49 protein-coding genes, 2 tRNA genes and 1 riboswitch (1 of these 52 cut by a window edge) are annotated in these 57671 nt (G+C 51.5%); of the genes, 36 read left to right on the top strand and 15 right to left on the bottom strand.

Going from position 1 to position 57671, the window contains the following annotated elements:
• The 8 genes from ftsY to DS739_RS11955 form a co-directional block, all read left to right on the top strand.
• Positions 1-211 carry the 3' end of a signal recognition particle-docking protein FtsY gene (ftsY, locus tag DS739_RS11990; RefSeq protein WP_006115403.1) on the top strand. Its footprint begins 719 nt before the window's first position, so the window shows 211 of its 930 coding nt (coding positions 720-930); its start codon lies off the left edge, out of view; it ends in the stop codon at positions 209-211.
• Between the two features lie 119 nt (positions 212-330).
• On the top strand, positions 331-633 hold the full coding sequence (locus DS739_RS11985) for an AtpZ/AtpI family protein (protein ID WP_035352250.1): 303 nt from the start codon (positions 331-333) through the stop codon (positions 631-633).
• Positions 634-688: 55 nt separating this feature from the next.
• Positions 689-1438: a F0F1 ATP synthase subunit A gene (locus tag DS739_RS11980; protein WP_006115401.1), complete on the top strand. Its 750-nt coding sequence runs from the start codon at positions 689-691 to the stop codon at positions 1436-1438.
• 55 nt (positions 1439-1493) lie between these two features.
• Positions 1494-1718 carry an ATP synthase subunit C family protein gene (locus DS739_RS11975; RefSeq protein ID WP_003624142.1) on the top strand — a complete coding sequence of 75 codons (225 nt, stop codon included), beginning with the start codon at positions 1494-1496 and terminating at the stop codon, positions 1716-1718.
• A gap of 49 nt (positions 1719-1767) precedes the next feature.
• Positions 1768-2349 (top strand): ATP synthase F0 subunit B', encoded by a 582-nt coding sequence (locus tag DS739_RS11970; protein ID WP_035352300.1) that lies wholly within the window; start codon positions 1768-1770, stop codon positions 2347-2349.
• A gap of 23 nt (positions 2350-2372) precedes the next feature.
• Positions 2373-2876, top strand: a complete 504-nt coding sequence (atpF, locus tag DS739_RS11965) for a F0F1 ATP synthase subunit B (RefSeq protein WP_006115398.1) — start codon at positions 2373-2375, stop codon at positions 2874-2876.
• Between the two features lie 26 nt (positions 2877-2902).
• A complete protein-coding gene (locus tag DS739_RS11960; RefSeq protein ID WP_006115397.1) occupies positions 2903-3676 on the top strand; it encodes a glycosyltransferase family 2 protein in 774 nt (257 codons plus the stop codon).
• Positions 3670-5358, top strand: coding sequence for a glycosyltransferase family 39 protein (locus tag DS739_RS11955; RefSeq protein WP_006115396.1), 1689 nt, complete (start codon positions 3670-3672; stop codon positions 5356-5358). Before DS739_RS11960 ends, DS739_RS11955 begins: the two co-directional genes overlap by 7 nt.
• A gap of 88 nt (positions 5359-5446) precedes the next feature.
• On the opposite strand, the gene DS739_RS11950 is transcribed toward DS739_RS11955, so the two are convergent.
• A tRNA-Thr gene (locus DS739_RS11950) sits at positions 5447-5519 on the bottom strand.
• A gap of 171 nt (positions 5520-5690) precedes the next feature.
• Between DS739_RS11950 and DS739_RS11945 the strand changes: the two genes are divergently transcribed.
• The 3 genes from DS739_RS11945 to DS739_RS11935 are packed head-to-tail and all read left to right on the top strand — an operon-like array spanning position 5691 to position 9569.
• Positions 5691-7160: a paraquat-inducible protein A gene (locus DS739_RS11945; protein WP_006115395.1), complete on the top strand. Its 1470-nt coding sequence runs from the start codon at positions 5691-5693 to the stop codon at positions 7158-7160.
• Positions 7157-8866: an intermembrane transport protein PqiB gene (locus tag DS739_RS11940; protein ID WP_035352248.1), complete on the top strand. Its 1710-nt coding sequence runs from the start codon at positions 7157-7159 to the stop codon at positions 8864-8866. The genes DS739_RS11945 and DS739_RS11940 overlap by 4 nt, the downstream gene beginning before the upstream one ends.
• Positions 8867-8870: 4 nt before the next feature.
• A complete protein-coding gene (locus DS739_RS11935; RefSeq protein WP_006115393.1) occupies positions 8871-9569 on the top strand; it encodes a membrane integrity-associated transporter subunit PqiC in 699 nt (232 codons plus the stop codon).
• 82 nt (positions 9570-9651) lie between these two features.
• On the opposite strand, the gene purF is transcribed toward DS739_RS11935, so the two are convergent.
• From purF to metH, 4 genes are read right to left on the bottom strand one after another with little or no spacing between them, the layout of a single operon-like run.
• Complete coding sequence (purF, locus tag DS739_RS11930; protein WP_035352246.1) at positions 9652-11139, bottom strand: amidophosphoribosyltransferase; 1488 nt, start codon at positions 11137-11139, stop codon at positions 9652-9654.
• A gap of 46 nt (positions 11140-11185) precedes the next feature.
• Positions 11186-11710, bottom strand: a complete 525-nt coding sequence (locus DS739_RS11925) for a CvpA family protein (RefSeq protein ID WP_006115391.1) — start codon at positions 11708-11710, stop codon at positions 11186-11188.
• Between the two features lie 51 nt (positions 11711-11761).
• Positions 11762-12112, bottom strand: a complete 351-nt coding sequence (locus tag DS739_RS11920; RefSeq protein WP_035352298.1) for a hypothetical protein — start codon at positions 12110-12112, stop codon at positions 11762-11764.
• 21 nt (positions 12113-12133) lie between these two features.
• A complete protein-coding gene (gene metH / locus DS739_RS11915) occupies positions 12134-15640 on the bottom strand; it encodes a methionine synthase (protein ID WP_035352244.1) in 3507 nt (1168 codons plus the stop codon).
• A gap of 89 nt (positions 15641-15729) precedes the next feature.
• Here metH and DS739_RS11910 point away from each other — a divergent pair, with 89 nt between their 5' ends.
• The 7 genes from DS739_RS11910 (at position 15730) to DS739_RS11880 (ending at position 27753) form a co-directional block, all read left to right on the top strand.
• Positions 15730-16134 carry a hypothetical protein gene (locus DS739_RS11910; protein WP_193561014.1) on the top strand — a complete coding sequence of 135 codons (405 nt, stop codon included), beginning with the start codon at positions 15730-15732 and terminating at the stop codon, positions 16132-16134.
• Positions 16135-16315: 181 nt separating this feature from the next.
• Positions 16316-18571, top strand: a complete 2256-nt coding sequence (locus DS739_RS11905) for a peptidase domain-containing ABC transporter (RefSeq protein ID WP_081461405.1) — start codon at positions 16316-16318, stop codon at positions 18569-18571.
• Between the two features lie 4 nt (positions 18572-18575).
• The gene (locus DS739_RS11900) at positions 18576-20039 is read left to right on the top strand and encodes an HlyD family type I secretion periplasmic adaptor subunit (protein WP_006115386.1); all 1464 of its coding nucleotides are present in this window, start codon (positions 18576-18578) and stop codon (positions 20037-20039) included.
• A 47-nt stretch (positions 20040-20086) separates the two neighbouring features.
• Positions 20087-21859: a tetratricopeptide repeat protein gene (locus DS739_RS11895; RefSeq protein WP_006115385.1), complete on the top strand. Its 1773-nt coding sequence runs from the start codon at positions 20087-20089 to the stop codon at positions 21857-21859.
• 65 nt (positions 21860-21924) lie between these two features.
• Positions 21925-25011 (top strand): glycosyltransferase, encoded by a 3087-nt coding sequence (locus tag DS739_RS11890; protein WP_050793086.1) that lies wholly within the window; start codon positions 21925-21927, stop codon positions 25009-25011.
• A 69-nt stretch (positions 25012-25080) separates the two neighbouring features.
• Complete coding sequence (locus DS739_RS11885) at positions 25081-26232, top strand: hypothetical protein (protein WP_006115383.1); 1152 nt, start codon at positions 25081-25083, stop codon at positions 26230-26232.
• Positions 26233-26307: 75 nt separating this feature from the next.
• Positions 26308-27753, top strand: a complete 1446-nt coding sequence (locus DS739_RS11880; RefSeq protein WP_006115382.1) for a glycosyltransferase family 4 protein — start codon at positions 26308-26310, stop codon at positions 27751-27753.
• A gap of 57 nt (positions 27754-27810) precedes the next feature.
• Here DS739_RS11880 and DS739_RS11875 read toward each other — a convergent pair whose 3' ends face one another.
• Genes DS739_RS11875 through DS739_RS11860 form a run of 4 tightly spaced genes read right to left on the bottom strand, consistent with a single transcriptional unit; the run spans position 27811 to position 31302 of the window.
• On the bottom strand, positions 27811-28398 hold the full coding sequence (locus DS739_RS11875; RefSeq protein ID WP_170315283.1) for a membrane integrity-associated transporter subunit PqiC: 588 nt from the start codon (positions 28396-28398) through the stop codon (positions 27811-27813).
• Positions 28398-29354, bottom strand: a complete 957-nt coding sequence (locus tag DS739_RS11870; RefSeq protein ID WP_006115381.1) for an MlaD family protein — start codon at positions 29352-29354, stop codon at positions 28398-28400. The genes DS739_RS11875 and DS739_RS11870 overlap by 1 nt, the downstream gene beginning before the upstream one ends.
• A gap of 5 nt (positions 29355-29359) precedes the next feature.
• Positions 29360-30145 carry an ABC transporter ATP-binding protein gene (locus DS739_RS11865; protein WP_006115380.1) on the bottom strand — a complete coding sequence of 262 codons (786 nt, stop codon included), beginning with the start codon at positions 30143-30145 and terminating at the stop codon, positions 29360-29362.
• On the bottom strand, positions 30145-31302 hold the full coding sequence (locus DS739_RS11860) for an ABC transporter permease (RefSeq protein WP_006115379.1): 1158 nt from the start codon (positions 31300-31302) through the stop codon (positions 30145-30147). Before DS739_RS11860 ends, DS739_RS11865 begins: the two co-directional genes overlap by 1 nt.
• A 298-nt stretch (positions 31303-31600) precedes the next feature.
• On the opposite strand from DS739_RS11860, the gene truB reads away from it, so the two are divergent.
• The 4 genes from truB to DS739_RS11840 all read left to right on the top strand — a co-directional run bounded on the left by truB (position 31601) and on the right by DS739_RS11840 (position 36725).
• Positions 31601-32518 carry a tRNA pseudouridine(55) synthase TruB gene (truB, locus tag DS739_RS11855; protein ID WP_035352292.1) on the top strand — a complete coding sequence of 306 codons (918 nt, stop codon included), beginning with the start codon at positions 31601-31603 and terminating at the stop codon, positions 32516-32518.
• 31 nt (positions 32519-32549) lie between these two features.
• Positions 32550-32819, top strand: a complete 270-nt coding sequence (gene rpsO / locus DS739_RS11850) for a 30S ribosomal protein S15 (protein ID WP_014457520.1) — start codon at positions 32550-32552, stop codon at positions 32817-32819.
• 277 nt (positions 32820-33096) lie between these two features.
• A complete protein-coding gene (gene pnp, locus DS739_RS11845; RefSeq protein WP_006115377.1) occupies positions 33097-35247 on the top strand; it encodes a polyribonucleotide nucleotidyltransferase in 2151 nt (716 codons plus the stop codon).
• Between the two features lie 59 nt (positions 35248-35306).
• Positions 35307-36725, top strand: coding sequence for a nitronate monooxygenase family protein (locus tag DS739_RS11840; protein ID WP_006115376.1), 1419 nt, complete (start codon positions 35307-35309; stop codon positions 36723-36725).
• Between the two features lie 86 nt (positions 36726-36811).
• Here the strand turns inward: DS739_RS11840 and DS739_RS11835 are convergent, their stop codons facing one another.
• Positions 36812-36997 (bottom strand): YqaE/Pmp3 family membrane protein, encoded by a 186-nt coding sequence (locus DS739_RS11835; RefSeq protein ID WP_006115375.1) that lies wholly within the window; start codon positions 36995-36997, stop codon positions 36812-36814.
• A 194-nt stretch (positions 36998-37191) separates the two neighbouring features.
• On the opposite strand from DS739_RS11835, the gene gyrA reads away from it, so the two are divergent.
• From gyrA to DS739_RS11815, 4 genes are all read left to right on the top strand, one after another.
• Positions 37192-39954 carry a DNA gyrase subunit A gene (gene gyrA / locus DS739_RS11830; protein ID WP_006115374.1) on the top strand — a complete coding sequence of 921 codons (2763 nt, stop codon included), beginning with the start codon at positions 37192-37194 and terminating at the stop codon, positions 39952-39954.
• Positions 39951-40493, top strand: a complete 543-nt coding sequence (gene coaD / locus DS739_RS11825) for a pantetheine-phosphate adenylyltransferase (protein ID WP_006115373.1) — start codon at positions 39951-39953, stop codon at positions 40491-40493. Before gyrA ends, coaD begins: the two co-directional genes overlap by 4 nt.
• Before the next feature lie 41 nt (positions 40494-40534).
• Positions 40535-41026: a peptidylprolyl isomerase gene (locus tag DS739_RS11820; RefSeq protein WP_014457518.1), complete on the top strand. Its 492-nt coding sequence runs from the start codon at positions 40535-40537 to the stop codon at positions 41024-41026.
• 190 nt (positions 41027-41216) lie between these two features.
• Positions 41217-41292 (top strand) — tRNA-Lys (locus DS739_RS11815).
• A gap of 53 nt (positions 41293-41345) precedes the next feature.
• On the opposite strand, the gene DS739_RS11810 is transcribed toward DS739_RS11815, so the two are convergent.
• Positions 41346-42263: a LysR family transcriptional regulator gene (locus tag DS739_RS11810; RefSeq protein WP_006115372.1), complete on the bottom strand. Its 918-nt coding sequence runs from the start codon at positions 42261-42263 to the stop codon at positions 41346-41348.
• A gap of 64 nt (positions 42264-42327) precedes the next feature.
• Between DS739_RS11810 and DS739_RS11805 the strand changes: the two genes are divergently transcribed.
• The 6 genes from DS739_RS11805 (at position 42328) to gcvP (ending at position 51184) form a co-directional block, all read left to right on the top strand.
• Positions 42328-44754 (top strand): hypothetical protein, encoded by a 2427-nt coding sequence (locus DS739_RS11805; protein WP_006115371.1) that lies wholly within the window; start codon positions 42328-42330, stop codon positions 44752-44754.
• Between the two features lie 154 nt (positions 44755-44908).
• Positions 44909-45376 (top strand): adenosylmethionine decarboxylase, encoded by a 468-nt coding sequence (gene speD, locus DS739_RS11800; RefSeq protein WP_035352291.1) that lies wholly within the window; start codon positions 44909-44911, stop codon positions 45374-45376.
• Between the two features lie 111 nt (positions 45377-45487).
• A complete protein-coding gene (speE, locus tag DS739_RS11795) occupies positions 45488-46360 on the top strand; it encodes a polyamine aminopropyltransferase (protein ID WP_035352290.1) in 873 nt (290 codons plus the stop codon).
• A gap of 52 nt (positions 46361-46412) precedes the next feature.
• A riboswitch (glycine riboswitch) is annotated at positions 46413-46498 on the top strand.
• Between the two features lie 159 nt (positions 46499-46657).
• Positions 46658-47794, top strand: coding sequence for a glycine cleavage system aminomethyltransferase GcvT (gene gcvT / locus DS739_RS11790; protein ID WP_035352241.1), 1137 nt, complete (start codon positions 46658-46660; stop codon positions 47792-47794).
• Positions 47795-47837: 43 nt separating this feature from the next.
• Positions 47838-48203, top strand: coding sequence for a glycine cleavage system protein GcvH (gene gcvH, locus DS739_RS11785; RefSeq protein WP_006115367.1), 366 nt, complete (start codon positions 47838-47840; stop codon positions 48201-48203).
• A 20-nt stretch (positions 48204-48223) separates the two neighbouring features.
• The gene (gene gcvP / locus DS739_RS11780; RefSeq protein ID WP_170315281.1) at positions 48224-51184 is read left to right on the top strand and encodes an aminomethyl-transferring glycine dehydrogenase; all 2961 of its coding nucleotides are present in this window, start codon (positions 48224-48226) and stop codon (positions 51182-51184) included.
• Positions 51185-51350: 166 nt separating this feature from the next.
• On the opposite strand, the gene DS739_RS11775 is transcribed toward gcvP, so the two are convergent.
• The 4 genes from DS739_RS11775 to DS739_RS11760 all read right to left on the bottom strand — a co-directional run bounded on the left by DS739_RS11775 (position 51351) and on the right by DS739_RS11760 (position 54593).
• A complete protein-coding gene (locus DS739_RS11775) occupies positions 51351-52124 on the bottom strand; it encodes a CHAP domain-containing protein (protein ID WP_035352239.1) in 774 nt (257 codons plus the stop codon).
• Between the two features lie 294 nt (positions 52125-52418).
• Positions 52419-52769 (bottom strand): RidA family protein, encoded by a 351-nt coding sequence (locus tag DS739_RS11770; protein WP_003624223.1) that lies wholly within the window; start codon positions 52767-52769, stop codon positions 52419-52421.
• Positions 52770-52857: 88 nt separating this feature from the next.
• On the bottom strand, positions 52858-53508 hold the full coding sequence (locus DS739_RS11765) for an NTP transferase domain-containing protein (RefSeq protein WP_006115364.1): 651 nt from the start codon (positions 53506-53508) through the stop codon (positions 52858-52860).
• Positions 53502-54593, bottom strand: a complete 1092-nt coding sequence (locus DS739_RS11760) for an XdhC family protein (RefSeq protein WP_006115363.1) — start codon at positions 54591-54593, stop codon at positions 53502-53504. The genes DS739_RS11765 and DS739_RS11760 overlap by 7 nt, the downstream gene beginning before the upstream one ends.
• A gap of 115 nt (positions 54594-54708) precedes the next feature.
• Between DS739_RS11760 and DS739_RS11755 the strand changes: the two genes are divergently transcribed.
• From DS739_RS11755 to DS739_RS11740, 4 genes are all read left to right on the top strand, one after another.
• Positions 54709-55131, top strand: coding sequence for a host attachment protein (locus DS739_RS11755; protein ID WP_003631043.1), 423 nt, complete (start codon positions 54709-54711; stop codon positions 55129-55131).
• 116 nt (positions 55132-55247) lie between these two features.
• Positions 55248-55919 (top strand): MBL fold metallo-hydrolase, encoded by a 672-nt coding sequence (locus DS739_RS11750; RefSeq protein WP_006115361.1) that lies wholly within the window; start codon positions 55248-55250, stop codon positions 55917-55919.
• On the top strand, positions 55916-56446 hold the full coding sequence (locus DS739_RS11745) for a DUF192 domain-containing protein (protein ID WP_035352237.1): 531 nt from the start codon (positions 55916-55918) through the stop codon (positions 56444-56446). The genes DS739_RS11750 and DS739_RS11745 overlap by 4 nt, the downstream gene beginning before the upstream one ends.
• An 83-nt stretch (positions 56447-56529) precedes the next feature.
• Positions 56530-57504 carry an NAD-dependent epimerase/dehydratase family protein gene (locus DS739_RS11740; protein ID WP_035352287.1) on the top strand — a complete coding sequence of 325 codons (975 nt, stop codon included), beginning with the start codon at positions 56530-56532 and terminating at the stop codon, positions 57502-57504.
• Positions 57505-57671 lie beyond the last annotated feature (167 nt).

The raw sequence follows: 57671 nt of genomic DNA, 5'->3' as shown, positions 1-57671 counted from the left end.
GGTGCGGGTGTTTCGCGAACTTGTGAATGTGACCGGTTTGGTGGTGACAAAATTGGATGGTTCTGCCCGTGGGGGCATTGTGGTGGCGCTGGCTGATCAGTTTGGGCTGCCTGTGCATGCTGTGGGTGTGGGTGAACAGGCAGAAGATCTGCGGCCTTTCTCCGCTGTGGATTATGCGCGCGGTTTAGTGGGTGTGACGGACACAGTCTGATTTTTTGTGGGGAATTATGATGGAAAAGACAGATTTTGATGCATCTACCCATCATGGTTTCTTGACAGGATATGACAGCCCCGTTAGCAAGCGCCTGCACCCCTCTGAAGGGGCGAAGAATGAGTAAGAACGGTAACGATTCCTTTGATGCTCGGCTAAAGGCGGCAGAACGCCGCTCCGGCCTGGAAAAAAAGGAAGATTCAGCCGAGAAAGAAGATGCTGTAGAGCAATCTCTTCCTGGGTTGGCGCTAAGAGCTGGGGCAGAAATGCTTTCAGCACTGATAGTGGGCGTTGCCATTGGGTGGGAGCTGGATCACTGGCTGAAAACCCGGGCAGTTTTTCTCATTATTTTCGCACTGATGGGCGGAGGTACTGGCGTGCTGAATGTTTGGCGGCTGGTCAAGTCGATAGACGGTAAGTAAGAAGCTGTAATCCGGATACGATTCGGATGCGGTAAAGGGTTTTAGGAGAGCGGTTGTGGCGGGCGGTTCCAGCATCAACGTACTTGAACAGTTTGAGCTTCATCCCGTTCTTGGTGGGCTGGGCGAAGCATTGCGTTTCAGCCAATCCCCCCTGTACATGATTGTGGCAGTGTGTCTGGTTCTGGCATTCCTGTATTTTGGTATGCGCCCAGCTGCGGTGGTTCCCGGTCGTTTGCAGGCTGCGGCAGAAGTTTGTTACGAATTTATTCATAACATGGCGGTTGATACGATCGGGCCAGAAGGCACGGCTTTCTTCCCGTTCATCTTCACGCTGTTCTTCTTTATTCTGGCCGGTAACTATATTGGTCTGCTGCCGTTTTCCTTTACGTTTACCAGCCATATTGCTGTAACCTTTGCGCTGGCCATGATGGTGTTTGTGCTTACGGTTATTGTCTCCCTTAAGGTGCAGGGGCTGCGTTTCTTTGCGCACTTTATGCCGGAAGGCGCTAGCCCATTCCTGGCTCCGCTGCTGATCCCGATTGAAATTCTTTCTTTTCTTTCGCGTCCTGTCAGCCTCTCCATCCGACTGTTCGCCAACATGGTTGCCGGGCATGTCATGTTCGATATTTTCGCAAGCTTTGTTGTCATGCTCGCCGGTTTTGGTGTGGTGGGTGACGTGTTTGCGGTTGGGCCGATTGCCATTAACGTGGCACTGATGGCTCTTGAGTTGCTTGTTGGTGTGTTGCAGGCCTATGTGTTTGCCATTCTAACGTGCATCTACCTGCGGGAGGCCGTGGCTCACTGAGGAGCTGCTTTGCCCGTTTCGTTTGAACTGTACTTGAAACAAGGAAGTGACTGATATGGACATCGCTGCAGCCCGGGAAATCGGTGCAGGTATCGCCGTGATCGCCCTTGCCGGCGTTGGTATCGGCCTCGGCAACATCTTCTCCACGCTGGTAAGCAGCATTGCGCGCAACCCGGCTTCCCGTCCGCATGTGTTCGGTCTGGGTATGCTCGGCTTTGCTCTGACAGAAGCTATCGCTCTGTTCGCGCTGCTGATCGCGTTCCTGATCCTGTTCGTCTGAGAAAGCTTTCAGGAAAGAGGAGAACATTCCTGTGGGTGTGATTAAGAAGATGCTTCGTGCCGGTCTGTTCGCAACGGTTTCCGGTGTGTCTCTTCTGGCCGTTTCCGCGCCTGGTGCATATGCCACGGGAATGCCTCAGCTAGATTTTGCCAACCCCCTTGTAACCGGTCAGGTTATGTGGGGCGCGGTAATTTTCTTCGTCTTTTATATGGTGCTCAGCAAAGCCATGCTGCCCGGTATTACCCGGGTGCTGGAAGACCGTAGCAAGCGTATTTCCGGGGATCTGGAAATTGCACGTGCGGCCAAGCAGGATGCCGATAAAGCTGTTGCTGAACTTCAGCAGGCCCGTAAAGATGCTATGGCAGAAGCCCAGGCGCACCTTGATCAGGTTCTGGCAGAAGAACATAAAGCAGCCGAACAGCAGATGCAGGAAATCAACGCGCGGGTAACAGCAGAAATTGCTGATGCCGAAAAACGCGTGGCTGAGGAAAAAACGCGTGCATTAAGTGCGCTTAAAGAAATTGCGGGTGATACCACGCAGGCTCTGGTTCAGCGTCTGACGGGTATTGTGCCTGATGCTCAGCTTGTTGCCCAGAAGGTTGAAAGCGCTTCGGCGCACAGCACTATCTGACCAGCTCCGGGGGAATTTTCGTCATGTCTGGCATTTTTCACGAAGCGGGTTTCTGGGTCGCTGTTTCGTTTGTTCTGTTCTTTGTGCTGGTTGGTAAAAAGATTTGGGGGCCTATTGCCACCATTCTGGACAGCCGCGCCAACCGTATCCGTGAAGAACTGGATGAAGCTGCCCGCTTGAGAAGAGAAGCAGAGCAGATGCTAGAAGATGCCACGCGTGATCGTGAGCAGGCACTGGCAGAAGCCAAATCTTATGTGGAGCAGGCTCATCAGCAGGCTGCCGAAATGGCCCAGAAAGCACGCGCAGAGGCAGAAGCCGCTGTGCAGCGCCATGAACAAATGGCACGTGATCGTATTGCTGCTGTAGAACGTGCGGCTATTAAAGAAGTGCGCCAGCTTGCAATTGATGTGGCTGTACAGGCTGCCAATGGTGTTATTCCTCAGACGCTTGATGAACAGAAAGCCGCAGGGCTTGTTGATCAGGCGCTGGCTGGTTTGCCTGCCGCTCTTGCGCGCAAGGCAGCCTGAAACATTATCAGCTGAATGGTGAAGATGTGACAGGTCTGGTTTCAGCCGCACCGTCACAGCATAACGATGCTCAGTTCGTACTGAGCATCGTTATTGCTGTTTTGGATGAACAGGATAATCTGCCACAGGTTTGCCGAGAATTAGCCGAGGCCATGCAGCAATTGCCTGCGGCCGAAGTTGTTTTTGTGGATGACGGCAGCCAGGATCAAACCGTAGAAGTTTTGCAACGCTTGCGGGATGAGTGTTTGCCGAACTTGCGTATTCTTTCTCATGATCGGCGTTGCGGTAAGTCTGCCGCGTTGCGTACAGGCATTACAACTGCCCGAGGGACTTGGATTGCCACAATTGATGGCGATGGCCAGGATGATCCGCGTGAACTTGGTAAGTTGATTTCCCTTGCGCAGGCACAGGCTACCAAGGGTAGGCCACCGCTTGTTGTAGGGGTGCGCACACGCCGTAAAGATGGTTGGTCTCGCCGCTTTGCAACACGTTTCGCTAACGGGCTGCGGCAAAAATTACTCAATGATCAGTGCCCGGATACAGGTGCGCCGATCAAAATTTTTCAGCGAGCAGACTTTCTGCGCTTGCCGCAGTTTGAAGGTTTGCATCGTTTTCTTCCGGCATTGTTTGCATCTTACGGTGTGCCGTTGGTGTGTCACCCAGTTACACACAGGCCGCGTTTGCATGGGCAGTCTAAATATACCAACTTCAATCGTGCTGTCGTTGGGGTGCGGGATCTGCTGGGCGTGATGTGGTTACGGAATCGCACACATCTTCCAAAATCGATTCGTGAATGCTGAAGCAGAAAAACGGTCACCAACCACTTTCTATTAAAGCCCTGCTGTTCTTAGGCCTTGCTGCTTTTTTGCTGTTTTTGCCGGGGCGGGCCGTTACGCCACCATTCGATCGGGATGAACCCCGATACATGGAAGCCACGGCGCAGATGCTAGAATCGCACAACTTTGTAGATGTGCGCTTTCAGGACAAACCACGTTATTTACAGCCCGCTGGTATTTACTGGCTGGAGGCTGCTGCTGTTTCTCTTACAGGCATGCAGCATCAGCGGGTTGTATGGCCGTATCGCATTCCCTCGCTTTTGGCCATGTCTGGTGCTGTTGTTCTAACGGCGCTTATTGGCTCCATGCTGTTTGGAGCATCGGCCGGACTTGGTGCGGGTTTGCTGTTTATGGCTTCTGTTCTGGTGGCAGCAGAAAGCCGGATGGCTACGATCGATTCCTGCTTGTTGCTTACGGTGCTGCTGGCCCAATTGGCGCTAACAGGTGCTTTGCGAGATCGCCAGCAAGGCGTGGCCACACCAGTAAAACGGGCTTTGCTGTATTGGGGCGCTATTGGCTGCGGCTTGATGTTGAAAGGGCCGGTCATTCTTATCCCATCTCTTGCCACACCACTGGTGTTGGGGATGCTGGAGCGGGATTTCGGTTTGTGGCGCAGAATGCGTCCGGCATGGGGCTGGCTTTTGTCTGCTGCTATTCTGGTGCCGTGGTGTGTAGCTATTGGGGTTGTGAGCCACGGTGAATTTTTTCGGAATGCTGTTGGCACCAATTTTTTAGGCAAAGTGGCTTCCGGGCAGCAAGCGCATGGGCTGCCGCCAGGTTACCATCTGCTGGTTTTCCTGCTGGCGTTCTGGCCTGGATCATTTTTTGCTGCGTGCGTGGTGCCCTTGGTTTGGCATGCGCGTAAGCAAGAGACTGTGCGCTATTTGCTGTGCTGGATTATGCCGCATTGGCTGGTGTTTGAAGCTATTGCTACAAAGCTTCCGCATTACGTGCTGCCTACTTATCCAGCTATTGCCATTCTTACAGCCGCGTTTCTGGTTCAGGGTGGGGATGTATGGCGCAATTGGCCTGTTCGTGTTTGGGGCAAGGTATTGCTAGGCATTTATGCTGTTGCATGGGCTTTGGTAGGTATTGCCTTAGCTGTTGCCGGTCCAACGCTTGTTTGGGTGCTTGAACACCAGATATCTGTAGCAGCAATTGTTTTGGCTGTGGGTGTGTTGCCGCTTGTTGGTCTTTCTGCGTGGTACATTACGCGTGCGCGTTTGCAGCAGGCAGCGTTAAGCAGTGTGGCTGCTGCCGTACTGCTTTATGTGGGACTGTTTACAGTTGTTGTGCCGCAGATTCAGAGCATCTGGTTGGCACCACGCCTGACAGCACTGGTGCAGGCACACCAACCATGTGCAGAGTCGCATGTTGTTTCAGTGTCATTTTCTGAACCCAGTCTGGTCTTTCTGCTTGGGGGCAAAGTGCTGCTAACAGGCGCAGAAAATGCGGCATCAGCCATGAAGGCAGATGCAAAATGCACGGTCGCGCTTGTTGATAAGCGAGATATCTCAGTATTTATGGCAGCGCTGGGGAATAAAGCGAAAGATGCCGTCAGTCTGGGCACTGTAGGTGGAATGAATTATTCTAACGGCCGCCATTTGCTTATAAGTTTGTACAAGCTGAATACGCCACCAAAGTAATAAATCTGTTTGATTGGGTGGATATAAAACGCAATTCTACAGCATAATGCAAAAGCGTATTTAGTATTTTGGGAAGTGCAAATGGAAATGCCCGCTGGCGGATTCGAACCACCGGCCCCATCATTACGAATGACGTGCTCTACCAACTGAGCTAAGCGGGCACATTTTGTTTGCGGGGCGGTGACTATCATGATCCCCATGCCTACGCAAGGAGAAATTGCAATTCACCCGGTGACTTGAACAACAACAAAACGGCATTTCTGGCTTTAAGCAGGGGTGCCATTCTGTTTTGAGTGTGACGGAACGGTTTTTTCGTTTTAAGAACTATCCGTATGAATATGTCGCAGTTATTTGGCCTGGTGCGGGAGGCCCTTAATCCCGGGCAGAATGTTCCGGTTGATGAAAAGCGGCATGTTCGGCTTGTGCAGGGTATTGTTGAATGCCCCTGTTGTGGCCATTACCAGCACCTTTCAGAGCTTAAGCCCGGAACACAGGCACGGTGTTGTCGGTGTGGGCAGTTGCTGGATCGGCGTAATCGTACCTCTCCTATCGCAACGCCATTGGCCTTTTGCATCAGTTCGGCATCTCTCTACCTGGCCATGCTGCTTTCCACCTTGATGATGTTGGATCTGTATGGGCGGGAAAGAACCGTAGATATCCTTACCGGCCCGATAGAATTGCTGCATGAGGGCTGGGGCGAAATTGGCGTGTTGGTGGCAATAGCCACCATTATTGTGCCGGGGCTTGTTATCAGCATGATGATGCTTGTGCTGGTGGGTGCACTTCAGCCCAAGCTGCCGTTCTGGGTGCCGCATCTTCTGAAGTGGTATGAACGTTTACGCCCGTGGTCGATGGTGGAAGTATATATTCTGGGCGTTTTCGTGGCCTATACCAAGCTGTCAGATATGGCTTACGTACAAGTTGGGGCAGCGGTCTTTCTGGTTGCCTCACTTATGGTTACCATGTCTGCCACAGATGCCACTTTGGATACGGAACTGATTTGGCGACGCAGGCAAACAGATACCAGTTTGCGGCGGATGGATAATCAACGTGTGCGTCTGACCTGCGAGGAAATCGGGCCGGATGATCAGATCCCACCAGCCAGCCATATGGTTTCCTGCCTTTCTTGCTCTGCGGTGCTGGTGTTTGATGAAAAGTTGGATCAAACAGCTCCACTGGGTTTTTGCCCACGCTGTGGGCATGTGTTGCGGCAACGCAAGCCAGACAGCATTGCCCGCACTGTGGCGCTGCTTGTTTCTGCGGTGGTGTTTTACCTGCCTGCCAATATTTACCCGGTTATGACCGTTATCCGGCTTGGTGCGGGAACAGGGCATACTATTGTGGAAGGGGCCATAGAGCTGTGGGAGAGCAACATGATCCCGCTTTCCCTGTTGGTACTTTTTGCCAGTGTGCTGGTGCCCGTTCTTAAAATTATCGGGCTGCTGTTTATGGTGATCAGCACCAAGTGCCATTCTGCACGAAATCTGCCTGCTCGATCCAGACTTTACAGGCTGGTAGATGTTATCGGGCGCTGGTCTATGATTGACGTGTTCATGGTTTCCATTCTGGTGGCTATGGTGCGCTTCAGCAGTATGGCTAGCATCAGCGCCAATGGTGGTGTGGTATGTTTTGCCGCCGTAGTGGTGCTGACAATTTTTGCAGTGCATGCATTTGACCCTCGGCTGATGTGGGATGCAGCGGGCAAAAACGGCGATACGGCCCCAGCCGATGCCGGGCAAAATTGTCCGGCAAAAATTGAGGCCGCTGCATATTGGGACAACATGGAGCCGGACAGGGCGTGAACGGACACAGTCATAATCATTTCTCTCCTCCAGAAGGGGAAAGTGCTCAGGATGCTCTGGTAAGGCGCATTCGGTTTTCCATTATCTGGATTATCCCCATTGTTTCCGTACTGATTGCGGGCTTTCTGGTCTGGCGCAGTTTTATGGATAACGGGCCAGAAATTACCGTTGTATTTGATACGGCAGATGGTTTGACCAGCGGCCAGACACAGGTGAAAAACAAATCTGTGGTTTTAGGTACGGTGGAAGATGTTTCGCTGACTGATGATCTGCGGCATGTCAAAGTGCGTATCCGTATGAACAAGGGTACGAATGATATGCTTACGGATAGCGGCCGGTTCTGGGTTGTGCGTCCGCGTATCAATGGGGCCAGCATTACCGGTTTGGAAACCCTGATGTCTGGTGCGTATATTGCGTTTGATCCTGGCCTGAACAAAAATGGCCACCCCGCAGGCAAACGCACCACAACGTTTGAAGGGTTGGAAGCGCCCCCGGGTGTGCGGTCTGATCAGCCGGGCCGTATTTACACGCTGGTAGCGGGTAATATTGGGTCTATCGGGCAGGGCGCCCCTGTTTTCTTCCGTGATGTGGATGTTGGGGAAGTGCTGGGGTACACCATGCCACCCGGCGGCCGCGGCCCGGTGATGATCCAGATTTTTGTGCGCGAACCTTATGACCATTACCTGAACACCAATTCCCGCTTCTGGAATGTGTCTGGCGTTAAGGTGGGATTTGGTGCCGGTGGGCTTAAAGTGCAGCTGCAATCCTTGCAGGCTTTGTTTTCTGGTGGCGTGGCTTTTGGTTTGCCACCTGTTGCAGAAAGCCGCATGCACCCGGCATCAGAGGCTCCGGCTAATACGGTGTTCAAGCTGTATGACACGCATGAGGATGCAGATAATGCGGGCTACCGTGAGCGCGTGCCCCTTGCGACTTATGTGATGTCTTCTGTCAAAGGTCTGGATGTTGGCAGCCAGGTGACGATGTTTGGGATTCAGGTGGGGAATGTAACCAGTGTAAAGCTGGATCTAAGCTCCAACCCCGGGCATCCGCGCGTACGTATTGGCATGGAAGTGCAGCCTGAACGTGTGCTGTCTTCGGCTGAGCTACGGAATAATAATCTGACAGACATGTTCCGCACTTTGGTAGCGAACGGCCTGCGTGCCTCAACAGATAGCGTGAGCTTTCTGACGGGTGAGGGGATGATTTCCCTCAACTTTATCAAGAACCCAGCGCCCGCTACAACCAGCATGGAAGGCACAACGCTGGTTATTCCAAGCCAAGCTGGTGGTATGGGCGGGATTATGGATTCCTTGTCCACCATTACATCTCGTTTGGCCGCGATGCCATTTGAACAGATTGGTACAAACGCCAATAACCTGCTGGCCCATGCAGATCAGACACTGGTGAGCCCAGACGTAAAGCAGTCTCTGGTTGGGTTGCGGAATTCCATGCAGAACCTGCAGGCTCTTACAAAGGATCTGCGCAACGGCATGGCACCGTTGAGCAAGCGTCTACCAGAAATGGCACAGCAGCTTGATCAAACCCTGCAAAATGCCAACCGCTTGCTGGCCAGTTATGGCGGCAACAGTGATTTCCATCGCAATCTGCAATCCATGGTGGTGCAGTTGGGGCAGACAGCGCGCTCCCTGCGTTTCCTGTCAGACTTCCTGACCAATCATCCTTCCGCACTGCTTTCAGGACGATAAGATCATGACGCAAACTGTTTCTTGTAAGCCCATGAACACCCGTCTTGACCGGCGTATGTTGCTCCGCCTGAGTGGTGTGGCCGGGTTGGGTGTTATGGCTGTTACGCTAACCGCATGCTCTGGCGGTAGCCCTTCACTTTACACATTGGCGGTTACGCCCGGCCAACCGCAACCGGGTGGCCCGCGCTTTGTAGAAGTGCGCCTACCAACCGTGGCATCTGGTCTGGATCGGGATCGGATTGTTACGGCAGATAGTGGCTATAAACTTACAGTATCTTCTGCTGATGCATGGAGTGATTCTCTGCCAGCACAGATCAGCCGCGTTATGGCGGGTGATCTGGCACAGCGCCTTCCGGGTACAGGCGTGTTTGTAGAGAATGATACAGTGGCGACAGAACCAGAGGCCTATGTGGATATGTCCATCAGCCGCTTCTCAACTGGCCCATCAGGTAATGTGGAGTTGGATGCCACGTTATCCATCCAGCCTGCTTCTGCTGGCGCTCCCGGTAAGGATGAGCAGTATTATATGCAGAACTTTACACTGCAAGGCACACAGGCCAGTGCCACCATGCCAATGGTACAGGTGTTAAGCCAGCTTCTGGGCCAATTGGCAGATGTTGCTGCGCAGCAGTTGCGCCAGCTTCCTTCCGGGCAATCCTCTGGGCGGCATACTATTGTGCGCAAGAAAGCACAGCATGGGTGATCTTGCGCGAAAGCGTGGAGAATAAAGGTTACAAAAAAAGCGGCCAACTTGGCCGCTTTTTTATTTGGTGAGAACGCTGGCTTCAGGCGGTGCCTGGGCCAAACTCTGCATCATGGTCAATAAGGGGGATAGGATATTCCCCCGTAAAGCAGGCATCGCAATAGCGAGCATCGCTCGATTGACGGTCTTTATAACCCATAGCGCGATACAGCCCATCAAGCGAGATAAAGGCAAGGCTATCTACGCCAATGAGTTCCGCCATGGCTTTCAGATCATTCTGGGCGGCCAGCAACTTGCTGCGTTCTGGCGTATCAATGCCATAAAAGCAGGAATGCCGTGTGGGTGGGGAAGAAATGCGCATATGCACTTCTGTTGCACCAGCAGCCCGCACCATATCCACAATCTTGCGGGATGTGGTGCCGCGCACAATGGAATCATCCACCAGAATAACGCGCTTGCCGCTCAGAATAGGGCGGTTGGGGGAGTGTTTCATCTTCACGCCCAAATGCCGGATCTGATCTGTGGGTTCGATAAAGGTGCGGCCCACGTAATGGTTGCGGATAATGCCCAGTTCAAAAGGAATGCCGCTAGCTTCAGCATAGCCGATAGCAGAAGGCACACCAGAATCGGGCACTGGCACCACAACATCTGCATCTACATGGCTTTCGCGCGCCAGTTCGTGGCCGATCTGCTTACGCACTTCGTAAACAGGCAAGCCTTCCAGAACAGAATCGGGGCGTGCGAAGTAGATGTATTCAAACACGCAAAAGCGTGGGTGCGTGTCACCAAACGGACGCAAAGAGCGGATACCGTTTTCATCAATCACAACCAGTTCGCCCGGTTCCACATCACGCACAAATTCTGCGCCGATAATGTCCAGACCACAGGTTTCTGATGCGAGCACCCAAGAAGGTTGTTTACCATCTTCAGATGGCAGCTTGCCGAGCACCAGCGGGCGCACACCCATGGGGTCTCGCACACCAATCAGCGCTTCTTCAGATAGCACAACCAGCGAATATGCGCCGGTTACCCGTTTAAGCGCATCAATCAGCCGGTCTTCTACTGTTGCGTACAGAGAGATGGCAATCAGATGGATGAAAACTTCCGAATCTGTCGTGGATTGGAACAGGCAACCACGGCGGATAAGTTCGCTGCGCAGGGTGTCCGCATTGGTGAGGTTGCCGTTATGGGCAACGGCCAAGCCGCCAAACGCAAATTCAGCAAACAAAGGCTGCACGTTGCGGAGCAGCGTAGCGCCTGTTGTGGCGTAGCGGTTATGACCAATGGCGCGTGTGCCTTTAAGCGTGGCCATAACGCGGGAATCTGCAAACACATCACTGACAAGGCCAAGGCCCCGGTGAGAATGGAAGCGACGTTCCTGCGGGTCAAAACACACAATACCAGCGGCTTCTTGCCCGCGGTGTTGAAGGGCGTGCAAACCCAGAGTGGTAAGGGGGGCAGCATCCTTAGCGTTCCAGATACCAAAGACAGCACATTCTTCGTGCGGATGGTCATCATCCAGTGTCAGTGGATCAGGTAAGGAAGCAGACGGCGTGGGATGGGCGAGCATAAGCGTGCAGGGCCTCCGCAGAAGGTCAGAAACTGGCCGTATGGGATCACAAGGTGGCGTCATGACCTGTAGAAGGATTCCGCGCAACCCCTTTTGCGCTTAAATCCGGTAGATATGGCTGGATATGGGATGCACCGAGCCGGATGTAAGGGGCCAGTCGGCTATCTTCTGTCAGGGCGGCCATGTCTTGGGGTTGCAAAAGCCATTGTGCCGCCATGAAGAGCACGACCACCAAAAACATCCCGCGCACAATACCAAAAAGCAGCCCAAGAAGCCGATCCAGCGCATCCAATGGTGTTGCTTTCACGATTCGGACAATAGCTGCAGAAAGCACATAGCCAGCGCACAGCACGCCCAGCAGCAGCAGAATAAAGGCGCCTATCTGCGCACCCGCAGAAGAGGTGATAAAGCGCTGCACATAGGGCAGAAAAACTGCGTGAAAGCGCAGAGCTAGCACAATGGCAATGCCCCAACTGACAAAGCCTAACGCATGCCGCGTAAACCCCCGCCATGCGCCATGCAGGGCAGACAGGCCAATAATCAGCAGAGAGAGAGCATCTATGGCAGCCATGAGGGACGCTTTATGCCAATGAATGAGCGACCTGTCATGCGCTTCTGTATTTTATGGCAGCTTGCTGGTGGTGACGCGCCAAGGGCGCACAATCTTGCCGTTTCGTTTTTTTCTGTGCGGGGGTTGGTTTAGCTTCATCAGCAATTCTGCCACTTCCAGCCTACGCAGCAGTTCTGTCCATACTTCAGCCGGATCAACGTTTTGGCTTTCCCACAATTTGTGTAGGGTTTGCAGGAACAAGGCACTTTCATGCACCACATCCTGCTGCCGGTTATCTATAAACGCAGCAGTGCAGTTTGTGGCATGGAGCCCAACCTGCCGACAGAGCCGCTTGAGAGCGACGCTGGTTGGAGGAGAGGCAGGTGGGGGTGAGGTAACCATAAGGTGAATGATGCGCTGCATCTTCACCCTTGGTCAATGGTGTTAGATTGTGAAGTATTTTGCGTGCTTGTTGAGAATAACAAGGGCGGAGGTAGACTGTTCCGGATGGAGTTGATCTCCATCTGTTAGGGAAACCCCAATGCGTTCGGCATCCAGCAGGGCCAGAATGGGGTGCTGGTCTTCCAGGCGCGGGCAGGCCGGATACCCAAAGGAATAGCGAGATCCGCGATATCCCTGCTGAAGCAGCTTTTCCATATCGCGGGCATCTTCTCCAGCAAAGCCAAGTTCGGCCCGGATACGCTTGTGGGTGTATTCGGCCATGGCTTCTGCCATTTCAACGGAAAGACCGTGCAGGTATAGATAATCCTGATACCGGTTTTCCTCAAACCAATCGCGGGCGATGTCGGATGCTTTCTGGCCGACTGTTACAACTTGTAGGCCGATAACATCACGTTCTGGGTTTGATATATCGCGCACAAAGTCAGCAATACATTCGCCATCCGCTTTTGGCTGCCGTGGCAGGGTGAAACGGCAGGCTTCGGTTGTGCCGTCTTCTTCAAACAGCACCAGATCGTTGCCATCGCCGGCGGCTTTCCAGTAGCCATAAATGGCTTGCGGTTTGAGAATATTTTCTTTGGCTGTCAGATCCAGCATGCGGCGCAGGATCGGGCGCAATTCCTGCCGTGCCCAGATCAAGAAGTCATCCAAGGAGCGGCCTTGTTTACGGAAGCCCCACTGGAACTGGTAAAGTGCGCGTTCGTTCAGGAATGGCAGAACGGCTTCCGGTGTAGCTTCCAGAACGCGGGAACCCCAGAATGGCGGAACCATGGGTGGTTCATCTGCTGTCAGGCGTTCGCGCCGTGCGCGGGCTGCTGCAACATCAACAGGGCCAAAACCGCGTGTTTCTGCCGTTTCTGGCGCGCGGGTATTGGTGCGGGTGGCTTTGCCTTCACGCCGTTTCTGGATGGCGGCCAGATAATCATCAAAATTTTTCTGGCTGACCTGATCCATAAGGGTCAGGCCATCAAAAGCATCGCGCGCGTAAGCCACCCGGCCTGTGGGTGCATAGGCAGCAACACAATCTTCTTCTACATAGTTGCGGGTAAGGGCGGCGCCACCCAGCAGAACGGGTGTATCCAGCCCAGCGCGTGAAATTTCTTCCAGATTTTCACGCATGATAACGGTGGACTTCACCAACAGGCCAGACATGCCAATGGCATCGGCCTTTTCCTTACGTGCGGCTTCGATCATGTCCTGCACAGGCACTTTGATGCCCAGATTGACAACACGGTAACCATTGTTGGTGAGAATGATATCTACAAGGTTTTTGCCGATATCGTGCACATCGCCTTTTACTGTAGCCAGCACAATTGTGCCGCGCTGCTGGCCATCTGTCCGCTCCATATGCGGTTCCAGATAGGCAACGGCGGCTTTCATGGTTTCGGCAGATTGCAGCACGAATGGTAGCTGCATTTTGCCTGCACCAAACAGTTCTCCAACCACCTTCATACCATCCAGCAGAACGGTGTTGATGATATCCAGCGGAGCCATGTTCTGCATGGCTTCTTCAAGGTCTGCTTCCAGCCCTTTTCGGTCCCCATCAACAATACGGTCTTTCAGGCGTTCTTCTGCCGTTTCAGCCCGTTTGCGCTTCACCGCATCTGCTGCCTTACGGTCTGCAAACATGGCCAGAAGTGTTTGTAATGGGTCATAATCTTCTGTGCGGCGGTCAAAAATCAGATCTTCCGCAATCTTTACCTCTTCGGGGGCAATCAGGTGCAGTGGACGGATTTTGGAAACATGCACAATAGCGGCTGTCATGCCTGCTCTGACGGCATGATCCAGATAGACCGAGTTCAACACGGCACGGGCTGCTGGGTTCAGCCCGAAGGAAATATTAGAGAGGCCGAGTACGATCTGAATATCCGGGAAGGCATCCCGAATCATTTTAATGCCCTCAAGCGTCCATTGCCCCAGTTTGCGGTCATCTTCCGCACCGGTGGCGATGGTAAAGGTGAGGGGGTCTATCATCAGGTCAGATTGTGGCAGACCGTATTTTTCGCAGGCAAATTCCACAAGGCGGCTAGCAATGCGCAGCTTGTCTTCTGGCTTGCGGGCCATGCCTTCTTCATCAATGGTCAGGGCAACAACAGCGGCACCAAACTTACGGGCCAGTGTCATGCGGTCTGAAGCAGGACCTTCACCATCTTCAAAGTTGATGGAGTTGATAATGGGCTTGCCACCATGCAGCTTGAGAGCGGCTTCAATCACCGGTGTTTCGGTGGAATCAATTACCAATGGTGCGTTTACGGATGAGGTGAAGCGTTTGATTACTTCATCCATTTCTGCACGTTCGTTACGGCCTACAAAGGCCGTGCAGATATCCAGAGCATTAGAGCCTTCTCGTATCTGTTCGCGCCCAACAGTTACACAGCCATCCCAGTCATGCGCTTCCTGAAGTTCGCGCCATTTCTTGGAGCCGTTGGCATTGCAGCGTTCCCCAATGGAGAAATAGGCGTTTTCCTGCCGGAGCGGCACCTGAGAATAAAGGCTGGCAACAGAAGGCACCCATACGGATGTGCGCGGCACAGGGGCAGGGCGCAGGCGGCCTGTTCCTTCTGCACGGCGGCGCAACATGGCATCCAGCGCTTCTGTATGCGGTGTGGAAGTGCCACAGCATCCGCCAATTAGATTTAGGCCGTCTTCTGTAATAAAGCGCTCAACCCATGTGGCCATTTCTGCGGGAGTTAGGGGGTAATGGGTCTGGCCGTTTACGAGTTCAGGCAGGCCCGCATTGGGCTGGACGGAAATCAGCCGCGGCCAGTTTTCAGATAGCCATTTTACATGTTCGGCCATTTCCTGCGGGCCTGTAGCGCAGTTCAGACCCATCAGATCTACATCAAGGCTGTGAATGACTGTGGCTGCCGCAGCAATATCTGGCCCTACCAGAAGGGTGCCTGTGGTTTCTACGGTAACCTGCACAAAAATAGGCGTGGAAGCACCAAGTTCTGCACGGGCAATTTTTACACCGTTTACGGCAGCTTTAATCTGGAGTGTGTCTTGGCAGGTTTCAATTAGGATGGCATCTACGCCGCCTTCAATCAGGCCGCGTGCTTGTTCTGCCAGAGCAGCTTCCAAACTATCATAATCAATATTGCCCAGAGAGGGCAGCTTGGTGCCAGGCCCCATGGAACCTAGAACATAGCGGGCGCGTCCATCGGCAAAGCTTTCTGCGGCTTCGCGCGCCAATAGGGCGGAGTTTTTGTTGATCTCACGCGTTCTATCTGTCAGCCCAAATTCGCCTAGTGTGATGGGGGAGCCACCAAAGGTGTTGGTTTCCACCATATCTGCGCCAGCTTCAAAATAACCGCGGTGGATTTCACGGATAAGTTCCGGGCGTGAGAGCGTGAGAATTTCGGTGCAGTTTTCCTGCCCCCAGTAATCACGCTGGACATCCAGATCCAGCATCTGGATACGTGAGCCCATGCCTCCATCACAAAGCAGAACCTGATCACGGAGGGCATCAAGAAGAGGCAGACGAGAAGACATGGCGACCATAAAATATAAAAGGAAAGGGAAGAGTGCTTTCCCAACACCGCAAAGCACAGGGTTTCACGTTATTTCAGAGAGCAGCCCGTATGTCCACTAGCCTTATGAAGCAGAGCGCAAAGCCCAAGGATGGCCGGATAATGCTGCATGTTTGTACATCGGTGCCAGATGATGCAGCATATGGGTGCAAAGATGCACTTTTACTTGTTAATACAGAAGTAACAGAAGAACAGAAGGCAAAATGGCAGCATGTCTGGCGCTGGGGCGGAGTGCTGGGGCCAGAATTTGGGCGTCATTCTGCCCAATGCGTCTGTTGTGTGGGGCAAGGGGGTCTATCGGCTTTTTTGCTGGCGCAGGCTCAACAAAGTGTTCTGGGGCGCTGCGAGCCTTATCGCTCGGTATGGGTTATATGTTGCGAAAATGAAGCACAAAAAGTGCGCAACCGGTTGCGGAAAGAAGGGTTTTTAAATTCTTTTTATCAATTTCCTGATTAAAATGGTTTCTAATTTTAGGTACTGCTTCGTTTTCTTCATGGATTTTGTGATAAACCACATAGAAAAACTTGGAGAGTGTGTCTTCTCCTGTCATAACGGCGCATGTGCCGGGCGAACAAGTCTCTGCTATATTTGTACGGTATTGCTGTTTGTTGAGTTGGTTTAACCAAAAGGGTTGTGCGTGGACCAGACTGATCATGTGCCGGAACAGGCCGGTTCTTCTTCAAATACAGAGCGCGGCCAAGGGGCTCCTGTTTCTGCACCGGTTATCAGGCTGAAAGCTGTTATTGCAGCTGCCAAGTATCACGGTCTGGAGCTGGATATCCGTGATTTTGCGGCAGAACCGGGGGAAAATACGCCATCTCCTGCAACGTTGGTGCGCTGGTTGGAAGATCAGGGTGCTGTTGCAAAGGCAATACGGATAAAGTGGCGTTATCTTGTTAAGATGGTGAACTCGCCGCCAATCGTTCTGATGTTCCGTGATGGTTCGGCAGCGTTGATGACCAACGCAACACCAGAGCGTGGTGTTGTATGGCTGCAAGATCCGCTTAAAGGGGCTGCCGTAGCCGCCGTGCCGGTGGATGAGCTGCGCTTGTCCCAAATCTGGACGGGCGATATTCTGCTTATTAAGCAGCGCAAAGGGCAATCAGAAGCCGAGGCACCAGTCAGTCTGGGTTGGCTGGCTAAGATGGTGCTGCGTGAAAAGCGCTCCTTGCGTGATATATGCATTGCATCCATGACATTGAGTTTGTTGCAAATTTTCCCCCCGCTTATTGTTATGCAGGTGGTGGACAAGGTTGTAGGCTACCACTCGATGTCGACACTCGTGTCGATTTCTGGGTTGCTGTTTATATTTTCGATTTATGAAGTTTTAATCAGTTACGCCCGACGTGAGCTGTCCTTGGTGCTCACAACGCGTATCGATTCTCGTATTTCACTGCATCTGTTTAATCGTCTTGTATCCTTGCCGTTGGAGTATTTTGAACGGCAACAGGCGGGGAACGTGCTTGGGCGTGTAATGGCCATTTATAAAGTGCGAGATTTTCTGACAGGTCGGCTGATGTCGACCTTTCTGGATTTGTTCACACTGGTTGTTATTTTGCCTTTCCTGTTCATTCTCAGTTCGACGCTGGCATGGATGACTGTGGCGTGTGCTGGCCTTATTGGTTTGATTGTGGTGGTGGCTATGGGGCCGCTGGCCAAGCTGATGGGGAATCAGTTGGCTGCAGACCGGGAACGAAGCGCCATTTTGTATGAAAGCGTGGCTGGTATTCGTACGCTGAAAACATTGGCCTTGGAGCCAATCCGCAAACAGACATGGGATGATGCTACGGCAAACGTTATCCGCTGGAAGCTTGCCGTGGGGCGTTTTTCAAACTGGCCTCAAACATTGGTTATGCCGCTAGATCTGTTTATCAGTCGTGGCATCATTCTTGTGGGTGCCTATCTGGCTCTTGTTAGCCCCGGCACAGTGGGCGTGGGCGGCTTGATTGCGTTCATGATGCTGGGTGGCCGTGTGGCTGCTCCGTTGGTTGGAGTGGCAAGGCTTATGGATGACTTCAACGAAGTCATGGCTTCCTTGGGGGAAGCTGCCTCGGTGTTGAACCAGCCTACAGAAACACAAGCCCTTACAACGGGTATGCGTCCACGTATTCAGGGGGCACTTTCCTTTGAAAATGTGAATTTTTCTTATCCAGGTTCTACCCGGCTGGCTTTGAAGGATGTAAACTTCTCAGTTCCCGCAGGCACCATGCTTGGGCTTGTTGGTCGAAGTGGCTCGGGTAAATCCACCATTACACGTCTGCTACAAGGTGTTAGCCGTTCTTATACAGGCTATCTCAAGCTGGATGGTGTTGATCTGCGTGAAATTAATCTAACCCATTTGCGCCGTTCGTTCGGGGTTGTGTTGCAGGATAACTTCCTGTTCCGTGGCACTATTCGTGATAACATTACCGCTGGCCGCCCAGGGTTTACGATAGATGATGTCGTTCACGCTGCCAGAATGGCAGGTGCTGAAGAATTTATCGAGCGGATGCCAGCAGGTTACGAAACCTTTATTGAGGAAGGCTCAACCAATATTTCTGGTGGGCAACGCCAGCGCCTTGCCATTGCGCGTGCTGTCATTACTGATCCTAAGCTAATGATTTTGGATGAAGCAACGTCTGCTTTGGATCCAGAAAGTGAAGCTTTGGTTAACGCCAACCTGGAACGGATTGGTAAAGGCCGTACCATGGTGATTGTTTCTCATCGACTATCTTCTTTGGTGAATTGTGATCAGATCTGCGTGATGGATCAGGGCGCAGTGGTTGATATTGCGCCACATGACGTTCTGCTTGAACGGTGTGATATTTATCGGACACTTTGGATGCAGCAGAACCGGCATACGGAATCTCGTGCCCAATCTGGAGATGCATCTTTGATCGCGGAAGGAGAATAATCCCATGAGCGAACAGGATGCACATATTGTGCCACAAGGTTCTTCAGGCAATAACCAGCAGCAAGAGGTAGTGCCCTCTTCGGATGATTTCCTTAAGCAGGCGGATGATCCGTATGCACCAGGGGATATGCCCGTTGCATTGTTGGAGTTTCATTCTCCAACGGCGGCGCTGGTCAATATGCCACCCACGCCCACCGCTCAGTATATGATTTGGATTATTGGCGGATTGATGCTGTTTTCCTTAATCGGGCTTACAGTGTTTCCGCTGGATCGTGTTGTTTCTACTCAAGGGCGATTGGTTTCCAGTGAAGCTTCATTGGTAATACAGCCTTTGGATACATCAATTGTGCGGTCTATTGATGTGAGGGAAGGGGATTTTGTCCATAAAGGTGATATTCTTGCGCATCTAGACCCCACGCAAACTGGTGCAGATAGTGAAAATCTGAAAACTCAGATGGATCAGTATCAAGCAGAGGTGGATCGCCTTACAGCAGAAGCTAACGGACAGACTTACAAACCCGACCTAAACAATGCTGCAACCTTGCCGCAGGGCGAAGCCTATTTGCGACGGATGGCAGAATTTGATGCTAAAGTTGAAAACTACAACAGGCAGATTGCCAGTTTGCAAAGTGATTTACAGGGTTACGTTGCAAATGCTGCAATGTATGCCGCTCGCGCAAAGGTAGCTGGTGATGTGCATACAATGCGTATGCAGTTGCAGAAGGATCAGGTAGGTAGCCGACTTTCCACTTTAAGTGCTCAGAACGATTTGATGGAAGTTGAGCGCTCACAGATTTCGGCCCAGCAGCAGGCATCTTCAACACGGAATAAACTGGCGGCTGCTATATCTGAAAAAGAAGGTTACATTCAAACGTGGAAAGCAGAGATTTATAAAGATCTGATTTCCGCGCAGCATAAGCTGTCCGAAGCCAAAGGCTCTTATCAAAAAGCTGTTTTACATAACAGTATGGTCGGGCTTAAAGCGGATGAAGATGCTGTTGTGCTTAATATTGCCAAAGTTTCAGTCGGATCTGTTGTAACGCCAGCCGAAAAAATTATGACTCTTGTGCCTGTAGGTAAGGGGTTGGAAATTGAAACTGCTATGTCCGGAGAAGATGCAGGTTTTGTGCGTCTTGGTGATAAAGCTTTGGTGAAGTTTGCGACTTTCCCTTTCCAGCAATATGGTGGTGCTGAAGCAACTGTAAAAACTATCAGTGCAGACTCTTTTGTGTCGGGTAACGGAAGTGGGCCAAGCTCAGAAGATGTTACGCCAGATAACACTTCCAAGTCCTTTTACAGAGTTCGTCTGCGGGTAGATAAATATACATTGCATAATGTGCCCAATTTCTTTCACCCACAGCCAGGTATGCCAGTTACGGCGGATATTCGTGTTGGTAAGCGTACTATCATGCAATATATGCTGAACAGCTTTGTGCCATTGATGACAAATGGTATGCGCGAACCCTGATTAGAAAGGGTGAAATATAATACTCTGAGTTGTAGAGGGTTGGTGCTTTGGTCTGGAAACTGTTTCAGAAAACGTTTGGCAAGTCGGACAAAGATATACAAACGCGGCTTGAGCAGGCCAAAGCACAACTGGAAAACCAACCTAATGTCGCGTTCAGCCAACTGGCCGTTCTTGCACGGGAAGGATCTCCAGAGGCCGAATTTCTAGTAGGTCAATGTTATTTAACGGCAAAAGGGGCACCGCCAGATTTGGTGGAAGGTGCACGCTGGATGCGCCGCGCTGCCCAGAATGGATGGGCGCAGGCTTCTTTTATTCTTGCAACGTTGTATCTGCATGGTCTGCCACAGGAAGTGGAAGATCAAGCGCCGAAATCAATTTTTGATAATTCAGCCGAGCAAACCAAGAGAGAGCCCGATTTTATTAAAGCTGCACACTGGGCCCAGCGTGCAGCAGAGGCTGGATATGCTGATGGTCAGGCCCTGTATGGGTATATTTTAACAGCTGGCCCGGAAGAAATTCGTAATCCTGAACAGGCTTTGGATTGGTATCAAAAGGCTGCTGCCAGTGGTTGCGTGCAGGGGCATCTGGGGCTTGGTCTTGCAGCGCTTGCTAAAGCAAAAACGCAGGAAGATTATGCAGATGCCGCAGTTGAGCTAAAAAAAGCTGCTGATGGTGATATGGGTACTGCCCAATATCTTATGGGTGTTATGGCGGAACGTGGCATAGGTATTCCGCAAAACATTCCCGAATCCACACAATATTTTGCAAAAGCAGCGGAAAAGAAAGTTCGTGGTGCGCAAGCAAAATATGGTTTGGCCCTGCTTTCTGGCAAAGGTGTTGCGCGTGATACTGTGCGAGGTGAAACGTGGTTAAGGCGTGCCGCCTTGGCGGGGGATGGTGAAGCCGCTGCCATTTTGGGGGATATGCACGGACGGGGAGGCGATATGCCCCCCAATTATGCAGAAGCTATTTCTTGGTATCGTTTTGCATCGGATCAGGGGCATGCCGCGTCTAGTCGTATATTAGGCAATATTTATCTGAGTGGCACGGGGGTACCAAAAGATCCGCAGGCAGCCGCGCAGTGGTTTAAAATTGCAGCAGAGCAGGGCGATAAGGAAGCTACGGCTGAATTGGGCAATCTGGCCTTGGCGGGTATTGTTCCCACAGCAGAAGCTGCCGAAGTTTTAGAATGTTATCGGAAAGCTGCGGCACAGGATGATTTTCTGGCTGCGTTTAATGTTGGTGTTGCGCTTGCCCAAGGGCTTGGCTCTCAGAAGAATGAGGAAGAGGCTCTTAAGTGGATACGTAAAGCTGCCGATAAGGTTGTAAATGCGCAGTATTGGTATGGACGTATGCTGCTAGAGGGACGCGGTGCAGAACGTAACCCTCAAGAAGGGCGGGAGTGGATGGAAAAGGCTGCTGAATCTGGCATGACCGAAGCGCAGCTTACCTATGGACACCTGCTGATTACAGGAACAGGCGGTATAAAAGATCATCCACAGGCCCTACAGTGGTATAGAAAAGCAGCGGATTCTGGCAATGTGGATGCTATGTTCTCTATTGGCGCCATGTATGGTGGCGGGCATGAAATTCCAGAAGATTTGGTTCTGGCACGGTCATGGTTTCGACAGGCTGCAGAAGGCGGTCATGGCCTCGCGCAGTTGATGATGGGGCGTTATCTGGCCAATGGAATTGGTGGAGACAAGAACCTGGAAGAAGCCAGATCTTGGTATCGCAAAGCAGAAAAGCAGAATATTCTGCAGGCAAGTATTGAGCTTTCCAAGCTTGGAGTTGATGAGGGTGTCAAAGCACCTTCCTAGAAAAGTTCTTCAAATTTCAAAAGGTTTGGCATTTTATTTTACAGTATAATTAAAAGAGTAGGTGCATATTTATGGCAGCCCTGAAACAGTCTGAGAGTCAGCAGGCAGGGTTTGTCACGGAGGCAGACCGAACTGCGTATGAACAACGCGCAAGTGCGGCAGCACAGGAATCTTTCAGGCAGGGAAATGTTGCCTGGCAAGCAGGGTCTTACGCCCTAGCGCGGGATTGGCTGGAAAGAGCGAACAGACAAGCGCGTGATAACCCACATGTTATGTTTGCGCTGGTTTTGGCGCGTCAGGCAGTGGGAAACAATGATGCTGCTATTGAACTTTTAGATCAGCTTTTAGAAAAATTTGATTTTCGTGAAGGGTGGAGCCTGCGGGCAACATTAAAGCAGGCCAATGGTGTTGGGTATCAGGCTTTGCTCTCTATACGGCATTTGCTCACATATTATGCCTGCACACCAGATATAGAAAAATTGGCAACAATTATTGCACGTTTGAATGGCGTGCCCAGTTGGTATGGAGTGCGGGGGAATGGCCAAATTGTAGGGGTAGGCCTTCCAGCAAAAGGACTGCAACTGGTTGTTGATGGTCATCTAAAAAAAGCCATGCGTAAAAAGGGGGCTTGGTTTTGTCCATCAGGGTGGCAAACGGCGCATACGCTTTGCATAATGCCTGCTCAGGGCATGATTTTTCCAGATGGCGGTGTGTGTCCACAAAAAATCATGCAGTGCGAAGGATTGGTGGATGCAGGAGAAGAAGGACTGACAGGCTGGGTCTGGCTGCCGCATGATTCCGATAACGCGCCTCTTTTGAACATTCTAGATGCAAAAACAAATAAGAAAATTCTAACCTTTTCCGCAGAAGATTTTTGTGATTCTGTGAGTTCAAAACAACCATTAGCGCGATATAGGGCGTTCACAATTCCTTTTTCTGCATTGCCAGAAGGCCCGGTAAGGGTGGTGGGGTCTGATGGAAAAGATCTAGCCGGGAGTCCGATAGATCCGGATATGCTGCGTTCTGGGGTTAGCCAGATTGCACACTACATAGCAGAGCAGACCAAAGGGAAAGATCTGTCTCAAGCATGCGTGTCTGTTCCAAAAATTATACCTATTCCAGTTATGGAAGATGGCGGCGCACAACCAAAGGTTTTGGGTGATACTGCCGAAACCGTTGTTGTTATTCCAGTTTTTAAAAATGCTACGCGTACTTTAGCATGTTTGCATAGTGTGCAAGCAAGTCTGAAACCAAAAGACGCTGTGCACGTTTGGGTGGTGAATGATGCATCCCCGGAGCCAGATTTGGTCACCTCTGTTTCAGTTTTTTGTCAGCAGGCAGGTTTCCGGTATCTGGAAAGGGCGCGCAATGGTGGATTCCCATGTGCGGTAAACGAAGCGCTTCGCCATCTCATTGCGCATGATGCTGTCTTGCTGAATAGCGATACATTGGTGGCAGAAGGATGGCTGGAAGCATTACGCAAAATTGCCTATGCAGCACCAGATACAGGAACAGTAACGCCGCTTTCTAATGATGCCAGTATTTTTTCCTATCCAGATAAAAACGGTGCAAATCCGGTACCGGATCAGGAAGAAACAGATATGTTCATGCAAATGGCACAGGCAGCCAATAGGGGGCGTGCTGTAGAAGTGCCCACGGCTCATGGTTTTTGCATGTATATTCGCCATGACTGTTTGCAGCAGACCGGGTTGCTCCGTGAGGATGTGTTTGCACAAGGCTATGGTGAAGAAAACGATTTTTGTATGCGTGCCCGTGCTCTTGGGTGGAAGCATATGGTTGCTTCCGGTGTGTTTGTGGCGCATGTGGGCAGCAGTTCGTTTGGAGAAAGTGGCAGCCCCTTAATGGTGCGGAACCAAAAGGTTCTGGAGCAATTGCACCCTGGGTATCATGATTACGTTGCGCGCTGGATGGCGACAGATCCACTTTTTCCAGAACGCAGGCGCCTTGATCTTGTTCGTTTTAGAAGTGCCAGGGCAGAAGATTTTTCAGATCAAGCCGTCTTGTTGGTCACACATGCCGTAGGTGGTGGTGTGGAAAAGGTGGTGCGAGAGCGCATAGCCTTTTGGTGTGACCGGAAAATACGCCCACTTATCTTACGTCCATCTGAGCAGGGATGTGTGCTGGAAGATGGGGGGAGCCCAGCAAAATATCCTTCCTTATATTTTACGTTTGCCAAGGAGATGGCGCTTTTGCTGCGTCTCTTACATGCAGAAGGCGTGGGACGAATTGAGTTCCATCAAACTGCCGGGCATGATCAGCAAGTTATGGACCTGCCTGCACGTTTGAAATGCGCATATGATGTGTTTGTGCATGATTATATCTGGTTTTGCCCGCGTATTTCATTAATGGGGTGGGAAAATCGGTATTGCGGTGAACCCGATGTGCCCACATGTGAAGTGTGCGTGACGGTGCTAGGGCGGCGCGTGGATGATACGCTGAGTGTTGCGGCCTATCGTAAAGCGGCACATATTTTTCTAAAAAAAGCAGAGCAGGTTTTTGTGCCCTCGCGTGATACAGGGCGAAGGATGCAAAAGTATTTTTCTGATGTCCGTTTTTCTGTGCGAAGGCTGGAAAAAGACAGCTTTTTAAAAAAGCAATTTCAGTTTCCAGTTCAGGTTGAACGTAAAACAGCACAAGCAAGTGCATTTTTGGCGCAAGGTCTTAAACGCACTGCACCGCGTATTCGGGTGTGTGTTGTGGGTGGCATAGGGCCAGAAAAAGGTTATGACATTTTGCTCGCACTGGCAGTGGATGCTGCTTTGCGCGATTTGCCGCTGGAGTTTGTGGTTGTAGGCCATACACGTGATGATGCGCGATTGTTAAAAACAGAACGTATTTTTGTAACAGGTGAGTTCCAAAAAGAGGATGTTGTTTCCTTAATCCATGCAGTAGATGCGGACATCGCTTTGCTTCCGTCTGTATGGCCGGAAACATGGTGTTTTGCTTTGGGAGATATCTGGAAAGCCGGATTGCATGTTGTTGCATTTGATCTGGGAGCCCCAGCAGAGCGCATTCGTTCCACAGGATTGGGAAGCGTGGTACCGTTTGGTATTTCCATACAGGAGTTGAATAAGAAATTACTGGAAAAGGGGAGAGAGATGGAGAAAAAAAGAAGGCTTTCGCTTACCTAACTCTTTCTTTACTTACCGGTGTTTTTTTGTTTTACAGTTTAGCTGAAAATTTAGGATGGAAGAGGTTTTATGTCTCAGGCAAGCCAGCAGCGGATTACTGATCTGAAAGTCACAGGTCATCTGATGACACTCCAGACCGGTCTGTTCTGCATCAGCCATGCAGCAGGTCAGCAGCCGCCAACATCTGCCGGTTTGCCTGGGGTTCGTGTTTCTCTTTCTCCTGTTTCTGCTCCGGGCAATGTGCAGATTGTCACGTTTGAGCAAGATGGCTGGATGGGCGGCAGAAACAATGCTGCATTGGTACGTGTGCGCCGTGGCCCAGCACAGGTGATGATCACTATTTATCAGGAAATGAACACGCGGCATGATGCACCGCGTTTGCAAGTGATTCAGCTAAGTGCGGAATCTGATCCGTTGCCCGTTCCTGCAACTGCTGCTGTACCTGTAGCACCTGAAGGAGCCGCTGCTGCTCCAAAAGAAACAGCACCCGCAGAAGCTGCGCTGGCCCAGAAGCCAGAAATTGGGGCCCATATCCAACGGCGTGGTGATGTTACCGGTATCCTTGGTGAGTGGATGGGTGTGCCGGGTAGCCAGGCATGGATTGAAGGTTTTGGTATTGCACCCGCTCATCTCATTCAGTCTGATGATATTGAATATCAGGCTGTTCTGGGTAAAGGGTGGCTCTCTCCGTGGGTAGAAGGTGGCCAGTATTGTGGCAGCCGCGGAATGGCATTGCCTATTTTGGGTTTGTGTGTGCGCCTGAAAGGTGCTGCAGCTAAAAAATTCATTTGCCAAGTTACAGCCAGCTTTACGGATGGCACCAAAATTGGGCCTGTTGATAACGGTGAACCCGTAGAAGCTGATAGCCTTGCACCATTAGAAGCTTTCCTTGTTGAAATTCTTCCGCGTGATGCAGAAAGTAAAGCCAAGCGGGGTGGGCGTAAACGGAAGCAGAATGCTGCAGAAGACTTAGCCGCTCTGTTGGAAGAAGAAATAGAAGAACTGGAAGCTGAAGTTCTGGAAGAGGCAGCTGAACTTCTTGAGGAAGAAGAGCTTGAAGAAGAAATAGAAGATGATGCTGAAGAGGAAATGCTGGTTAAACCAGTAAGGCGCACAGCCAAACCTCAGCCTCGTCGTGCTTCTTCTACCGCCCAGAAAGCGGCAAAGCCTAAAGCAGCAGGGCGCGGTGGCGCACGTGGGCGCAAGCCTTCCCGCCGTTAAATATGTAGGAACAGGTCCGGTTGAAATATCGGGCCTGTTTTTTATTTGTGATTAGAGCAGCACGCAGGTGCAGGTTTGAAATACCTTTTTATCCATCAAAATTTTCCCGGCCAGTATCTGCACATTGTGCGCCATCTGGTGCAAAACGGTGATAACGAAGTTGTTTTCATTAGTGAAGATAATCAAAACGCCATTAAGGGTGTGCGCCGGGTAAGGTACCGTATGCCCCGTGGGGCTGCGGCACAGGCTCATCTGGCCGTGCGCGAGCTGGATATGGGAATGGTGCGGGCCAATGAAGTAGAAAAAGCCGCTCGCACCCTCAGAAACCTAGGATTTCAGCCTGATATTATTATCGGCCACCACGGATGGGGAGAACTGCTGAATATTCAGGATGTGTACCCTGATGTGCCTGTCTTGGGGTATTTTGAGTTCTATTATCATACAGAACCTGGGTTTGATGTTGGGTTTGATCCAGAATTTCCGCTTCAGCCCCAAATGTTGCCTATTGTGCGAGCCAAGAACGCCATTAACTTATTGGCTCTTACTGGCCCCAGCTATGGCCAGACGCCTACTGATTTCCAGAAAAGCGCTTACCCAGCATGGGCCGCAGACAAAATTACCGTGCTGCGTGAAGGTGTAGATCTGGAGACCTGTAAACCAGATCCCAAACTTGCAAAAAAAATATTCAAGCTGGGTGATATCAAAATTTCACCTAAAAACAAGCTGATTACCTATGTCTCGCGCGATCTGGAGCCTTATCGCGGCTTCCATGTGTTTATGCGTGCGCTTCCCCAAATTTTGGAAGAAGAACCTAACGCGCATGTCATTATGGTTGGGGGAGATGGTGTGAGTTACGGCGCACCGCTGGCATCTGGTTGTTGGCGGGAGAAAATGCTTCAGGAGCTAGAAGGGCAACTGGATTTAAGCCGGGTACACTTTGCTGGTAAAGTTGATTACCCAGATTTTCTGCGTCTTCTACAACGTTCAGATGCGCATGTTTATCTCACATATCCTTTTGTGGCTTCGTGGTCTCTGCGCGAGGCAATGGCTATGGGGTGCGCTATTGTTGGAAGCGCGACAGCCCCAGTACAGGAATTTCTGACAGATCAGGAAACGGCTGTGCTGGTGCCGTTTACAGAACCAGACAAAATTGCCGATGGTGTGTTGGAACTGCTGAATAATAAGCCGCTGGCAACCCGTTTGCGTCGCGCAGTTAGAGAAAAAGCTGAACAAACTCTGTGTATCAAGTCGTATCTGGCTGAATATGAAGCGCTTATTGCGCGTTTGATTGCAACGCACAGAGCTGAGGCTAGTCTTTCTTATTCTGAAGAATTGGAAGAAACACAAAAGCCAGCAAAGCCTGTAAGAAAGCCAGTGGCTCGTCGTGCTGCTAGTAAAACTGTTGCTGCACGCACTACCAAAAAAGCAGCGCCTTCTGTTGCGGCAAAAACAATACGTCCTGTGGCTCAGAAAGTAGCCGCAAAACCGCGCAAAACTGCTTCAGTTAAAAAGCGGGGTTAGAAGCCCAACCCGATATAACCAGAAATTACGCGTAAGTGGTTATATCGGGCAGCTTTGTTACTGCGTGGATGGAATGGACAGATTAACTTGGTCTGCCAGTTGAATAACCAGATTACGCATTAAGGATGCTGTATCCGCATCCGTAGAAACAGACCCGGTAGCTGTAAGATGCGCACGGTTACGAATAAGCGGCTTTTTAGGATCCCGTGGGATAACGGCCCAGTTTGCATCCAAGACCGCCTGCCCATCTACATTCACATCAAAACGAGAAACGTTGATCTGAACGCGCATATTGGCTGCATCGGCCAATGGCTGATCTGTAATCAGTTCGTTGGGGTGGGATGATGCAATTTCGTTGGTCACCAAATCCGTAATGCCGAGAGAGAGCCGTGTTGCCCAGCGTGAGCGCGGGCTACGGATAACTTCTTCTCCCTGCCGGGTGATCATATCCTGGCTATCAAGATAATCAGGCAGTACCGTGCGGCTAATTTCTATGGTGGTCAAGCGGGTAGACAGGTGCGGCTGCTGAACGTCCCGGTCTCCCGGCATGCCAAGTGTGTAAAGCCGGAGGGGAGGAGAGGCGCAGCCTGCAAGCAGGGTACAGGCTCCCAAAAAAGCCAGAGCAATACGGCGAGGAGGAAACATCATGGGCGGCGTCCCATCAGCAGAAGTTGCGGGTTACGTTCCACATCGCTGGCGAAGCCACGTAGGGAGGCCGCCGCAGCAGCAATATCCCGCAGTGAGGCATCCAGATTTGCTCGGTCGATAGAACGTGGTGAGAGAATATCCTGCAAGGAATCCAGAGTTTTTGTAGCAGAGGCCAACGTTGCGTGCAGATCTTTGCCGCGTGCATCAAGCTGCGTATTTCCGGTGTCCATCAGCTTGTCCATTTTCAGGAGCGTTACATCCAGCTTGGCTTGTAGATCCTTAATGGCATCGGTTGCAGCCTGCACTGTCTCGTGGGAGCGATCTGCTGTTTCCTTTACGCTGGAAATCAACGGCGGCAGATCATCACGCAGATGATCGCTTAGGGATGTAATAGACAGCAGAGCCAGATCTGCATGGTGGCTGATATCCTTGATCGGAATCTGGCCGATAGTGTCCTTCAGCTTTTCCATAGTGGAAAGACGCACAGGAATTTCCGGCAAGTCGGTAATGCGTGGGTGTAAAACGGGTGTGACGGATTTATCAAAATCCAGTTCAATATTGGATTGGCCCGTTACAAAGCTTTGCAGGTTCAGTTCAGCGCGGAGTCCGTTGCTGATCATTTCCTGAATGCTCACTTTTGTGCCCCCCGGCACATCCCGCACTACATGAATCTGATCTGGCTCCAGCGTAAGCACAACAGGGATGTAAGCTTTACGGTCTTGCGGATCAAAACGCAGCGTAATGTTTTTAACTGTTCCAACCTTAACGCCGCGGAAATTTACAGGCGCACCCACAGAAAGACCGGTGATAGAGTTCTGGAACACAACAGCGGCTTCACGCGAGGGTGTGAAAAAGCGCATGTGCCCAAAAGCCATAATAATGAACAGGCCCAGCAAGCCGCCAAGGATCACAAACGCGCCGATCAGAGTTTTCCGGTTTGTGCTTTGAGACATGCCGCTCAGCCTTCTGTCTTATCTGCGGAGGGAATAGAGGCAGATCGGTTCATAAACGCCGTTACCTCCGGAATCTTGCAGGTGTCATGCAATGCGCGCGGTGAACCATGCGCAATGGGTGTGTGTGTTTTGGCATCTAAAAAGATGCCATCGTCTGCAATGGCAAACAGGCTGGGCAGTTCATGGCTGACAATCATAATGGTTGCCCCCAGCCCATCCCGTAATGTCAGGATCAGATCATCCAGCCGGGCAGACGTAATGGGGTCTAGCCCTGCGGAGGGTTCATCAAAAAACAGGATATCGGGCTCCAGAGCAATGGCGCGCGCAAGCCCTGCGCGTTTGCACATGCCGCCGGAGATTTCAGAGGGGAACAGATCAATCGCCTGTTCCATACCAACAAACCCGAGTTTTAATTCCACCAACCGCCGAATGGTGTCAGGCTTGAGTGAGGTGAACATTTCCAAGGGCAGGGCTACATTTTCCCCTACCGTCATGGAACTCCATAAAGCACCACTCTGAAACAGTACACCGTAACGATGGTTAATATCAGTGCGACGGTTATCTGATTGCGCCCAGTAATCTTCCCCATCTACCAGAATCTGCCCGGCAGTTGGTCGCAGCAGCCCGATCATGCTTTTAAGCAGCGTGCTTTTGCCGCAGCCTGAACCACCCATGATGGCAAAGATGGAGCCACGTTTCAGATCAAAGGAAACATTTTGCTGAATGATCTTGGGGCCGAACGATAATTGCAGATCGCGAACGGAAATAAGGGTTTCTGCATCAGACATCATCAGATTCCAAGCGCGTTGGCTATCACGGCAAAGATGGCATCCATGGCAATAATACCCACAATGCCAATAACCACAGCGCGTGTGGCGGCAATGCCAACATCAGCCGCACTGCGTCCGGCTTTTAAGCCCACACGGCAAGCAGCCAGTGCAATAAAGCTGGCGAAAAAGAAGGATTTGATAAACCCGAAGATAAATTCCTTCAGCTCCACACCATCAAAGGTGGAAATCCAATAGCCGATGGGGGAAACATCCATCATGCTCATGGAAACGGCAAAGCCACCAAAAATCGCAACAATAGTGCCATATAGATAGAGCAGCGGCATCATGAGCGCGAGAGAGACAATGGATGGCAGCAGAATGTAACTGGAGATGGGAATGCCAAACACCTGTAGGGCATCAATTTCTTCGTTGCCTAGCATGGTGGAAATGCGGGCTGCGTAAGCACCGCCAGTTCGGCCCGCCATGATAATAGCAGTCATGATAGCAGAAATTTCACGCGCGCAGGCAATGCCTACCAAGTCTGTAACGTAAATTTCCGCAGCAAATTTCCGCAGTTCTACCAGTCCAACAAAAGCCAGAATGGCACCCACCAAAAAATTGACGATGCCGACAATCAGCAAGGCATCTGGCCCAGCATTCCAGATATCCAGCAACAGGTCTTTCATGCGCATGGCACTTTTGCCACGCACAGCCTGTGCGGCACCTTTGGCGGTATCTAATGCCAGCTCACTTACTGTGCCTGTTTCGGTCAACCCATTCAGGGTCATATCACCTACACGCGCAAAAATACCTTCGTTGTTGCGCGGAGGTTGTGCAGGCTCGGCAGGTGCATCGGGTAAAAGGGCGAGAAGCCTTTGCGCGGGAGCCGGAAGGTTTTGCTCATCAAAATGAAGCTGTGCCTTGCTGGCGGCCTGTTTGACATCCCACAAAAAGGCAACAAAAGCCGAATCCCAGTTTTTTAAACTGGTTGTATTGATATGGAGGGTATGGCCCGGCTCTATCGGCAGTTTATCTTGCGGAAAGGGGGTTGCGCCCCCTGCCTGAACTGTCCAAGCCCCTTCAACGTTCAAACATACACCATCTGCCGTGTTCTGGAGAGACCACGAAGGGGTGTCGGGAGTCTTGTGAAGACCGGAAGAGGAAGATTGATCAACCATAATTTGGTGGCGACATTACGGCACAGGCAAGCCTATGACCAGCCCCCTTGGTTCATACATGCTAGAAGCGGTAAACCTTGGGTTTGCCTTGGTTTAAGAACAATAACTTGGTCGGCAGTCCTTTTTAACAGGCCAGCGTTGCGCTTGATGGCAACATTGCACGGCATGGCAGCCTTCGGCTACATGCACCCCCAGATGGAGAGCACACTCCATATAAGTTGTACTAACGCAAAAACCTTTTGGCTGAGCCGTTCATGGCTGCTGCATGGTATTTGATGAATCGCATACGGGAGTTTTCATGCGACGCAGACGTGGGCGGCCACTTAATGGCTGGCTTATAGTAGACAAGCCTTCCGGCATGACATCAACACAGGTAGTAGGGCGCGCCAAACGGCTGTTTGATGCACAAAAAGTTGGGCATGGCGGCACACTCGATCCACTGGCGACGGGTTTGCTGCCACTGGCTTTTGGTGCCGCTACAAAAACCGTGCCTTACGTGATGGATGGAACCAAGGTGTACCGCTTCACTCTTAAAATGGGTGAAGCGCGAGATAGCGATGATGCCGATGGCAATGTTATTGGTACATCTGATGTGCGGCCTTCTGATGAAGAACTGCGAGCAGCCTTACCCGCGCTTACGGGTGATATCATGCAGGTACCTCCTGTTTTTTCTGCTTTGAAAGTGGGGGGAGAGCGTTCTTACGATATGGCGCGAGAAGGTCGTCCGCCGGAATTGCCGCCGCGGCCCGCACGCGTAGATCGGTTTGAACTGATCGAGCGGCCAGATCGGGATACAGCAGTGTTTGAAGTCGAATCCGGCAAGGGCGTTTATATGCGTGCGCTGGCGCGTGATGTGGCTTTGGCATGCGGAACAGTGGGACATATTACCGTGCTGCGCCGCCTGCGTGTGGGGCCTTTTACAGAAGCCGATGCGATTGTGCTGGACAAAATCACCCCAAACGACGACAACGCCCATGCTTCACCGGAACTTCTGCGTCCGGTCTCGACCGCGCTGGCCGACATCCCGGCGCTGGCCTTGACACAGGATGAAGCGGTTCTGCTACGGCACGGGCAAGCTCTCGGCCTTGTTGATCTGATGGGGCGTATCCCACAGACCGCCGAGGAGGGGGGCGTTGTGCGTGTTATGGACGGTGAGCACGTGCTGGGTATTGGCCGCCTGGAAGACGGGTGGTTGAAGCCGGTACGGATTCTCTAAAACCTGATATGTTTTTTGATGGAGACATGTGATGTCGATTACTGCTGAACGTCGCACGCAAGTTATTGCTGAATACCAGACTGCACCGGGTGATACGGGCTCCCCGGAAGTGCAGGTGGCGATCCTGACCGAACGGATTAACAACCTGACCGAACATCTGAAGACTCACGCGAAGGACTTCCATTCTCGCCGTGGTCTGCTGATTCTCGTTGGTCGTCGCCGCAGCATGCTGGACTACCTGAAGGGCAAGAGCCAGACGCGTTATGAAACGCTGATTGGCCGCCTGGGCCTGCGCCGCTAAAAACGGCTCAACGGGCGGGAAGAGGGGGTGTGTAGGCATGATCTCTCTTCCCGTTCGGAATTTTCGCTAGCACTTGTTTGCTGGCGTCACCATATTGGATACAGCCACAGGTTTTGCATCAGGGCGTTTCGTGCCCGGTAAGCCACGGCGTTTCCGACCACATGGCGCCTGGGAGGTTTGTTCCGCCAGTCACCATGCCGTCCGAGGCGCTGTCCGCCCAGCCGGTCTGTCCTGTTGTTCTGTGGCTCTGAAGTGAAATAGAACAGAGGCTTACAGAATGTTTAACTACTTCCGTAAAGAAATTGAATGGGGCGGTCGCCCGCTGATTCTGGAAACTGGCAAAGTTGCCCGTCAGGCTGATGGCGCCGTGATGGTCACTTACGGTGAAACCGTTGTGCTGTGCACCGCTGTTGGTGCAAAAGAGGTAAAGCCCGGTCAGGACTTTTTCCCGCTGACAGTTAATTATCAGGAAAAAGCTTACGCTGCAGGTAAGATTCCCGGTGGTTTCTTTAAGCGTGAAGGCCGTCCTTCTGAAAATGAAACACTGGTTTCCCGCCTGATTGACCGCCCGCTGCGTCCGCTGTTCCCTGAAGGGTTCCGCAACGAAGTGCAGGTAATTGCAACTGTGCTGACGCACGATATGGAAAATGATCCTTCCATTCCTGCGCTGATCGGCTGTTCTGCCGCTCTGACTTTGTCTGGTATCCCATTCTTTGGCCCCGTTGGCGCAGCCCGCGTTGGCTTTAAGGATGGCGCATTCATCCTGAACCCGACACAGGAACAGATCAAAGAATCAGATCTGGAACTGGTTGTGGCTGGCACGGCAGAAGGCGTGCTGATGGTGGAATCCGAAGCTTCCGAACTGTCTGAAGAAGTGATGCTGGATGCCGTAACGTTCGGCCATACAGCATTCCAGCCTGTTCTGGATGCCATTATCTCCTTGGCAGAGCACGCAGCCAAGGAACCATGGGCACTGGCAGAGCCCACCAAGGAAGAAATTCAGCTGCGCAAGCAGGTGGAAAAAGCTGGTCGCAAGCTGATTGCTGATGCTTACAAGGAGAAGCAGAAGCAGGTGCGCTACGAAAAGCTGAAAGCAGCACGTGCAGCCATTGTTGAAAAACTGACTGCTGATGAACTGGACGTTGCAGCCGCCAAGCCGATGATCAAGGATCTGGAAGCTGATGTTGTGCGCTCTTCCGTTCTGAAAACCGGCAAGCGTATTGATGGTCGTGATCTGGTAACTGTCCGTCCGATCGTGCCGGAAGTTGGTATTCTGCCGCGCGTACATGGCTCTTCTCTGTTCACTCGTGGTGAAACGCAGGCGCTGGTTGTGACCACGCTGGGTACAGGGCAGGACGAACAGGTTATTGATGCGCTGGAAGGTGAATACCGCACCAACTTTATGCTGCATTATAACTTCCCACCCTTCTCTGTGGGGGAATGTGGGCGTATCGGTTCTCCGGGCCGTCGTGAAATCGGGCATGGCAAGCTGGCATGGCGCGCTATTCACCCGCTGATGCCTTCCCGCAAGGAATTCCCATACACAGTGCGCGTGGTTTCCGAAATTACGGAAAGCAATGGGTCTTCTTCCATGGCAACTGTATGCGGTGGCTCTCTAGCTCTGATGGATGCTGGTGTGCCATTGAAGCGTCCGGTTGCTGGCATTGCTATGGGTCTGATCAAGGAAGGCGATGATTTCGCTGTTCTGTCTGATATTCTTGGCGATGAAGATCATCTTGGGGATATGGACTTCAAGGTGGCTGGCACCGAACAGGGTGTGACAGCCCTACAGATGGATATTAAGATTACTTCCATCACGCCGGAAATCATGAAGATTGCTTTGGGGCAGGCTCGTGATGGCCGGATGCATATTCTGGGTGAAATGAGCAAGGCGCTGACAGAAACACGCACCAACGTGTCTTCCACAGCACCGAAGATCACCACCATGAAGGTGCCTCGGGAAAAGATCCGTGATGTGATCGGCTCTGGCGGTAAAGTGATCCGCGAAATCGTGGAATATTCTGGCGCCAAGGTTGATATTGGGGATGACGGCACAATCACCATTGCCGCCGCTTCTGATGATCAGGCACAGAAGGCTATTGACCGGATCAATGGCATTGTGGCGGAACCGGAACTGGGCCGCATTTACGATGGTAAGGTTGTTAAAACTGCCGATTTTGGTGCGTTTGTAAACTTCCTTGGTGCACGTGATGGCTTAGTACACATTTCCGAACTGGCGCAGGGCCGCGTTGGTAAAACCACGGATGTGGTGAAGGAAGGCGATACCGTGAAGGTTAAGGTCATCGGCTTTGATGATCGCGGCAAGGTTAAGCTGTCCATGCGTGTTGTTGATCAGAACACGGGTGCGGATATCACGGAAACTGTGGGTGAAAAGCCCTCACGTGGCCCCCGTCGGGATGCTGAATAAGCATCCTTTTTCGGGTCACTTTCAATCATACGGATAGTTGCAGGAACGATAGGACGGTCATGAAGGCGATCAATACGGTTCGCATGGGGGGTGTGGATATCCTGCCGCTGGTAGAAGGCGGTAAGGGGGTTTCTGTCTCCACAGGCGTATCGGCCGGGGCATGGGCTGCAGCAGGCGGCGCGGGCACGGTTTCTATCGTCAATGCAGATAGTTATGATGAAAACGGGCAGCCAGTTCCCCAGATCTATCACGGCCGTACGCGCCGTGAGCGGCATGAGGAACTGGTAGATTACGCCATTCGTGGCGGTATTACCCAAGCGCGTGTAGCGCATGAAATATCCGGCGGAAAAGGCCGGATTCATGCCAATATTCTGTGGGAAATGGGGTCAGCCGAAAGGGTGATTACTGGTGTGCTGGAAGGCGCGCCAGGCCTTATTCACGGTCTTACATGTGGCGCGGGTATGCCGTATCGGCTGTCTGAAATTGCAACACGGTTTGGGGTGCATTATTATCCCATCGTGTCATCTGCACGTGCTTTCAATGCATTGTGGAAGCGGGCCTATCATAAATCTGCCGATCTGTTGGGTGGCGTGGTTTATGAAGATCCTTGGCGTGCAGGGGGGCATAATGGCCTTTCCAACACGGAAAATCCATTAAAGCCGGAAGATCCTTACCCGCGTGTTGCAGCCTTGCGTAAACTTATGCGCGGGTTTGGGTTGGATAATACGCCCATCATCATGGCTGGTGGTGTGTGGTGGCTGGAAGAATGGGAAGATTGGATTGATAATCCAGAGCTTGGCCCCATTGTGTTCCAGTTTGGCACGCGCCCGCTGTTGACGAAGGAAAGCCCTATTCCAGAAGCATGGAAGCAGCGCTTACTCACCCTGAAAAAGGGTGATGTGTATCTGAACCGCTTCTCTCCTACGGGCTTTTACTCTTCTGCGGTTAACAACAGTTTCTTACAGGAACTGCGCGAGCGCTCAGAGCGGCAGGTTCCTTTTGCTATGGCGGCAGAAGAAGATCTGGTTACGCCCTACGGCATTGGCGCACGTAAGCGTGAAGTGTTTATAAAAGCAGAAGATCTGCCGCGCATCCAGCAGTGGGAACGGCAGGGTTTTACTGAAGCCTTGCGTACACAGGATTCTACCCTGATTTTTGTAACGCCAGACAGAGCGCGAGAAATTCTGGCAGATCAGGCTGATTGTATGGGCTGCCTGTCTGAATGTCAGTTCTCTAACTGGAGCCAGCGTGGCCCCAAGTATTCAACGGGCCATAAAGCAGATCCACGTTCTTTCTGTATTCAGAAAACGCTTCAGGCTGTGGCACATGCCAGCGGGCCAGATGCTGCTCAGGTGCTGGATCATAATCTGATGTTCGGTGGCACAAACGCCTGGCGCTTTGCGACCGATCCTTTCTATGCCAACGGGTTTGTACCAACGGTACAGCAGTTGGTGGATCGGATCATGACAGGACGTTAAGCTAGCCAGATATAAATGCTGATTTCTATAAAAAAGGCGGTTCCTACTGGGAGCCGCCTTTTTTACTCATCTCATAAATTGGAGGCTTATCGCCCCATGCGGGAAATTTTTTTATCTGTTTCATACTGATTGAGTGCGTAAACAGACCAGATGGCCGCCGGAATCCAGCCAATAACCGTTATCTGCAATATTAGGCAGATAATGCCCGAAAAAGGGCGACCAATTGTAAAAAACTGAAACCACGGAAACAGTAATGCCAAAAGCAGGCGCATGGCTGAAACTCCTTATAGTGCCCGTCATGATGGGCACAGCCTTTTGCCTGAAGCAAGTCTGCTCTTTCAGCCGCTAGGTGGTGCGGGTTTTGTGTGCTAGAAAATATTCTGCAAGTGCCGGGTAACCGGTGCAGAAGTGGATTTGGCACATGCTCCATAATCCGGGGCGTGCAGCATGACAGAGCGGATAAACCTTGACCGAGATTTCTGACCAGCCGGGTGTACCGGAACCCTCAGACCTTCTGCCCGTAACCATTGAGGAGGAGATGCGCTCTTCCTACCTCGCGTATGCGATGTCGGTTATTGTCAGCCGTGCGCTGCCGGATGTGCGAGATGGTCTTAAACCTGTTCATCGTCGCATCCTGTATGCCATGCATGAAAGTGGTTTTACCTACGATAAACCTTACCGTAAATCTGCCCGTGCGGTTGGTGAGGTTATGGGTAAATACCACCCACATGGTGATTCCTCCATTTACGATGCCATGGTGCGTATGGCGCAGTCTTGGTCCATGCGGGTCAAGCTGATTGACGGGCAAGGCAACTTTGGTTCGGTGGATGGTGATAGCCCCGCTGCCATGCGTTATACGGAAGCTCGGCTGGCCAAAGCTTCTACATTTCTGCTGAATGATATTGACCGCGATACGGTAGATTTTCAGCCGAACTATGATGAGAGCGAGGAAGAACCAACTGTTCTTCCTGCCACATTCCCGAACCTGTTGATCAATGGTGCCACAGGTATTGCGGTGGGTATGGCCACCAATATTCCTACGCATAATCCATCAGAAGTTATTGATGCCACGTTGGCGCTGATTGCTAACCCGGATCTTTCACTTGATGATCTGATGGAATATGTGCCGGGGCCAGACTTTCCCACAGGCGGCATTATTCTTGGGCGTTCTGGCATCCGCAGTGCTTTTGCCACAGGGCGCGGAGCCGTTATTATTCGTGCCAAGGCAGATATTGAGGAAATCCGTAAGGATCGTAAGGCCATTATTGTTACGGAAATTCCGTATCAGGTTAACAAGGCCACCTTGCAGGAACGTATTGCTGATCTGGTACGTAACAAGCAGATTGAAGGCATTGCTGATATCCGCGATGAATCTGACCGCTCCGGTATGCGTGTGGTTATCGAAATCAAGCGGGATGCCACACCAGAAGTGGTGTTGAATCAGCTTTATCGCTTCACGCAGCTTCAGACTTCCTTTGGCGTGAATATGCTGGCGCTGGATGGTGGCAAGCCCCGCCTGATGGGCCTGAAGGATGTGCTGGAAGCCTTTATTGCGTTCCGTGAGGAAGTGATTCTGCGCCGCTCGCGCTTTGAACTGAATAAGGCGCGAGATCGCGGGCACATTTTGGTTGGGCTGGTCATTGCCGTTGCCAATATTGATGCGGTTATTGCTCTTATTCGTGGCGCGCCAGATGCAGCCGCAGCGCGTGAAGCCCTGATGGCCGCCCAGTGGGACGCCGCAGAAGTGGAACCGCTGCTGGCCCTGATTCATGATGACGGCAACGTGGTTGTGGATGGCAAAGTGCGGCTAACAGAAGCACAGGCACGCGGCATTCTGGAACTGCGCCTGCAACGTCTGACAGGGCTGGAACGAGACAAGATCCAGCAGGAACTCTCGGAAGTTGCTCAGCGTATTAACGAGCTTCTAGAAATTATCGGTAGCCACGTTCGCCGTATGGAAGTGCTGCGTGATGAACTTTCCGTAGCACGGGCGGAAATTTTCACCCCACGTATGACCGAAATTGCGGATTATGCAGGAGATCAGGATGATGAAAGCCTGATCGAACCGGGCCAGATGGTTGTAACCATCACGCGGGAAGGGTTTATTAAACGCACACCGCTGGATGTGTTCCGGGCGCAAAACCGTGGTGGCCGTGGCCGTACGGGGGCCAGCACACGTGGCGATGATATTGTTGTGCGATCCTTTAATGCGCACACCCATCAGTGGGTCATGTTCTTCTCCTCAGGCGGTAAGGTATATCGTCAGAAGGTCTGGCGTCTGCCAGAAGCCGGGCCTGCTGCTAAAGGCCGCGCCTTGGTGAATCTGTTGCCAGATTTGGGCTCTGATAGCATTACGGCCGTGCTGCCGCTGCCGCAGGATGAAGAACTGTGGGAAGCCTTGCATCTGGTCTTTGCAACGGCCAGCGGCAATGTGCGTCGTAACCGTTTGAGTGATTTCCGGAATATCCGCTCGTCTGGCATGATTGCCATGAAGTTGGATGAAGGAGATAGCCTGATAGGTGTTGCTACCTGTCGTGAAGGGCAGGATGTGTTCCTTGCCACGCGTGGGGCACGTTGTATCCGCTTCCAGATTACCGATGACACATTGCGTGTTTTTGCCGGTCGTGGCTCTTCTGGCGTGCGGGGTATTCGCTTGGCCGAGGGTGACCGTGTGATCAGCCTTGCTGTGCTGAACCACGTTGAAGCAACGGTGGAAGAACGTTCGGCTTATCTGCGGATGGCGAATGCCAAGCGCAGAGCGGAAAATGCTGCGGAAGCGGCAGAGGAAGATGTGGATGCGGTGCAGCCCGATTCGGATGAAGAAGGCAGCGATACGGATGCTCTGCTTTCTCCAGAACGGTTTGAGCAGCTTGAAGTCGCCGAGGAAATCCTGCTGATCGTGAGTGATGGTGGGTTTGGGCGTCGCTCTTCCGCGTATGATTACCGTGTCAGTGGGCGTGGCGGGCAAGGCATTACCAACATGACGTTCTCGGCCAACAAGCGTGGGAAAGAAGTGGCTGCTACTCTGCCGGTTCTGGCAGGCACGGATGTTATGCTGGTAACGGATGCGGGCCGTCTTATCCGTGTGCCGGTTGATCAGGTGCGTGTTATGGCGCGTCAGGCAAGCGGTGTAACGTTGTTCCGCCTGAATGATGATGAGCGCGTAACCAGTGTCTTCCCTGTTATGGATGATGGTGAGGATGAAGCGGGAGAGGCTGAGGGGGAATGAACGCCCCCGCAGGCTCTGTGGTGCCCAAACGTGTAGGTTTTTATGCGGGCACCTTTGATCCAGTAACGGTTGGCCATCTGGATGTGATTGAACGCGCATCCCGTTTGGTGGATCGGCTGGTGATAGGTGTGGCCCATAACCCAGGTAAAAATCCACTTATGCCATTGGATGAGCGGATTGGCTGTGTGGAAGAAGCCTTGCCTGCTATTCGTCAGAACACGGGTGGGGATATCTTGGTGGTACCATTTGATTCTCTGCTGGTGAAAGCTGTACGAGAACATGGCGCAACACTGATTTTTCGTGGTCTTCGGGTGCTTTCTGATTTTGATTACGAAATCCAGATGAGTGGCGTAAACCGCAAGCTGGATGCCGGAATTGAAAGCGTGTTTCTTATGGCTTCAGAACGCACCCAATTTATTTCTTCCCGTCTGGTGAAAGAAATTGCCAGTTACGGCGGAGATATTTCGGAATTTGTAACACCGGGCACGCAGGTGCGTTTGTTGGCACACCTTGCTGACAGGAAAAACGTTTCTGCCTGACGTGGTAAACATGGGTGTTGCAAACACAAGGAGAGTTTCTGATGTCTTCAGAAGATAAAAACGATATCATTCATATGGATATCCCGCACGGTCGCGTTATTATTAAACTGCGTCCAGATCTAGCCCCCAAGGCTGCGGAACGTATTCGCACGCTGGCGGCAGAAGGTTTTTACGATAATGTACCCTTCCATCGTGTTATCCCCGGTTTTATGGCACAGGGTGGTGATCCAACGGGTACGGGTATGCACGGTAGCAAATTACCGGATCTGCCCGCAGAATTCACAAACAAAGCCAAGTTTGAACGTGGCACCATTGGTATGGCGCGGACGTCTGATCCGAACAGTGCTAATAGCCAGTTCTTTATCATGTTTGAACCTTCTCCGCACCTTGATGGCCAGTATACCATTGTGGGTGAAGTGATCGAAGGTATGGAAAACGTCGATAAAATCAAACATGGGTCTGGCATGTCCGGCATGGTGAAGGATCCGGATCGGATTTCTCGCATGCGTCCGGCTGTTGGCGAAAAATCCTGATTTTTCGAATATCTGCAAAAAAGCGTCACTCCGGTTGGGGTGGCGCTTTTTTTTATGTCTGAAACCGATCAAACCATCTGATTTTTCAGGAATGGCACAAAATTCTTTCTACTGCTTGACAGAGGTAAGGTAATCCGTTTAGGAACACCTCCATCGCGCAGACATTAAGTTTTGCTCGGTTAAAAGGTGTGAGCCGGTAGCTCAGTTGGTAGAGCATTCGACTTTTAATCGAATGGTCGAGGGTTCGAGTCCCTCCCGGCTCACCATTTTAAAATCTTCCAAAATATAAAAGACAGTTTTAGCGCCTATAACCCTTGGGTTATGCCGCTTTTTCCCATGGTGGAATCGGGCCATAGCACTGCGCAAGATAATCAATCATGGCGCGGACTTTTAAGGGAATACTTGTGCCGGGTGCATACACGGCGTGTAAGTCTGGCCCCGGTGTGGTGGGATAATCCAATGATAAAGCAATAAGTTGGCCTTGTTGCAGTTCTTGGCTCACAACAAAAAGCGGCAGGTAAGCAATGCCTGCGCCAGCTACTGCGGCTTCTCGCAAAGCATCTCCATTATTGGCGGAAAGTAGGCCGGAAACAGAAACGGTTTTTTCTCCGCTTTCTCCAAAATGCCAACGGGATGCGCTATTGTTTCCGCTAAGGGTGTATCCAAGACAATTGTGCTGCTGCAATTCATTTACATGCGTGGGTGTGCCAGCCTTTTCTAAATAAGCAGGAGAGGCACAGATAATCATACGTACAGCAGCCAATTTACGTGCACGCAGCGTACTGACTGTTAGGTTGCGGATACGCAGAGTAAGATCCCACCCTTCCTCAACCAAATCAACGGGTCTGTCATTCAAGCCAAGCTCTACCTGGACCTGCGGATATCTTCTGCTAAATTCAGGCAGATAAGGCGCGACATACCGAATGGCGAAGGAAACCGGAGCGTTAAGGCGTAATTGCCCACGTGGTTCACGGTACTGCTCGCTTACAGTTTGCTCCATGTTTTCTACATCGGCCAGAATTTTTTGGCAGCTTTCCAAAAACAGGCGTCCTGCTTCGGTTAAGGAAAGATGCCGCGTGCTACGTTGAAAGAGAGAAACTCCTAACCGGGTTTCCAGTGCTGTTACGTGTTTGGTTACCATTGTTGGGGAAAGCGCCATAAGGCGTGCTGCCCCTGTAAAGTTGCCCGCAGCTACAACTTTGACAAAAATCTGCATACTGGTGATGCGATCGAGCATTTATAGTGCCCCGGCATGATGGAAATAGTTAGTTTTTTCTAGCACAGACCGTGGCTCCTTTGTCATGCAGGTCGTATGCTGCCAAAAGCAGCGTTGCAGCACGTTTGAGGTTGGAGAAGATGTGGCAACAGGTAAATCCGTAATGGGCAGATATATGTGCGGAATGCTTTTCGCCTATTTGTTGCTGCCCACGTTGCCGGCTGTAGCAGGTGAAGATGGCCTGCATGCGCTTCCTGTTCCCGCAGTGCAGGAGGAATCTCTGGATGGCCAGCAAGGGGCATCTCTTTTTTTGCCTATAGGAGCAGAGGTTGCTCTTGCGGCTTTCTGGTCTGGGTCTGATTTGCTGATCGTGGCAGACCGTCCCGTGACTTCGTTAGTTCATAATTTTACAGGGCAAGGCATATTTGCAGATACGGATGTGACGGTGCTGGAATACGCCACTGTTTTGCGCGTTCATGTACCGTCTCATCCACATATTGCGTTACATAAAAAGCTGGATGGCTGGTTGCTGGAACAGCTTCCAAAAGGCGATACAGGTAGCGTAAGGGCTGCACCGCCTGCGGTTATGATGCCAGAAGCCGTTTTATTTCCACAAAAACAGTCTGGGCACGTTATCTCGTTTCCAGATCCGACAACTGGCGCACGTTTGCTGATAACGCCGTCTGTCATGGAAACGGGATATCGCTCTTCTTACCGGGCCATAGGGTATGGTGTGCGAGATTCTGCCCAAGGTATTGTAGTGGCTGCAGATTCATCGCAAATCAGATTAGATGCTGTTGCAGATAAAGGCGTATTCCTCTCTGCTTTAGGGCTGGATGCTTTGCCTGTAGGGCAGGGAACAGCAGAGACAGTGCCACCCGAAGGTGGGTTAGACTGGTTCTGGCTGGGACTGCATGCTGCACCAGTTGCCATTTTACAAAAGAACTGGCTTAGCGCGAAGATTGACGCCGAAAAAGCACCACCTTCTTTACGATGGCCTGCGCAGGTTGCTGCTGCACGTGCTGCTTTTGTGGCTGGGTATCCAGCAGATGCGTGGCGTCTTGTAAAAAATATGCCTCAGCGGTCTGAACCGGGAGGCCCCCCAACGGGAGTGCTCTTTCTGCGGGCCTGCGCAGCGTTATTAAGCCATGATGTGGATGCTGCGGCATCCGTTCTGACGCAGATGGATGGAGCCCCCCCAGAACTGGAAATATGGCACGCATTGTATCTGATGATGAGTGGCGCAAACAGCAAAGATGCTTCTGTTTTACTTGCGCGTCATTACGAACAGATTCTGCGCTATCCACAACCGCTGCGTGATCTGCTTCTTCCACAAGTTACAAATTATATCGCGCGTTATGGTGCGGATGAAACAGCTCTGATTTTGGAGCCTTTACCCAGTGATGGCGTTTATGATCTTGCGCGAGCGCGCATGCAGGATCGTGAAGGAAATGTAGAAACCGCACGGGTTACGCTGGAAAACCTAACGGCTGCGGCAGATCCAGAAAAAGCCGCTTATGCGCGTGCAGATCTGGTGAATTTTCTGTTGCAGCATGATCAGATTGCTGCGGCCATGGCTGCCGAGAGCTTTCAAAACCTTCTTGATGGAAAAGAAGGCGTTGGAAAGCTTGTGCCTACTGCTCGGGCATATACCAGTTTGTTATTATCTACAGCACTTGTGCAATGTGGTCGGGCACGACAGGCTTTAGCTGTGCTGGGCGGGCTTTCTGCCTCTGCACAAACGCCATATGACAGGTTGGAGGCTGTGCGACGGCAGGCTTTGTATGTGCTTGTGTTTAATACCTTACCATCTGGTAAAGCTGTGAGCGGAGAGGATGGGGCGTTATCCGCAGAGCAACGGGTGCATATTTTGCAGACCCAATTGCCTTTACTGGAAGAGAATACATCTAAGGCAAAACTGTTAAGAGGTTACGGAACGCTTCTATTGCAGATAGGGCAAGCCGAAGCTGCTGTTATGGCGTTCAAACAAGCCGTTGTGTTGACGGCTGATCCGGTAGCACGCGCAGAAATACAGGAGCAGATTGTTCAGGCAGCTTTCAAGGCGGGAAATGTGAATGCCGCCATGGAAGCATTGGAACAAAGCACTGTTCCCGGCTTGCCGGAGGATATGGCTGCCCGCCGCCATTATGATGAAGCGCATCTTGCGCTTACCAAGGGGGATAGGGCTGGGGCATTGGCCTTACTGGCGGATGATGAATCCGACACTGGTTTAGAACTGCGCGGGCAATTGTATGAGCAAGGCAAGCAATGGGCAGATGCTGTGCGCGTGGTGGGCCGCTTGGCCAGTCGTGCTTTACCAGAAACAGGGCCTTTAACAGAACCGCAGCAAGACCTTGCCATGCAGCTTGCCACCGATTCTGCAGCCGCACATGATGCAGATACCTTGCAGCGTTTAAAGGCTTGGTTAGCAGGGCGAACGCTGGGAAAAGAGCGCGATCGTCAGCTTGACATGCTTGTGAAACAAACTGTGCATTATTCTACAGAGCGTTGATTATTCTATATTTTGGGGCGGTGTGTTTCTGAAAAATTTATGAAACACGTAAATAATGCTTGCAACGCAGGCGCAGGGGTCTTACCAAGCGCGCTCTTGGCCCAAGGGGGCAATTTTTGCCCAACAGGCTGTCTACTGGTTTGGGGGTACGTCTATGAACGCACTTGCTCAACTGGGGATGGTCTCGGAACACCCGAGCAATAACCAGGCATTTTCTGTTCCGGTCTCGTCTGCTGACGAAGAGCGTAAAGATTACTTCGTCGAAAAGAATGGCGAGAAGTTTGCAGGTACTCACCTGCTTGTCGATATGTGGGGCGCCACAAATCTGGATGATCCAGAAAAGATCGACACAACACTGTGCGAAGCAGCGCGTGCTGCCGGGGCCACAATCCTGCACAGTCATTTCCATCATTTTTCACCCAATGGGGGTGTTTCTGGCGTGGTGGTGCTGGCTGAAAGCCATATTTCCATTCACACATGGCCAGAACGCAACTTTGCTGCGGTGGACATCTTTATGTGTGGTGCGTGTGATCCGCACCTGTCCATCCCTGTTATGCAGCGTCTCTTTCAGGCCAAACGGCTTGAGGTGGATGAAGAACGCCGTGGCCGCGTGGTTGCCTAAAGGCTGTTTTTCTTAAAGTTGTAAAACTCTGTTTGATCGTCGTGCTGATACAGTTCTGTAAAAGGGCTGTATCAGTGCAGCTCATGACGTATGTGGGAAGATAAGGCTGGTATGGCTGAAACATGGATTGAAGAAACCCTATATGATAACTGGGGGCAGCACTTCCGTGTGGTAAAGGAACTGGCCCGCACGCGAAGCCCGTTTCAGGATATTGTTGTTTTTGAAAGTGAATCCCACGGTCGTGTGCTCATGCTGGATGGCGTGGTGCAGATTACCGAAAAGGATGAATTTGTTTATCAGGAAATGCTTACGCATGTTCCGCTGTTTACTCACCCCAACCCGAAAAAAGTACTGATTATTGGCGCAGGGGATGGCGGGGTACTGCGCCGCGTTCTGGAACATCCCGGCATCGAAAAAGCTGTGATGGTGGAAATTGATGGTGCTGTTATAGAGCTTTCAAAACAGCATCTGCCATCTATTGCCGGTGATGCGTGGAATAATCCGCGGGCAGAAGTGATTGTGGGGGATGGAATAGATTACGTTGCCCGCGCAGATGATGCCTCGTTTGACGTGATTATTGTTGATAGCACAGACCCGATAGGTGTGGGCGAAGTGCTGTTTACAGATTCATTTTACGAACATTGCGCACGTATCCTTACCGCCGAAGGGCTGATTGTAAACCAGTGCGGTGTGCCGTTTATGCAGGCGGATGAACTGCATGAAACCAGTGTGCGGCGTGCAAAATTTTTTCCGCATGTATCTGCCTATGTGGCTGCTGTGCCAACTTATGTAGGTGGGTTTATGACACTGGGGATCGCCAGCAAAGGTCGCAACCTGCAAGCGCAGGATGTAGAGCAGGTGCGTGCCCGTGCTCAGGAAGCCGGTATTTTGGAAAAAACCCAGTACTGGACGCCTGAAATCCACGTAGGTTCGTTTAATCTACCGCCTTATATTGCCAAGCATTTGCCCAAAGCTGCGGGGTAATACGCATAATAGGGGCCGTGATTGACTTGAAAGCGAAATGATGTCACGGTTCTTTAACGCAGAGGGAGAGACTGGCTTAGCCAGCGCCGAAGGAGCAACCGCCCCGGAAACTCTCAGGCAGAAGGACCCTGCGTTTTAAAACTTCTGGAGAGAGGTGCAATCGCACCCGCCGACGGGATAGCGATCTCAGGCAAAAGCACAGAAGGGGCAGCGGATTATGTAATCCGGAGCCTCGTGTTGTGCTGATGTGTCTGTCAGATTGCAGTGGGTTCCGGCTTTTTTGGCAAGGCGGCGTGCATGGGCACCGATACTCTCCTTCATACTCCCCTCTATTCATTGCATGAAGAATCCGGCGGCAAAATGGTGCCGTTTGCGGGTTATGCCATGCCTTTGCAGTATGCAGATGGCATTATGGCCGAGCATCGGCATGTGCGTGAGCATGTTGGTCTGTTTGATGTCTCCCATATGGGGCAAGTGCTGCTGCGCCCGCGTTCGGGGGATGTAGATAATGCGGCTCTGGCGCTGGAAAAATTGGTGCCAGCAGATATTGCTGCCCTTAAACATGGCCGCCAGCGTTATACCCAGTTTACCAATGCCGAAGGCGGTATTCTGGATGATCTGATGGTGGCGCGTCTGGAAGATGGTCTGCTGCTGGTTGTTAACGCCGCATGTAAGGAGGCTGATCTTGAGCTTCTGCAATCTGCACTGGTGGCAGAATGCGTTGTAGAGCCGCAGGAAGATCGCGCATTGCTTGCCTTGCAGGGGCCGGAAGCTGAACAAGTTTTGGCAGCATTTGCTGAAGATGTGCGCAAGATGATGTTCATGGATGTGCGTACGCTGGATGTAGACGGTGCCCGCTGTGTTATTTCCCGTTCCGGCTATACGGGAGAAGATGGGTTTGAAATTTCTGTTTCCGCCAAGGATGCAGATCGGGTTGCCCGTAAACTGCTAGAACAGCCAAACGTCAAACTGATTGGCTTAGGTGCCCGAGACAGCCTGCGGCTTGAAGCCGGGCTGTGCTTGTATGGGGCGGATATTGATACAACCACTACTCCGGTTGAGGCCGCGCTTGAATGGTCTATCCAGAAGTCTCGCCGCAATGGTGGCGCGCGTGCAGGTGGTTTTCCGGGTGCCGATATTATTCTTGGCCAGCTTGAAAATGGTGTAAGCCGCCGCCGCGTTGGATTGCGGCCGGAGGGGCGTGCGCCTGTGCGCCATGATGCACCTTTATATGCAGATGCAGAATTTGCCACGCATATCGGCAAGATAACGTCTGGTGCATTTGGCCCCACAGTAGGTGGCCCGGTGGCGATGGGCTATGTGGCAAGCAATGATACCCAAATAGGGCACACCATTTTTGCTGAATTGCGGGGGCGTTCTGTACCTTCCATCGTGAGTGCACTGCCTTTTGTGCCAGCGCATTTCAAACGCTAGGCCGTTGATACATTAATTTACGCTTAACTGGAGAAATTGAGAAATGACCCTGTATTTCACAAAAGAACACGAATGGCTGCGCGTTGAGGGTGCAACAGCAACCGTGGGCATCACTCGCCATGCGGCTGATGAACTGGGTGAACTGGTGTTTATTGAAGCCCGCCCATCGGGCACGGAAGTCAAAGCTGGGGAATCCATCGCAGTTGTGGAATCCGTTAAGGCGGCTTCCGATATTTACGCGCCAGTTGATGGTGAGGTTTTGGAAAGCAATGCAGCACTGGCTGATGATCCAGCACGGGTAAGCTCTGACCCTGAAGGCGAAGGTTGGATTGTCAAATTTCGCGTTGCTAATCCAGATCAGCTTTCTGGGCTGATGGATGCCGCAGCATATGCAGCTTTTGTAGGCTGATTTCTGCCTGATTGGAAAAAATGGCCTGTTCCAAACAGGTCTTGTTCAGGAAAAATTTCTGCATGTTCTCCCTTGCTCCCGGTTCGGATGCACGTTCCCAACAGAATATTGAAGATCTTCCCGCTTTTGCTGCCTTAAAAGCTGAAGGTGAGGCGTTTGCTACGCGCCACATTGGCCCGACTGTGGCAGATCAGGCCGAAATGTTGCGTGTTGTTGGTGCGGCCTCCTTGGATGATCTGATAGATCAGACACTTCCAGCTTCCATTCGTGCCACACAGCCTTTGGGGCTCGGTGCTGGATGGACGGAAACACAGGTTCTTGCACGCCTGCGTGAACTGGCCGGACAAAATCAGGTTATGACATCCCTGATCGGGCAAGGGTATTACGGTACGGTGCTGCCCGCTGTTATCCAGCGGAATATTCTGGAAAATCCGGCTTGGTACACAGCTTACACGCCGTATCAGCCAGAAATCAGCCAAGGGCGTCTGGAAGCCCTGTTGAACTTCCAAACCATGATTACAGAACTGACAGGGTTGGATATCGCCAACTCTTCTCTGCTAGATGAAGCAACAGCAGCGGCAGAAGCCATGGCGTTGGCTCGCCGGGTTGCAACCTCTAAGTCCAGCGTCTTTTTTGTAGATGCAGAATGTCTCCCGCAGACAATTGCTGTGTTGAAAACCCGTGCGGAACCTATGGGCATTACGCTCCAGATTGGGCAGCCTGAAATAGATTTGGATGCCCAAAACGTATTTGGAGCCATTTTCCAATATCCCGGCACATCCGGCCAGATTGCAAACCCGCAAAAGCAGATAGAAAGCCTGCATGCCGCGGGGGGTATTGCTGTTATGGCGGCAGATCCGCTGGCTTTAACGTTGCTGGCTTCTCCCGGTGAACTGGGGGCGGATATTGCTATTGGTTCTACCCAGCGCTTTGGTATTCCCATGGGGTATGGTGGGCCGCATGCAGCTTATATGGCTGTGCGGGATGCCTATAAACGGAGCATGCCGGGGCGTTTGGTTGGGGTATCGGTCGATAGTGCTGGGCGCCCGGCCTATCGTCTTGCCCTGCAAACGCGTGAACAGCATATCCGACGTGAAAAAGCGACATCCAATATCTGCACGGCGCAGGTGTTGCTGGCTGTTATTGCGGGCATGTATGCCGTTTATCATGGCCCAGAAGGTCTGAAGGCAATTGCACAGCGCATTCATGGTCTGGCTGCGACACTGGCCGCTGGTTTGCGCGCACTGGGCGTAACTGTTGAAACAACCGCATTTTTTGACACGCTGACGGTGAATGTAGGCGAAGGTGCTGTTGACCTTCTGGAACGTGCGCGTTTTGCTGGCATGAATCTGCGTCATGCAGGGAATGGCCGTATTGGCATCAGTCTGGATGAAACCAGCACGCCGGAAACTGTTTACGCTGTATGGTCTGTTTTTTGCGCTGAACACGGGCGTGTAGAAAAAATGGCGCAGGCGCTTGTGGCGGCTTCCACAGCATTGCCTGATGGTGTGCGCCGCCAGTCTGGCTTTATGGCGCAGCCTGTGTTCCGCTCCTGTAGTTCAGAAACGGATATGCTGCGTTACCTGCGGCGCTTGTCAGACAAGGATCTGGCGTTGGATCGGACAATGATTCCGCTGGGTTCTTGTACCATGAAGCTGAACGCCACGGTGGAAATGCTGCCCATTACGTGGTCTGGTTTTTGTGACATTCATCCGTTTGCACCGGCAGATCAGGCAAAAGGGTATCAGGTTCTTTTGCAGGATCTGGAAAAGTGGCTGTGTGCTATTAGCGGTTATGATGCTGTTTCCTTCCAACCTAATTCTGGCGCGCAGGGGGAATATGCAGGTTTGCTTGTTATTCGTGCGTATCATCAGGGGCGTGGGGAAGGGCATCGGACAGTTTGTTTAATTCCGGCTTCTGCGCATGGTACCAACCCAGCTTCTGCCCAAATGGCGGGCATGAAGGTTGTGGTGGTAAAGTGTGATGCAGGCGGCAACATTGATCTGGAAGACATGCGTGAGAAAATAAAGGCGCATGCGAATGATCTGGCCGCAGTGATGATCACTTATCCTTCTACTCATGGCGTGTTTGAAGAAAACATGCGTGAAATCTGTGATCTGGTGCACTCAGCCGGTGGGCAGGTATATGTGGATGGCGCCAACATGAATGCTCAGGTTGGGCTTGCACGCCCGGCAGACTACGGTGGGGATGTTAGTCACTTTAACCTGCATAAAACTTTCTGCATTCCACATGGTGGCGGTGGCCCGGGTATGGGGCCAATTGGTGTGCGGGCACATTTGGCACCTTATCTGCCCGGAAACCCGGCAGATGTAGATGTTGCTATGGCTGTAAGCGCTGCTCCTTTTGGATCAGCTTCTATTCTGCCGATCTCATGGGCTTATATTCGCTTAATGGGAGATGAAGGCCTAAAACGGGCTACGCAGGTGGCTATTCTGAACGCCAATTATATTGTGAGCCGCCTGAAAGATGCGTACCCTGTGCTTTACGAAGGGGCACATGGGCGCGTTGCGCATGAATGTATTCTGGATTTACGACCGATCAAGAATACAACAGGCGTTACTGTGGATGATATGTCCAAGCGTTTGGTGGATTACGGTTTTCATGCGCCAACAGTCAGCTTTCCGGTGGCCGGCACATTCATGATCGAGCCAACCGAATCTGAAGGAAAAGCGGAGCTGGATCGTTTTTGCGATGCCATGCTGGCTATACGTGAGGAAGTGCGTGCAGTTGAAAGTGGTAAGGTTACGGCAGAAGATGCAGTGTTGCGTCATGCCCCTCATACAGGTCTTGCACTAACAGCAACGGAATGGACGCATCCTTATACACGGCAGGAAGCGTGTTTCCCCGGTAATGTGCAGCTTTCTACCAAATATTGGCCACCTGTAGGCCGAATTGACAACGTATATGGTGACAGAAACCTAGTTTGCTCTTGTCCAGATATTGCTGAATGGATGGAATAAGCTAATCGTTTCTGATGGTTACTAAGAAAGGGGCGCAACCAAAGGAGGTTGCTCCCCTTTTTTTATGCTCTGTGTAAGAGTTTCTTGTTATGGAAAAGGCAATAAAAAACGCCCGACAAAGCCGGGCGTTGAAAAGAAGATTCTGCAAAGAAACTAAAGGTTGGTTTCAGTTGTTATCATCAAAGGCAATATTCGGATCTTCCTGACCGGCAGAGATCTGGCGAGGTGTTGCCGGAGCCTGTGCCAGCTGCGTGGTGGTGCCTTTCTTGGCCCATGCTGTCATAACTTCCTGCTGCATGTTCCGTTCTGCACCAGGGTGGCGTGCATAAATAAAGCCGTAAGTTGGATAGATGGACCCGAAACCACCAGAATGATTGTTAAGGGCTACACGAACGGCAGACCAATCATTGTTTGGAGAAACGTCAATCACGGCTACGTTGCGGCTGATGCCTGCCTGTGCCCAGTGTGACTGATCAATCATAATGGTGCGGTTATCTACAACATTGCGCACAACAGCAACATGGCCCAAAGGCATGCGGCGTGTTGCACGGAAGTTCAGCACACTACCTGCTTCTGGTGCATGGCCACGGTCATAAACGCCACTTGCGTTATGCCACCAATCACGCGCATTGCCATGCAGCACCACTTCAGATGCAGATTTGGCATAAGCAACGCACTGAATAACGTGTCCACCATAATACCCGGAACGATAACGCCCCGCAGATGGGTGCCAGCGGCCACCTGCGTATCGGCCTGCCGCATGGCCGGATGCAGAAAATACAATTTTATGTACACCGCTATGGTGAGCGGCGGCATGATGGGTGCGGGCAGATGCAGAAGCAGTAAAGGCAGAAACGGACAGAAAAGACAAAACGGCCAGCTTCAGTTTAAAAATTCCGGACCGTCCGTGCCGCATTGTGCTTACCTTTCCTGATCGCATTTGCCGTGAGTTGGGGTACTGCAATGTTCGGGTTCAGGTATTAAACATCCATGCAGATCAGGCAAGCGTTCATTGCGCACCAAAATCGTTAAAGTTACTCTTTGCTTCATTGATGGGTATCAGAAAGGAAAAATAGGATTTTTATCCTACATTACGTCATAAATTCGCCTGATTCCGTTTCATTCCAGCCTTTGTTTAAGAGAATAGGGAACACGCACCAGTTGGTGATGATTCGGAGGAATGTTGCATGAATGCCACGTTTTCTCACATCACCAACTGGTCAATATTAAGGGCTTATTTTGTGGTGGTGACCATGATTTCCACAAGGATACGTGGGTCAGCCATCACAGCCTGAACACAAGCGCGGGCAGGGGCCATATTTTCTGGCAGCCAAGCGCTCCAGATTTTATTCAGCTTGTCACGGTCATTAATGTCTTTAACCCAGATCTGAGCTTGCAGAATGCGGGTGTTATCTGTGCCGTGCTGCTCTAGCAGTGTGTCAATCTGTTCCAGCACATCACGTGTCTGGCCTTCAACATCCTGATCCAGATTGCGGGCAACAACACCCTGCGTGAAAATAAAGCCGTGATATTCAACCGCAGCAGAAAGAATGGGGTTGGGGTTAGTGCGTAGAATTTTGCTCATGGTGAGACCTTGTTGAAAAACAGATAAAACGACCGTTCAGTGAAAACTTACGGTCTGTTGTGAATTGTCGGAGGGTGTGTCCGTCTGGTCAACTGCCAGGAAAAGCCATCTGCTGATATATTTTCAGCCGTTCTGGCGTATCAAAATCGACCAATTCGGTAGAATTGGCTGGAATGAGGCGTATATCAGCGCCCAGACTGCGTAAAACAGCCCGGCCGCCCTGATCCCCCGTAATCTGGAGCAATTTACTGAATTGTGATGGATTCCAGACAACAGGATTTCCAGCCTTGCCGTCTCGTAACGGTGCGGTGGCGGCAGGAGCATATTGATTCTGGTTCTCCAACAGTGTGTTCAACAGCGTTGTGGAAACCAGAGGCATGTCGCCCAGACACATAAGAAGGCTTTGTGCATTTCCTGCTTGAGCAGCCTGAACACCTGCATGCAGAGAAGCGGAAAGGCCCAAGCGCGCATTCAAAACAGTTTGTAGCTGTAGCCTATCTGCTTTCAAGGAGTGGGAGAAATGCGCTTGCACAATGGTTTCAAGCTCTGGCTGGTCTGGCGGTAGAAGGGCCAGAACAGTTTCAGCTTTGCTGTTGAGAATATTTTTGAGTGTCTGCACCAGCATAGGTTGCCCGGTAGCGTCCGGAGCCAATAATTTGTGGGCTGGGGCAGTACGGGCAGAACGGCCTGCGCATAGCACGCAGGCCCATGTTCCTGGCAGAAACGCAGGTTTTACCACCCGCGAATGTCTGATAAGGGGGCATGGCGGCGGGTAGCAACAATTTCCGCCATAATAGAAAGAGCAATTTCCTCAGCTCCCACTGCACCAATAGCTAAGCCAACTGGGCCGCGTATGCGTTTGAGATCCTGCTCGGTAAAGCCAAGAGTTTGCAAGCGTTGCAACCGACTCGCCTGTGTTTTGCGAGACCCCAAAGCACCAATATAAAAAGCTGGGCTTTTCAGGGCTGCTTCAAGTGTGGGGTCATCTAGTTTGGCATCATGCGTTAGGGTCACGATGGCAGTCATGCTATCAACCCCTAAGATTTCCAGAGCTTCATCCGGCCATTCTGTAATAAGGGTGTTTCCACTTTCCAGACCCGGAAAGCGGTCTGCTGTCGCCAGTGCTTCACGCGGGTCTATGACGATGGGAGAAAAGCCGGTTATCTGCGCCAAGCGAGCAAGATACTGCGCAATATGCACAGCGCCCACTATAAGAAGCCGAGGTGGCGGAATAATGGGTTGCACAAACCATTTTTGCCCAAGAGCTTCTTCTATTGCTGCGCAGCGCCCTTCTTGTAGCTGGTGAAAGGCGACTTCTTTCACGAATGGTGGAAGCTCTTCGAAAGTGCTTTTTTGGTGTTCCTGTGCAAGAATGTGCTGCTTGCCATCCAAGCTGCGCACCAACACTGCGGCTTTTCGAGCCGCTTGAAGATCGCATATCTGTTCTAGCAGGTGTAGCGGCCATGTTCCGGTTGGGCAGGCAGGGCTTTGAACGGCTTCTACCATAACATCCAGTGTGCCTCCGCAGGCCAACCCGACTTCCCACGCCTTGGCACTGCTCACACCATAGGAAAGAACGGTTGGTGCTTGCCCTTCCATAATTTCTTGTGCGTGGAGCATGACATCTGTTTCCACACAGCCGCCACTCACGGAACCTTCCATAAGGCCATTTTTGCTCATGACCATATTGCTGCCGGGGGGGCGGGGGGAACTCCCCCATGTGCCTGTTACGGTTGCAATGGCAACGGCTTGGCCCTGACGGGCCCAGAGCAGGGCATGATCCAGAGGAGTAACAAGTTGGGAAAAGAAGGGTGGAATTGTCATGCCTCAATCCTATATCACTCAGCACGCAGACTGCACATCAGCAGCGCAGCAGCGCTGGTGGTTAAATGTCGCATAATACGGCATGCTGGCAGGCTGATAGAGTGATTTGAAAAGGATGTATTCCATGACGGAAGCAAGAGATGGCCTGGTAGTTTATGTTGTTGCAGATGGTGGCAAAGTGCGTTTTCTGCATGATGCAGAAGGCGAAATGCGCGATGTGCAGGATTTTGACACGCGTGGCCATGAAGGTACTCCGGGTAAAATGCCTTCTGGCTCTACCCCGGCGGATGATGCGAAAGATGCTTTTGCCCGCGTTGTGGCAGACCGCATGAACAGCATGATTGCGCATGGCGGCAAGGTTGATGGGTTTGTGGTGGCTGCTCCGGCACCAATTATTCATGAAATCAAGACGCATCTGAGCAAGCCTGCAACGGCAAAGATTATCAAAACCTTCACTAAGGATCTAACCAACGTGCCTGCGCATGAATTGCGTAAGCACTTTGATATTCCAGAAACAGGCTGGGTGCTGCCTCAATAAGCAGAGCATTTTTGCTGTATAAAAAGCTGCCAGACACTGGTTCTGGCAGCTTTTTTTTGTGTAAAACTCATAAAAGCATTCTTTAGATAATTTATAGAGAACAAGAGGAATAAGGCATGCACGTCAATTACCCGGATATGCAGTTGCGTATCGTGCCGGTTACGCCATTTCGGCAGAATTGCTCTGTTCTGTGGAATGAAAAAACACGTAAAGCCGTTATTGTAGATGCAGGTGGAGATGCGAATGTCCTGCTGGATTTCTTAAAAAAAAATATACTGGAAGTAGAAGCCATTCTGCTCACGCATGGTCATCTAGATCATGCCGGAGGGGTGGCGGCTTTGTGTCGTGGGTTGGAAAATACGCAGGTAACGCGGCCAGATGTCATTGGGCCGAATATTCATGATCAATTTTTGCTCCAATCCATTGTAGAGCAAGCTCGGCATTTTGGGCTTTCAGATTTAGAAAATGCAGATGTTGACCGTTTCACCCAAGATGGTGAAAGTCTGAACTATCTAGGATGTACATTTCGTGTTGTGCATGTTCCGGGGCATACGCCCGGGCATGTTGTATTTGTGGATGAAAAGGCCCGTTTTGCTTTTGGGGGAGATGTTCTTTTTAGAGGAACAATAGGTAGAACCGATTTTGCATACGGTAATAGCCAACAGCTTATTCAAGGCATAAAGGAAAAACTACTTCCTTTAGGGGATGATATTGTTATCGTGCCTGGGCATGGCGGGTTGACGACATTAGGGGCAGAACGTGCCAGTAATCCATTTCTGCAAAGATGATGGGACCGAGGAGAACAGATAAGGTGCTGACAAAAAAACTGTTGGGGCTGATGGCAGCCTGCATGATCGGCGGTGCCGCGGGTTCTCTCTTACCTGCTTATGCAGAAGAAACGGGAGAGCCAACACACGCTCAGGCTGAATTACAGCGGGAAGAATTGGCTATAGTTTCCCCCAGTGGGCGGCATGTTTTTTCAGTTGAGTTGGCAAAAACTCCGCGTGAGCAGCAGGTGGGGGAAATGTTCCGCCAACATCTGCCAGAAAACTCTGGCATGCTTTTTGTGTGGAAAACACCACAGCAGAGTGACATGTGGATGGAAAATACGCTGATTCCGCTGGATATTGTTTTTATAGATGCGGATCATCGTATTCAGGCCATTACAGAAAATGCAGTGCCACGCAGCTTGGCACGAATCAGTAGTCATGGCCCGGTAGCTGCTACGCTCGAGCTGGCAGGGGGGGTAACTGCCAAGTTTGGCATTACTGTAGGCGATAAGGTGGAAGCACCATCTTTAGGTAAAAAGCTTTAATTAACAGCCGCTTTTGCGGCTGAGATTCTGCAGTAATCATGGGTGGGGCCAAAAAGTTGCCCTGCGGCGTGGGGCAATACATTTTGACACTTTTGGTAACTGGAGCCGCTGGGTTTGTCGGCTTCCATGTCACGCAGGCTCTTTTGGCGCGTGGCGAGCAGGTGATCGGGGTTGATAATCTGAACGGTTATTATAATCCCCAACTCAAGCAGGCGCGCCTTGCTCTGCTTGAGGCGCATCCACAGTTTTCTTTTTATTACTGCGATCTGGATCAGCCAGAAAATTTGCAAGAGCTACAAAAGAAAGCCCCCAATATAGAGGGTATCTTTCATTTTGCAGCGCAAGCAGGTGTGCGCTACTCGTTGAAAGACCCTTATATCTTTGCAGATTCCAATGTGCGCGGCCATGTAGCGATGCTGGAATTTGCGCGTGAACTGCCAGCCCTAAAGCACTTTGTGTATGCTTCGTCGTCTTCTGTATATGGGCGTAATCGTAAATTACCGTTTTCAGAAACAGATCCTGTAGATCATCCGGGATCTTTTTACGCCGTTACAAAGCGCGCGGCTGAACTGGCATCATCCGCCTATAGCCATCTGTATAATATCCCTCAAACAGGCCTGCGGTTTTTTACGGTGTATGGTCCGTGGGGGCGGCCGGACATGGCTTATTACAGTTTTGCCCGTGCGATTACGGAGGGGCGGGATGTTACCCTTTATGAGGGAGCATCTTTGGCACGGGATTTTACATATATTGATGATGTGGTTGCCGCAGTGCTGGCAGTGTACGAGCAAGCACCCCCAGCAGCAGAACCGCGTGTGCTTAATATAGGGAACCATCATCCAGAACCGGTGAAGTATTTGGTAGAGCTGTTGGAGCAGACTTTGGGGCGTAAAGCTGCAATCCGTTATCTGCCGCGTCCTGAATCTGATGTGGAAAAGACATGGGCCGATATTACGGCCATTCAACAGCTAACAGGATGGACCCCGCAAACCACATTGGAAGAGGGTATTCCTGAGTTTACGCGTTGGTTTCAAGATTGTGGGCGAGATTTCAGTTGATCTGATTCGGATAACGGAATCGGGTTTTTGTAAGGATATTGTTTATTTTCAAGTGGTTACATTTTTTCTGATTTTAGGGATTGACGTTATATTATGGTGGGGTGTAGAAGCTGCTTCACCGAGACGGAGTAGTCTTGGCGGGTTTAGGAAGATCTGCTAGGTTATTC

This window comes from Acetobacter sp. JWB (assembly GCF_003323795.1).
GTDB classification, from domain to species: domain Bacteria; phylum Pseudomonadota; class Alphaproteobacteria; order Acetobacterales; family Acetobacteraceae; genus Acetobacter; species Acetobacter oryzifermentans.
This window is presented reverse-complemented; position numbering and strand designations above follow the sequence as displayed.

What these genes read in the sequence shown, in the direction of transcription:
- DS739_RS11860 (WP_006115379.1), bottom strand. Translation starts at nt 31,302, where the DNA reads ATGGTTGATCAATCTTCCTCTTCCGGTCTTCACAAGACTCCCGACACC.
- gcvT (WP_035352241.1), top strand. Translation starts at nt 46,658, where the DNA reads ATGGGCACCGATACTCTCCTTCATACTCCCCTCTATTCATTGCATGAA.
- coaD (WP_006115373.1), top strand. Translation starts at nt 39,951, where the DNA reads ATGAACGCCCCCGCAGGCTCTGTGGTGCCCAAACGTGTAGGTTTTTAT.
- DS739_RS11820 (WP_014457518.1), top strand. Translation starts at nt 40,535, where the DNA reads ATGTCTTCAGAAGATAAAAACGATATCATTCATATGGATATCCCGCAC.
- DS739_RS11900 (WP_006115386.1), top strand. Translation starts at nt 18,576, where the DNA reads ATGAGCGAACAGGATGCACATATTGTGCCACAAGGTTCTTCAGGCAAT.
- DS739_RS11760 (WP_006115363.1), bottom strand. Translation starts at nt 54,593, where the DNA reads ATGACAATTCCACCCTTCTTTTCCCAACTTGTTACTCCTCTGGATCAT.
- gcvP (WP_170315281.1), top strand. Translation starts at nt 48,224, where the DNA reads ATGGCCTGTTCCAAACAGGTCTTGTTCAGGAAAAATTTCTGCATGTTC.
- DS739_RS11985 (WP_035352250.1), top strand. Translation starts at nt 331, where the DNA reads ATGAGTAAGAACGGTAACGATTCCTTTGATGCTCGGCTAAAGGCGGCA.
- DS739_RS11775 (WP_035352239.1), bottom strand. Translation starts at nt 52,124, where the DNA reads ATGCGATCAGGAAAGGTAAGCACAATGCGGCACGGACGGTCCGGAATT.
- DS739_RS11970 (WP_035352300.1), top strand. Translation starts at nt 1,768, where the DNA reads ATGCTTCGTGCCGGTCTGTTCGCAACGGTTTCCGGTGTGTCTCTTCTG.
- speE (WP_035352290.1), top strand. Translation starts at nt 45,488, where the DNA reads ATGGCTGAAACATGGATTGAAGAAACCCTATATGATAACTGGGGGCAG.
- DS739_RS11920 (WP_035352298.1), bottom strand. Translation starts at nt 12,112, where the DNA reads ATGCAGCGCATCATTCACCTTATGGTTACCTCACCCCCACCTGCCTCT.
- DS739_RS11955 (WP_006115396.1), top strand. Translation starts at nt 3,670, where the DNA reads ATGCTGAAGCAGAAAAACGGTCACCAACCACTTTCTATTAAAGCCCTG.
- DS739_RS11810 (WP_006115372.1), bottom strand. Translation starts at nt 42,263, where the DNA reads ATGCTCGATCGCATCACCAGTATGCAGATTTTTGTCAAAGTTGTAGCT.
- DS739_RS11770 (WP_003624223.1), bottom strand. Translation starts at nt 52,769, where the DNA reads ATGAGCAAAATTCTACGCACTAACCCCAACCCCATTCTTTCTGCTGCG.
- DS739_RS11935 (WP_006115393.1), top strand. Translation starts at nt 8,871, where the DNA reads ATGACGCAAACTGTTTCTTGTAAGCCCATGAACACCCGTCTTGACCGG.
- gcvH (WP_006115367.1), top strand. Translation starts at nt 47,838, where the DNA reads ATGACCCTGTATTTCACAAAAGAACACGAATGGCTGCGCGTTGAGGGT.
- purF (WP_035352246.1), bottom strand. Translation starts at nt 11,139, where the DNA reads ATGCTCGCCCATCCCACGCCGTCTGCTTCCTTACCTGATCCACTGACA.
- DS739_RS11870 (WP_006115381.1), bottom strand. Translation starts at nt 29,354, where the DNA reads ATGTCTCAAAGCACAAACCGGAAAACTCTGATCGGCGCGTTTGTGATC.
- DS739_RS11975 (WP_003624142.1), top strand. Translation starts at nt 1,494, where the DNA reads ATGGACATCGCTGCAGCCCGGGAAATCGGTGCAGGTATCGCCGTGATC.
- DS739_RS11750 (WP_006115361.1), top strand. Translation starts at nt 55,248, where the DNA reads ATGCACGTCAATTACCCGGATATGCAGTTGCGTATCGTGCCGGTTACG.
- DS739_RS11885 (WP_006115383.1), top strand. Translation starts at nt 25,081, where the DNA reads ATGTCTCAGGCAAGCCAGCAGCGGATTACTGATCTGAAAGTCACAGGT.
- rpsO (WP_014457520.1), top strand. Translation starts at nt 32,550, where the DNA reads ATGTCGATTACTGCTGAACGTCGCACGCAAGTTATTGCTGAATACCAG.
- pnp (WP_006115377.1), top strand. Translation starts at nt 33,097, where the DNA reads ATGTTTAACTACTTCCGTAAAGAAATTGAATGGGGCGGTCGCCCGCTG.
- speD (WP_035352291.1), top strand. Translation starts at nt 44,909, where the DNA reads ATGAACGCACTTGCTCAACTGGGGATGGTCTCGGAACACCCGAGCAAT.
- DS739_RS11910 (WP_193561014.1), top strand. Translation starts at nt 15,730, where the DNA reads ATGTCCACTAGCCTTATGAAGCAGAGCGCAAAGCCCAAGGATGGCCGG.
- DS739_RS11945 (WP_006115395.1), top strand. Translation starts at nt 5,691, where the DNA reads ATGAATATGTCGCAGTTATTTGGCCTGGTGCGGGAGGCCCTTAATCCC.
- DS739_RS11835 (WP_006115375.1), bottom strand. Translation starts at nt 36,997, where the DNA reads ATGCGCCTGCTTTTGGCATTACTGTTTCCGTGGTTTCAGTTTTTTACA.
- metH (WP_035352244.1), bottom strand. Translation starts at nt 15,640, where the DNA reads ATGTCTTCTCGTCTGCCTCTTCTTGATGCCCTCCGTGATCAGGTTCTG.
- DS739_RS11865 (WP_006115380.1), bottom strand. Translation starts at nt 30,145, where the DNA reads ATGATGTCTGATGCAGAAACCCTTATTTCCGTTCGCGATCTGCAATTA.
- DS739_RS11840 (WP_006115376.1), top strand. Translation starts at nt 35,307, where the DNA reads ATGAAGGCGATCAATACGGTTCGCATGGGGGGTGTGGATATCCTGCCG.
- truB (WP_035352292.1), top strand. Translation starts at nt 31,601, where the DNA reads ATGCGACGCAGACGTGGGCGGCCACTTAATGGCTGGCTTATAGTAGAC.
- atpF (WP_006115398.1), top strand. Translation starts at nt 2,373, where the DNA reads ATGTCTGGCATTTTTCACGAAGCGGGTTTCTGGGTCGCTGTTTCGTTT.
- DS739_RS11755 (WP_003631043.1), top strand. Translation starts at nt 54,709, where the DNA reads ATGTATTCCATGACGGAAGCAAGAGATGGCCTGGTAGTTTATGTTGTT.
- DS739_RS11805 (WP_006115371.1), top strand. Translation starts at nt 42,328, where the DNA reads ATGCAGGTCGTATGCTGCCAAAAGCAGCGTTGCAGCACGTTTGAGGTT.
- DS739_RS11925 (WP_006115391.1), bottom strand. Translation starts at nt 11,710, where the DNA reads ATGGCTGCCATAGATGCTCTCTCTCTGCTGATTATTGGCCTGTCTGCC.
- DS739_RS11745 (WP_035352237.1), top strand. Translation starts at nt 55,916, where the DNA reads ATGATGGGACCGAGGAGAACAGATAAGGTGCTGACAAAAAAACTGTTG.
- DS739_RS11875 (WP_170315283.1), bottom strand. Translation starts at nt 28,398, where the DNA reads ATGTTTCCTCCTCGCCGTATTGCTCTGGCTTTTTTGGGAGCCTGTACC.